General features: G+C 54.4%; 45 protein-coding genes, 2 tRNA genes and 1 pseudogene. 21 read left to right on the plus strand and 27 right to left on the minus strand.

Annotated features, from left to right (window positions below):
• Positions 1 to 14: 14 nt before the first annotated feature.
• The 3 genes from BM022_RS02170 to fumC form a co-directional block, all read right to left on the minus strand.
• Positions 15 to 740 carry a TerC family protein gene (locus BM022_RS02170; protein ID WP_091136455.1) on the minus strand — a complete coding sequence of 242 codons (726 nt, stop codon included), beginning with the start codon at positions 738 to 740 and terminating at the stop codon, positions 15 to 17.
• A gap of 96 nt (positions 741 to 836) precedes the next feature.
• Positions 837 to 1,994, minus strand: a complete 1,158-nt coding sequence (locus tag BM022_RS02175) for a patatin-like phospholipase family protein (RefSeq protein ID WP_091136457.1) — start codon at positions 1,992 to 1,994, stop codon at positions 837 to 839.
• A gap of 127 nt (positions 1,995 to 2,121) precedes the next feature.
• A complete protein-coding gene (gene fumC, locus BM022_RS02180) occupies positions 2,122 to 3,519 on the minus strand; it encodes a class II fumarate hydratase (protein ID WP_091136459.1) in 1,398 nt (465 codons plus the stop codon).
• A gap of 5 nt (positions 3,520 to 3,524) precedes the next feature.
• Between fumC and BM022_RS02185 the strand changes: the two genes are divergently transcribed.
• Positions 3,525 to 3,716: a hypothetical protein gene (locus BM022_RS02185; RefSeq protein ID WP_091136461.1), complete on the plus strand. Its 192-nt coding sequence runs from the start codon at positions 3,525 to 3,527 to the stop codon at positions 3,714 to 3,716.
• 56 nt (positions 3,717 to 3,772) lie between these two features.
• Here the strand turns inward: BM022_RS02185 and BM022_RS02190 are convergent, their stop codons facing one another.
• Positions 3,773 to 4,051 (minus strand): hypothetical protein, encoded by a 279-nt coding sequence (locus tag BM022_RS02190; protein ID WP_091136463.1) that lies wholly within the window; start codon positions 4,049 to 4,051, stop codon positions 3,773 to 3,775.
• 225 nt (positions 4,052 to 4,276) lie between these two features.
• Here BM022_RS02190 and BM022_RS02195 point away from each other — a divergent pair, with 225 nt between their 5' ends.
• Positions 4,277 to 4,621: a hypothetical protein gene (locus BM022_RS02195; protein ID WP_091136465.1), complete on the plus strand. Its 345-nt coding sequence runs from the start codon at positions 4,277 to 4,279 to the stop codon at positions 4,619 to 4,621.
• Between the two features lie 287 nt (positions 4,622 to 4,908).
• On the opposite strand, the gene BM022_RS02200 is transcribed toward BM022_RS02195, so the two are convergent.
• The 3 genes from BM022_RS02200 to BM022_RS02210 form a co-directional block, all read right to left on the minus strand.
• A complete protein-coding gene (locus tag BM022_RS02200) occupies positions 4,909 to 6,108 on the minus strand; it encodes a ribonucleotide-diphosphate reductase subunit beta (protein WP_091136468.1) in 1,200 nt (399 codons plus the stop codon).
• A 46-nt stretch (positions 6,109 to 6,154) separates the two neighbouring features.
• Complete coding sequence (locus BM022_RS02205) at positions 6,155 to 9,016, minus strand: ribonucleoside-diphosphate reductase subunit alpha (protein ID WP_091136470.1); 2,862 nt, start codon at positions 9,014 to 9,016, stop codon at positions 6,155 to 6,157.
• Positions 9,017 to 9,318: 302 nt separating this feature from the next.
• The gene (locus BM022_RS02210; RefSeq protein ID WP_091136472.1) at positions 9,319 to 10,458 is read right to left on the minus strand and encodes a rhomboid family intramembrane serine protease; all 1,140 of its coding nucleotides are present in this window, start codon (positions 10,456 to 10,458) and stop codon (positions 9,319 to 9,321) included.
• A 147-nt stretch (positions 10,459 to 10,605) separates the two neighbouring features.
• Between BM022_RS02210 and BM022_RS02215 the strand changes: the two genes are divergently transcribed.
• From BM022_RS02215 to msrA, 6 genes are all read left to right on the plus strand, one after another.
• Positions 10,606 to 11,898, plus strand: a complete 1,293-nt coding sequence (locus BM022_RS02215; protein ID WP_256208839.1) for a TIGR03790 family protein — start codon at positions 10,606 to 10,608, stop codon at positions 11,896 to 11,898.
• A gap of 181 nt (positions 11,899 to 12,079) precedes the next feature.
• A complete protein-coding gene (argS, locus tag BM022_RS02220) occupies positions 12,080 to 13,825 on the plus strand; it encodes an arginine--tRNA ligase (RefSeq protein ID WP_091136474.1) in 1,746 nt (581 codons plus the stop codon).
• A 21-nt stretch (positions 13,826 to 13,846) separates the two neighbouring features.
• Entirely contained in the window at positions 13,847 to 14,443 is a 597-nt protein-coding gene (locus tag BM022_RS02225) for an SPOR domain-containing protein (RefSeq protein ID WP_091136476.1), read from the plus strand.
• Between the two features lie 329 nt (positions 14,444 to 14,772).
• Positions 14,773 to 15,414: a thiol:disulfide interchange protein DsbA/DsbL gene (locus tag BM022_RS02230; RefSeq protein WP_091136479.1), complete on the plus strand. Its 642-nt coding sequence runs from the start codon at positions 14,773 to 14,775 to the stop codon at positions 15,412 to 15,414.
• Between the two features lie 80 nt (positions 15,415 to 15,494).
• A complete protein-coding gene (locus BM022_RS02235; protein ID WP_091136480.1) occupies positions 15,495 to 16,247 on the plus strand; it encodes an SDR family oxidoreductase in 753 nt (250 codons plus the stop codon).
• 131 nt (positions 16,248 to 16,378) lie between these two features.
• On the plus strand, positions 16,379 to 16,855 hold the full coding sequence (msrA, locus tag BM022_RS02240) for a peptide-methionine (S)-S-oxide reductase MsrA (RefSeq protein WP_177191601.1): 477 nt from the start codon (positions 16,379 to 16,381) through the stop codon (positions 16,853 to 16,855).
• Positions 16,856 to 16,956: 101 nt separating this feature from the next.
• On the opposite strand, the gene BM022_RS02245 is transcribed toward msrA, so the two are convergent.
• From BM022_RS02245 to BM022_RS02255, 3 genes are all read right to left on the minus strand, one after another.
• Positions 16,957 to 18,210 (minus strand): multifunctional CCA addition/repair protein, encoded by a 1,254-nt coding sequence (locus BM022_RS02245; RefSeq protein ID WP_091136483.1) that lies wholly within the window; start codon positions 18,208 to 18,210, stop codon positions 16,957 to 16,959.
• Between the two features lie 172 nt (positions 18,211 to 18,382).
• A complete protein-coding gene (locus tag BM022_RS02250) occupies positions 18,383 to 19,324 on the minus strand; it encodes a complex I NDUFA9 subunit family protein (RefSeq protein WP_091136484.1) in 942 nt (313 codons plus the stop codon).
• Positions 19,321 to 21,270, minus strand: a complete 1,950-nt coding sequence (locus BM022_RS02255) for a lytic transglycosylase domain-containing protein (protein ID WP_091136486.1) — start codon at positions 21,268 to 21,270, stop codon at positions 19,321 to 19,323. The genes BM022_RS02250 and BM022_RS02255 overlap by 4 nt, the downstream gene beginning before the upstream one ends.
• Positions 21,271 to 21,360: 90 nt before the next feature.
• Here BM022_RS02255 and BM022_RS02260 point away from each other — a divergent pair, with 90 nt between their 5' ends.
• Complete coding sequence (locus BM022_RS02260) at positions 21,361 to 22,725, plus strand: NAD-dependent succinate-semialdehyde dehydrogenase (protein WP_091136488.1); 1,365 nt, start codon at positions 21,361 to 21,363, stop codon at positions 22,723 to 22,725.
• Between the two features lie 103 nt (positions 22,726 to 22,828).
• Here BM022_RS02260 and gdhA read toward each other — a convergent pair whose 3' ends face one another.
• Positions 22,829 to 24,172 (minus strand): NADP-specific glutamate dehydrogenase, encoded by a 1,344-nt coding sequence (gene gdhA / locus BM022_RS02265; RefSeq protein WP_091136490.1) that lies wholly within the window; start codon positions 24,170 to 24,172, stop codon positions 22,829 to 22,831.
• Positions 24,173 to 24,670: 498 nt separating this feature from the next.
• Between gdhA and BM022_RS02270 the strand changes: the two genes are divergently transcribed.
• Positions 24,671 to 25,885 carry a murein transglycosylase A gene (locus tag BM022_RS02270; protein ID WP_091136492.1) on the plus strand — a complete coding sequence of 405 codons (1,215 nt, stop codon included), beginning with the start codon at positions 24,671 to 24,673 and terminating at the stop codon, positions 25,883 to 25,885.
• 31 nt (positions 25,886 to 25,916) lie between these two features.
• On the opposite strand, the gene BM022_RS02275 is transcribed toward BM022_RS02270, so the two are convergent.
• Both BM022_RS02275 and BM022_RS02280 read right to left on the minus strand, forming a co-directional pair.
• Positions 25,917 to 26,630, minus strand: coding sequence for a DsbC family protein (locus BM022_RS02275; protein WP_091136495.1), 714 nt, complete (start codon positions 26,628 to 26,630; stop codon positions 25,917 to 25,919).
• A 50-nt stretch (positions 26,631 to 26,680) separates the two neighbouring features.
• Positions 26,681 to 27,850, minus strand: coding sequence for a UbiH/UbiF family hydroxylase (locus BM022_RS02280; RefSeq protein ID WP_091136498.1), 1,170 nt, complete (start codon positions 27,848 to 27,850; stop codon positions 26,681 to 26,683).
• Between the two features lie 199 nt (positions 27,851 to 28,049).
• On the opposite strand from BM022_RS02280, the gene BM022_RS02285 reads away from it, so the two are divergent.
• A tRNA-Met gene (locus BM022_RS02285) sits at positions 28,050 to 28,125 on the plus strand.
• Between the two features lie 323 nt (positions 28,126 to 28,448).
• On the opposite strand, the gene BM022_RS02290 is transcribed toward BM022_RS02285, so the two are convergent.
• Positions 28,449 to 28,637, minus strand: a complete 189-nt coding sequence (locus tag BM022_RS02290; RefSeq protein ID WP_091136501.1) for an SOS response-associated peptidase family protein — start codon at positions 28,635 to 28,637, stop codon at positions 28,449 to 28,451.
• 194 nt (positions 28,638 to 28,831) lie between these two features.
• Between BM022_RS02290 and BM022_RS15845 the strand changes: the two genes are divergently transcribed.
• Positions 28,832 to 29,701, plus strand: coding sequence for a PEP-CTERM sorting domain-containing protein (locus tag BM022_RS15845; protein ID WP_256208841.1), 870 nt, complete (start codon positions 28,832 to 28,834; stop codon positions 29,699 to 29,701).
• Positions 29,702 to 30,383: 682 nt separating this feature from the next.
• Here BM022_RS15845 and BM022_RS02300 read toward each other — a convergent pair.
• The 9 genes from BM022_RS02300 to BM022_RS02340 all read right to left on the minus strand — a co-directional run bounded on the left by BM022_RS02300 (position 30,384) and on the right by BM022_RS02340 (position 38,070).
• Positions 30,384 to 31,568, minus strand: coding sequence for an NAD(P)/FAD-dependent oxidoreductase (locus tag BM022_RS02300; RefSeq protein WP_177191602.1), 1,185 nt, complete (start codon positions 31,566 to 31,568; stop codon positions 30,384 to 30,386).
• A gap of 75 nt (positions 31,569 to 31,643) precedes the next feature.
• Positions 31,644 to 32,435 carry a Kazal-type serine protease inhibitor domain protein gene (locus BM022_RS02305; RefSeq protein WP_256208842.1) on the minus strand — a complete coding sequence of 264 codons (792 nt, stop codon included), beginning with the start codon at positions 32,433 to 32,435 and terminating at the stop codon, positions 31,644 to 31,646.
• Between the two features lie 382 nt (positions 32,436 to 32,817).
• The gene (locus tag BM022_RS15015; RefSeq protein WP_143079504.1) at positions 32,818 to 33,048 is read right to left on the minus strand and encodes a hypothetical protein; all 231 of its coding nucleotides are present in this window, start codon (positions 33,046 to 33,048) and stop codon (positions 32,818 to 32,820) included.
• 771 nt (positions 33,049 to 33,819) lie between these two features.
• A complete protein-coding gene (locus tag BM022_RS02320; protein ID WP_091136509.1) occupies positions 33,820 to 34,692 on the minus strand; it encodes a hypothetical protein in 873 nt (290 codons plus the stop codon).
• A gap of 822 nt (positions 34,693 to 35,514) precedes the next feature.
• Entirely contained in the window at positions 35,515 to 35,835 is a 321-nt protein-coding gene (locus BM022_RS02325) for a replication/maintenance protein RepL (RefSeq protein WP_091136511.1), read from the minus strand.
• 583 nt (positions 35,836 to 36,418) lie between these two features.
• The gene (locus BM022_RS15850) at positions 36,419 to 36,541 is read right to left on the minus strand and encodes a hypothetical protein (protein WP_256208843.1); all 123 of its coding nucleotides are present in this window, start codon (positions 36,539 to 36,541) and stop codon (positions 36,419 to 36,421) included.
• A gap of 60 nt (positions 36,542 to 36,601) precedes the next feature.
• Positions 36,602 to 37,084: a tyrosine-type recombinase/integrase gene (locus tag BM022_RS16325; protein WP_371264280.1), complete on the minus strand. Its 483-nt coding sequence runs from the start codon at positions 37,082 to 37,084 to the stop codon at positions 36,602 to 36,604.
• A complete protein-coding gene (locus BM022_RS02335) occupies positions 37,020 to 37,820 on the minus strand; it encodes a tyrosine-type recombinase/integrase (protein ID WP_371264282.1) in 801 nt (266 codons plus the stop codon). The genes BM022_RS16325 and BM022_RS02335 overlap by 65 nt, the downstream gene beginning before the upstream one ends.
• Before the next feature lie 163 nt (positions 37,821 to 37,983).
• Positions 37,984 to 38,070, minus strand: a tRNA-Leu gene (locus tag BM022_RS02340).
• 120 nt (positions 38,071 to 38,190) lie between these two features.
• Between BM022_RS02340 and queA the strand changes: the two genes are divergently transcribed.
• The 6 genes from queA to BM022_RS02370 all read left to right on the plus strand — a co-directional run bounded on the left by queA (position 38,191) and on the right by BM022_RS02370 (position 44,640).
• Positions 38,191 to 39,246, plus strand: coding sequence for a tRNA preQ1(34) S-adenosylmethionine ribosyltransferase-isomerase QueA (gene queA, locus BM022_RS02345; RefSeq protein ID WP_091136515.1), 1,056 nt, complete (start codon positions 38,191 to 38,193; stop codon positions 39,244 to 39,246).
• Between the two features lie 158 nt (positions 39,247 to 39,404).
• A complete protein-coding gene (gene tgt / locus BM022_RS02350; RefSeq protein WP_091136517.1) occupies positions 39,405 to 40,511 on the plus strand; it encodes a tRNA guanosine(34) transglycosylase Tgt in 1,107 nt (368 codons plus the stop codon).
• Between the two features lie 31 nt (positions 40,512 to 40,542).
• Positions 40,543 to 40,881 carry a preprotein translocase subunit YajC gene (gene yajC / locus BM022_RS02355; protein WP_091136520.1) on the plus strand — a complete coding sequence of 113 codons (339 nt, stop codon included), beginning with the start codon at positions 40,543 to 40,545 and terminating at the stop codon, positions 40,879 to 40,881.
• Positions 40,882 to 40,958: 77 nt separating this feature from the next.
• Positions 40,959 to 42,842 (plus strand): protein translocase subunit SecD, encoded by a 1,884-nt coding sequence (gene secD, locus BM022_RS02360; protein WP_091136523.1) that lies wholly within the window; start codon positions 40,959 to 40,961, stop codon positions 42,840 to 42,842.
• A gap of 111 nt (positions 42,843 to 42,953) precedes the next feature.
• Positions 42,954 to 43,886 carry a protein translocase subunit SecF gene (secF, locus tag BM022_RS02365; protein WP_091136525.1) on the plus strand — a complete coding sequence of 311 codons (933 nt, stop codon included), beginning with the start codon at positions 42,954 to 42,956 and terminating at the stop codon, positions 43,884 to 43,886.
• 52 nt (positions 43,887 to 43,938) lie between these two features.
• A complete protein-coding gene (locus BM022_RS02370; RefSeq protein WP_256208844.1) occupies positions 43,939 to 44,640 on the plus strand; it encodes a DedA family protein in 702 nt (233 codons plus the stop codon).
• Here the strand turns inward: BM022_RS02370 and hemH are convergent.
• Together hemH and hrcA are read right to left on the minus strand one after the other, a co-directional pair.
• The gene (hemH, locus tag BM022_RS02375; RefSeq protein ID WP_371264284.1) at positions 44,637 to 45,725 is read right to left on the minus strand and encodes a ferrochelatase; all 1,089 of its coding nucleotides are present in this window, start codon (positions 45,723 to 45,725) and stop codon (positions 44,637 to 44,639) included. The genes BM022_RS02370 and hemH overlap by 4 nt on opposite strands.
• A 207-nt stretch (positions 45,726 to 45,932) precedes the next feature.
• The gene (gene hrcA / locus BM022_RS02380; RefSeq protein WP_091136527.1) at positions 45,933 to 46,952 is read right to left on the minus strand and encodes a heat-inducible transcriptional repressor HrcA; all 1,020 of its coding nucleotides are present in this window, start codon (positions 46,950 to 46,952) and stop codon (positions 45,933 to 45,935) included.
• Positions 46,953 to 47,192: 240 nt separating this feature from the next.
• Between hrcA and BM022_RS02385 the strand changes: the two genes are divergently transcribed.
• Together BM022_RS02385 and recN are read left to right on the plus strand one after the other, a co-directional pair.
• The gene (locus BM022_RS02385) at positions 47,193 to 48,077 is read left to right on the plus strand and encodes an NAD kinase (protein ID WP_091136529.1); all 885 of its coding nucleotides are present in this window, start codon (positions 47,193 to 47,195) and stop codon (positions 48,075 to 48,077) included.
• A gap of 10 nt (positions 48,078 to 48,087) precedes the next feature.
• The gene (gene recN, locus BM022_RS02390; RefSeq protein WP_091136531.1) at positions 48,088 to 49,800 is read left to right on the plus strand and encodes a DNA repair protein RecN; all 1,713 of its coding nucleotides are present in this window, start codon (positions 48,088 to 48,090) and stop codon (positions 49,798 to 49,800) included.
• A 95-nt stretch (positions 49,801 to 49,895) separates the two neighbouring features.
• Here recN and BM022_RS02395 read toward each other — a convergent pair whose 3' ends face one another.
• Positions 49,896 to 50,795, minus strand: a complete 900-nt coding sequence (locus BM022_RS02395; RefSeq protein ID WP_256208846.1) for a hypothetical protein — start codon at positions 50,793 to 50,795, stop codon at positions 49,896 to 49,898.
• 201 nt (positions 50,796 to 50,996) lie between these two features.
• Positions 50,997 to 51,566: a GTP cyclohydrolase I FolE gene (gene folE / locus BM022_RS02400; RefSeq protein WP_091136535.1), complete on the minus strand. Its 570-nt coding sequence runs from the start codon at positions 51,564 to 51,566 to the stop codon at positions 50,997 to 50,999.
• A 227-nt stretch (positions 51,567 to 51,793) separates the two neighbouring features.
• Between folE and BM022_RS02405 the strand changes: the two are divergent.
• Positions 51,794 to 51,949: pseudogene (locus BM022_RS02405) on the plus strand (endonuclease/exonuclease/phosphatase family protein); the annotation flags it as partial.
• Positions 51,950 to 52,079 lie beyond the last annotated feature (130 nt).

The following is a 52,079-nucleotide window of genomic DNA, read 5'->3' on the forward strand; positions in this document are numbered from 1 at the left end:
GAGGGACTTGCGCACTACAACGGTTTATCGACATCATCCGCCAGGTCAACCATGCCCGGTATTTTTGCACGCGCCTTTGCCGCCAGCCACTTGCCGGCGACGATCACTAGAAAAGCACCGCAAATGGGGGCGAGCCAATGCAGAAAAATCGCGTTTGCATTCACCCAGTCCTTGCTGGCCGCGTCTGTAACAGTCATTCCGCCCGCGATCCAGCCTAGCAAGCCGGCGCCTACGATGACAATTATCGGAAAGCGATCCATGAGCTTCATAACTATTTTGCTACCCCATACGATGATAGGCACGCTGATGATCAATCCGATAACGACCAAGCTTATACTGTCGTTCGCGGCGCCGGCGATGGCTACGACGTTGTCGAGGCTCATCACGGCGTCCGCAATGATAATGGTCCTGATGGCGCCCAGCAATGTTGTGTTCGCGGCAATCGCATGCCCGTTATGGTCGGGCTCAGGCTGAAGCAGGTTGGTTCCAATCCACACAAGCAGCAACGCCGCAAAAATTTTGAGGAAGGGAATTGCCAGCAGATTCAGCGCAAAAAATACCAGGATGGTCCTCAGAGCAATCGCGCCGAATACACCCCAGAAAATACCGAGATTCCGTTGCTTCTCCGGCAAGTGCCGGCAAGCAAGCGCAATAACCACCGCGTTATCACCGCCCAGAACAATGTCGATCGCGATGATTTGAAGTACCGCGACCCAAAACTCGGGGCTGGCGAAGTCCATACTTGATCTCTGAAAAATGATGTGGACGCGAAATCGGGACTCGAACTTCTGTTCCCGAGATGCGTGGATTCGAACCCGGATTATACCAGCGTCCGCTTAATCCTCTGCCGCCCCGCTGATAAAGCGCAGAATTTGCGGACGTTGCGGCATAGTGTCCTGGTAACCGAGTTCGATTAATGCGCGACAGAACGACTCCTCAAACAGAACATAGCTCAACAGTGCAGAGCCGTCGCGCCTCATGGCGCCAATGGCACGAGAGAAAATTCGAATGGTGCGCGGCAGCGTGTGCGCGTGTTCTTCGGCGATCCGGTTAATTTCCACACTTGGCGATATCACCATCGATTTTATATGCCGCAGCTCGTGATTCTTCAGCTTCTCCTCGGGAATCATCCGCAACGTATTGTTGATGCGCTGCAAGCGCTCGAGGTCGACGTCGAGACTGTCGAGAAAGATGCTCCCCATGATGTGACCGCCGATTTGCGCCAATGTGGGATAACTGTCCACCTTGACGCGCTCAGGCTGTGTATCGACAGCCTTGCGCACGCCGATCACCAGCACCCGATCCGCCCCGAGATGCAGCGCCGGACTGATCGGCGCAAGTTGCCGCATCGATCCGTCGCCAAAATATTCCCGGTTGAGCCTTACGGCTGGAAAGAGAAGTGGAATAGCCGACGATGCCAGAAGATGATCAACCTTTATGCGCGCGGAGATACCAATGCGGCGATGCCGTTTCCACGGAGCGATGCTGTCCACCCCTTGGTAGAAGGTCACCGATTGTCCCGAAGTGTAGCCCCAGGCTGTGATCCCCAATGCGTGCAGAGCGCCTGCATCAATACTTTTCCGAATCCCCCCAAGCGGGAAACTTTGTTTGAGCAATTGAGCCAGAGGTGAATTGTCCAGGATGGAAACAGCCGCACGTTTTCCCAGACCAGCAAACAGCAGGGATGCAAACCAACGAGCGGCGTTTCCGTATGCGCCAACGGGATCAGCGCGATAGGCCTGGTTTACATGCGCGTTTTCCCACACCGAGGCAAGACGTCGCACGCCGTCATGAAAATTTCGAGCCGAAAGCGCCAGACTGACGGCATTAATTGCACCGGCGGAGGTTCCACAAATGACAGGAAAGGGATTCGGTGCCTTATCCGGCAGCATTTCCGCTATGGCGCGTATTACCCCTACCTGATACGCCGCACGCGCGCCACCGCCGGTTAGGACAAGACCGACCTTAGGCCGCGGCGGCAGCACGAAACTCATTCACAGCGGCCAATCGCTCCTCCAGCCGCTAGCCGTACTGATGAAAAAACCTTGAGGCGCACTGCGGCATGCGAGGAGCCGCGATATGCACGCATCCGCGGGGAAACTTTGCCGAACAATTCAGTATTCATGTTCCTGTGGATGTTCCTACCATATTCGCCGGCCTTACCCACTGTTCGAACTGCTCCGCGGTGACATATCCCAGTTCCGTCGCTGCCTGCTTCAGCGTGGTGCTGTCATGGTGCGCCCTCTTGGCTATTTCTGCCGCTCTGTCATAACCGATGTAAGGCGCGAGCGCGGTAACCAGCATCAGCGAATTGCGCATCAACTCTTCGATATGCTCGACATTGGCTGTGATCCCGCTCGCGCAATGCTCATTGAAGCTCCTCATTCCGTCCGATAGCAGGCGCACGCTCTGCAGGAAATTGTGAATGATGAGTGGTTTCATCACATTGAGCTCGAAATTTCCCATCGCTCCCCCCATGTTAATCGCGACGTCGTTGCCCATTACCTGGCAGCACAGCATGATCATCGCTTCTGACTGGGTGGGGTTGACCTTGCCCGGCATGATGGAACTACCCGGCTCGTTTTCCGGAATCTTGAGTTCACCGATGCCGCAACGAGGCCCGGAAGCGAGCCAGCGAATATCATTGGCGATTTTTAGCAGGGACGCCGCCAGAGTTTTTAACGCGCCGTGGGAAAACACGAGCGCGTCATTGGCCGCAAGAGCCTCAAATTTATTGCGTGCGCTAACAAACGGCAGAGTGGTCAGGCGCGCCACTTCGTCGGCAACGCGCATGGCAAATTGGGGGTGGGCGTTCAATCCCGTGCCTACAGCCGTTCCGCCGAGGGCCAGCTCATACAGATGCGGAAGCGTCGCCTGCACATGCTCCACCCCATGTTCCAGCTGGGAGACGTAACCCGAGAATTCCTGTCCCAATGTCAGTGGTGTCGCATCCTGTAGATGAGTTCGTCCGATTTTGACAATAGGGGCAAACTCCTCTGCCTTGGCGGCTAGCGACTCTTTTAGCATCACAAGCGCGGGTACCAATTGCTGCTGGATGGAGCAAGCCGCGGCGACGTGCATCGCGGATGGGAACACATCGTTTGAGGACTGTCCCTTGTTGACGTCGTCGTTGGGGTGAATTCTGCATTCGGCGCCTCGTCCACCGCCGAGCAGCTCGGATGCCCGGTTAGCCAGCACCTCGTTCATGTTCATGTTGGTCTGGGTGCCCGAGCCGGTCTGCCACACCACCAGAGGAAATTCGGCATCGTGGCGTCCGGAGATGACCTCGTCCGCGGCTTGTATGATGGCGTTGGCGCGTTCGGCGTCTAGCAGGCGCAAATCGCAATTCACTTTCGCCGCCGCGCGTTTCACCAGCGCAAGCGCGTGAATCAATGCGGTCGGCATACGCTCGCCCGAGATTCGGAAATTTTGGAGGGAGCGCTGGGTCTGGGCGCCCCAAAGCGCATCAACGGGTACTTGCATGGTACCCATGGTATCCCGTTCTTCGCGGTAGCTCATGCGGAGTGAAAAAAACAGATGAGGCGGTTCCCTCGCTGCAACGCTCCGGCAAAATCAATTCGCCGATAAGTTCCGCGCCAGGGGAGGGGGATGGCCATTTGGATTATCAGGCGCGCACAGTGCCCATCGTTCCATCGCTGGAAGCAATGGTTAAGTTACGGCTTTCTCCTCGCGGAATTCAGGTCGGCAGCGACTGAGGGCGCCGGTATTAGGAAAAGGAGATCGGGTGACAAATTCACCCGATTAGTCATCCTCAATTCTCGAGACGGAAAGACTCTTCACCGGGTTGCCCGGTCTCAGGATCAATCCAGTCCGAGATTCCTATTTCATTCTCCGCCTGTTCCAGGGTTTCACCTGGTTCATAATCCGATTCAGCGTTGTATTCCATATCCTGAACGGCTTCGAGCAGGGTGGGAAAGGGACCGAAAACCTTCTCGCTCTCCGTCTCATCAAGCCAGTAAAACCCATCGGGACGTTCGATAATACGCGTGGTATCGTAATCGCGCGACGTTTGTGGAATTGTATGAACCATGTCTACCTCCACTACGATTTACAGGGATTGAGTTCAGGTTAATGTTAACCTCGTCCGTAAAATTTTACCAGCATAAATTAGCGGCTTCTAGCTAACCAAGGTAGGAGGTAGCGGTAATCGGCAGGCGGAAGGGATCAGTCTGATCAATTCCAGTAAGGAGGTGGGCATACCCCGCTGCGCGGCAGCGAGAGCCGGAGTGGGGCCACCGTTTATGAGCCCGCCCTCGTGCAGGACGAACGCGTGCGATGCCTGGGTATTTTCTCGCTGGCCAATGTCGGGTGCGCACCTAAGGTGCTGAATCAAGAATCTGATTCGGACGAGGAAAACGGCCAAGCCGAAGTTGGCCTGTCAGTCGGAGGGGATTCCGGTTTTTTTGTAGTCTTTTTCCCGGCGCGTTCTGCATCGGTGGTTGCGCGGGTGCGGCCCTTTTTATTATCCGATGGTTTCGACGCTGATTTAGCGGGTTTTATTGCCTTTGTCCCTTTTGAGGGGGAAGTAGAAGCTGACGCGTTCTCTTCAGATTTTTTTTCTGTTTTTCTCTCGCCGGGTCCCTTTGTTACTGTTTTTTGAGCCGCAACTTCTTTCTTGTCCGGTGTTTTTATCAGGGAAATGAATTGATCAGCTGGCTTGGCTGCTATGGGTTTTTTGCTGGTGACCATTTTCAACCTTTGGATTAAAGCGCGTAGGTTTTAAGTTTATTGATTTTTAACTTCTATCTTATTTCACCTGCTCCCAGGTAAAAGCATTTAAAGAGAACTTAAAGCCAGCGGTTGAAATGGCGCGCCTACGCGAGTGGCGAGCGCGCCTTTCCAGGTCCTGATACCAGGCATAAACGGGGTCGTTTAGTCCCGAGTCGGTTAGTCCCAACTCAGCGCGCCGCCAGTCTGATATTCGATGACCCGGGTTTCAAAAAAGTTCTTTTCCTTTTTCAGGTCAATCATCTCCGACATCCACGGGAAGGGATTGCTGGCGCCCGGGTAGAGAATATCCAGGCCGATCTGCTGACAACGGCGGTTGGCTATGTAGCGCAGGTATTCCTTGAACATGGGCGCATTCAGGCCCAATACGCCACGCGGGAGCGTATCCTCGGCATAACGGTATTCCAGCTCCATCGCTTTTCGCATCAGTGCACTGATTTCCTCACGGAACGCCTTGGTCCACAAATGGGGGTTTTCCATTTTTATCTGGTTAATGAGATCGATGCCAAAATTGCAGTGCATAGACTCGTCCCGCAGGATATATTGGTATTGTTCCGCCGCGCCAGTCATCTTGTTCTGCCTGCCCAGCGCTAGTATCTGCGTGAAACCCACATAAAAGAACAGGCCTTCCATGATGCAGGCGAATACGATCAAACTTCTAAGCAATTGTTGATCGGTTTCGGGCGTTCCAGTTTTAAATGTCGGGTTGGTGAGCGTATCGATGAACGGAATCAGAAACTCGTCCTTAGCACGGATAGATTCCACCTCATGATAGGCATTGAAAATTTCACCCTCGTCCAGTCCGAGCGACTCCACGATGTACTGATAAGCATGCGTATGAATCGCCTCCTCGAATGCTTGGCGCAACAAGTATTGGCGGCACTCCGGATTGGTGATGTGCCGGTAGGTTCCGAGCACGATATTGTTGGCGGCAAGCGAGTCGGCGGTAACAAAAAATCCCAGGTTACGCTTAACCAGTCGCCGCTCGTCCTCGGTCAAACCATTTGGGTCCTTCCAGAGGGCGATGTCGCGGCTCATGTTGATTTCCTGCGGCATCCAGTGGTTGGCGCAAGCGGCCAGGTACTTGTCCCACGCCCACTTGTACTTGAACGGCACCAGTTGGTTGACATCAGCCTGGCAATTGATGATTCGTTTATCCTCTACCGATACGCGGCGGAGGCTATTCCCCGCGGGAGCCGAATGGCTTTCCTCGTGCGCGCCACTTTCCGATCCGGTATTCCTCATGCCCGGGCCGCCCTCCGCATCCAGGCCTAGCCGGGATGCACTTTGCAACTCGTTTATTCGCACATCTATTCGGGGCATTCCCGGCGGTACTGCTTCATCCTCGAATGTCAGCATTCGTTTTCTCCTTTTCCTTAATTGATCACGTTCCTGTTGTTTCTGTTCATTGGCACGACTCACACCCGGGATCATCGATAGCGCAAAGCTTGACATCGGTGGCCGGCACCATCGCGCTCATGCCCGCCATGTTCCCCTCGGCCACTGCATTCAAGGAACCGGCACCGATAGTCGATTTTTCCGCTGACGTTGCTGCCAAGGAGCGCAGGTAATAGGTGGTTTTCAGGCCGCGCAGCCAAGCCAATTTATAAGTTTCATCAATTTTCTTTCCGGAAACGCCTGCCATATAAATATTCAGCGACTGCGCCTGATCAATCCATTTTTGCCGCCGCGCCGCGGCTTCAATCAACCATTGAGGGTCAATCTCAAAGGCGGTGGCATACAGTTGGCGTATATCGGCGGGGACCCGGTCTATCCTGCTTAACGAGCCATCAAAATACTTGAGATCGGAAAGCATCACCTCATCCCAGAGCCCAAGCTTTTTCAGATCGTATACGAGGTATTTGTGTACCGTGGTGAAATCGCCCGACAAATTGGCCTTGACGTACAGATTGGTGAAGGAAGGCTCGATGCTCGCGGAAACGCCCACGATGTTAGAGATGGTTGCGGTTGGCGCAATCGCCAGACAATTGGAATTACGCATTCCGTACTGTCTGATGCGCTCGCGCAACGGCTCCCAGTCCAGCGTGGAGGTTCGGTCTACCTCGACATACCCACCCCGTTCTTCAAGCAGCAGATCGAGACTATCCTGCGGCAGAATGCCGCGATCCCATAGACTGCCGCGATAAGAGGCGTAACGGCCGCGCTCTTCGGCCAGTTCGGTCGAAGCCCAATAGGCGTGATAGGCGACCGCTTCCATTGCGTGATCGGCGAATTCCACCGCCTCGTTCGAAGCGTAGGGGATACGCATCATGTGCAGGCAATCCTGAAAACCCATGATCCCCAGTCCTACCGGACGATGCTTGAGATTCGAGTTGCGCGCCTTCGGCACGGCGTAGAAGTTGATATCAATCACATTATCCAGCATGCGCATGGCAGTGCGCACAGTCCGCTTGAGCTTGCCTGCGTCCAATTCGCCTGCATCATTGATGTGCGCGGCCAAGTTGACGGAGCCGAGGTTGCACACGGCGATTTCATGCTCATTGGTATTGAGCGTGATCTCGGTGCAGAGATTTGAACTATGCACCACGCCAACATGGTTCTGCGGGGAACGAACATTGCAGGCGTCCTTGAAAGTGATCCACGGATGGCCCGTTTCGAACAGCATGCTCAGCATCTTGCGCCACAGCTGTTGCGCCGGAATCTTTTTGTGCAGGATCAGTTCGCCGCTCGCTGCTTTCTCCTCATAGGCAAGATAGGCTTTTTCAAACTCCTTGCCGTATTTATCGTGGAGATCGGGCACATCGGAGGGAGAAAATAGTGTCCATTCACCTCCTTCCATCACCCGTTTCATGAACAGATCGGGAACCCAGGTGGCGGTGTCCATATCATGAGTGCGGCGGCGGTCATCGCCGGTGTTCTTGCGCAGGTCCAGGAATTCCTCGATGTCCAGATGCCATGATTCCAGATAGGCGCACACCGCGCCCTTGCGCTTTCCGCCCTGATTCACCGCTACTGCGGTGTCGGATACAACTTTCAGGAATGGCACGATACCTTGAGATTTGCCGTTAGTGCCCTTGATGCGCGCGCCCATTGCCCGGACTGGCGTCCAGTCGTTGCCCAACCCTCCAGCGTATTTTGCCAGCAGCGCATTTTCCTTGATGGATTCGTAAATGCCGTCCAGATTATCCGGCACCGTGGTGAGATAGCATGACGACAGTTGGGAGCGTCGTGTGCCGGAATTGAACAGCGTCGGGGTGGAACTCATGAAATCAAAACTCGACAGCACATGGTAGAACTCGATGGCGCGTCCTTCCCGGTCGATTTCGTTCAACGCCAGCCCCATTGCTACACGCATGAAAAACGTCTGCGGCAGTTCAATGCGGTGTTCGCGCACGTGCAGGAAATACCGGTCATACAGGTTTTGCAGACCCAGATAGCCGAACTTGAGGTCGCGACTGGAGTCCAGCGCCTTGGCCAGTCGCGGCAGATCGAATTGTGCCAGACGCTCATCCAGCAACTCGGCCTCGATCCCACGTTTGATGAATTGGGGAAAATACTCCGCATAGCGGTCCGTCATTTCCTGCTGCAGGGCCTCTTCGCCCAGCACCTCAAGACGGAGGTTGTGCAGCAGCAACCTTGCCGTGACGTAGCTGTATGCAGGTTCTTTTTCGATTAATGCGCGCGCCGACAAGACGAGGGATCTGCGAACCTCATCCATCGGGACCCCGTCGTACAAATCTTTCAAAGTGGCCTTGAGTATCACGGGACCGTTCACTACGTCGCCTAGGCCCTCGCAGCAGGACTCGATCAATGTCAGCAGCCTGCTTGTGTCAAGCTGCGTTTTACGGCCGTCTTCCAGCACGTTCAGAACATGGGCCGCTTCCGCGGCAGCGATTTCTTTGTGCTGCGCACGCTTGCGCGCGCGATCCTCGCGGTAGAGCACATAAGCGCGGGCGACATCGTGTTCTCCCGAGCGCATCAATGCCAGCTCGACCTGATCCTGGATATCTTCAATATGGAAAGTTCCGCCCGAAGGCTGGCGGCGAATCAATGCATTTACCACGTCGTCGGTCAGCCGGGCCACCACCTCGCGCACCCGGGCGGAAGCCGCACCCTGGCCGCCATTAACGGCGATGAATGCCTTGGTCATGGCAATGGAAATCTTGCTTGGCTCGAACGCGGCCACGGAGCCATTGCGGCGAATGATCTTGTATTGAGAATAGCGCGCATCCTGGCCGGATAGGGGGGACGAAACCTCGTATCCGGTTATCGCCGGGCGGGCTGTATGGTCTGTAGCAAGCTGCATCTTGGAACCTCCTCATCTATATGGGAAAGGGCGATTTCCCCGCGGTTGAAGCTGAATGATTTTTATCGCCTAACAACTACAAACCACTACATCTAGTATTTAAATTGATCAATGTTTACTAATAGTAGTACCGGGAGCGGATTTGTGCAACCCTTTTGTTACCCGTTGCAAAAGGATTTTTACGCGATCGAGGCGGCGCCTCGGCCGCGTAATTCCCGACTTCATTTGAGCCAATTCAGCCTGTAATCTACCCCTCCGGGGAGTTGTGGCCCGTGAATGGAACTTCCGTACGCGCGGCGCTCTTAATGCTTGCCCATGTCTCGCATATCCATGTCGCCGCCGCTGCGGTGTTCATTGGTGTCCGGCGGATTCGAGCCCGGTGCTTCTCGTGCCATTTCCAAAGCTTCGCGAATCTGCTCCGGGTTGCGGGCGCGCAAGCCTTCGGCCAGGGTTCGAGATGCATCCAACCGGTGTTCAGCATAATGGCGCAGCTTTTCCGCCATCGCTGCCGAAGGAAGGGCTGGATTTGCCGGAAGCTGCGAAAGCTGCTCAAAACTTTCTTCATAAGGATCGCTCACAGCGGCGTCGATCCGTCCCGCCAGTTCCTCGAAGGAAATATTCCCGCCCTTGCCCTCATCGAGTATCTTCTGCCAAGCCCGGCTGATTGCAAGGTCATCGCGGAGGAATTCTCTGATTTCCTTGCGGGTGAGCAATTCTTCGCTCCATCGGTAAGCAGGGGCGGGGATGTGACTGATCAGAACAGCAATTCCAATTGCAAAAGCACCCCCTGCGGTCATACGGTTGCGATAAGATACACGACCTCTTGACTCGGCGGCAGGCGTAAACACTACCCCACCAAGCGCGCCAGCCAGGAAGCCGCCAATATGCGCGGCGTTGTCGATGCCGGTGATCACAAAGCCAAGGACAAGACTGACGGTTGCGAAACCTGCCGCCCCCCAGAAAAACCATCGAAAATCACGAGGATGCAGGTTACGGCGCTCCCGCCAGAGGAATACCAGCAGGGCACCATAAATGCCGAAAATCGCCCCGGACGCGCCGCCGGATATGGCTAATCCTTTATTTGCTACCAGCGACAAAAGATTGCCTGTCAGCCCGCTGGCAAAATAGATGGCAGTGAAGCGAACAGGCCCATACATCCGCTCGACCAGCTGGCCTCCATCCCAAAGCGCCCAAAGATTAAGCCCGAGATGAATAATGCCAAAATGAAGAAACATGGCCGTACCCAGGCGCCACCATTCTCCATCCTGCGTAGCCGGGCCAAAGTTCGCCCCCCAAGCCAATTGCACACTGTTCGATGAGTGCCATAAACCCGCGCCGCCGGCAAGCATGGCCACGAAGACAATCAGGTTGATGGCTACGAGCAGCTTGGTTACGGGTATGCCACGCGCCTGCCGGGAAAGAAGATCTTGGAGAGAGAGCATGGGATGGTGGACCGTGGACACGTTGTCCGGGAAGCATTATGCTGCATTACGACAAAGCCTGGCTAAGCTAAATGGAACGGGAACACCTCTCTATTCCAGTCCGGGCATCGGTTGACGGATGCCATCAGGCTGGCGCAATATCAGCGGATGGCCGTTCTATATGATCAGATGGCACGGTGCGGATTTGGTTGCAGAAACTCGATTTCCGCGGGTTGTATAGCACCGTTGGCCATCGCACTGCTGCTTGTCCTGATGTTCGCGCCCTTGTCTCTCCATGCGCAAGGGCGCATTCAATTACCCCGCACCGGGTTGACGCCGGATGATCTCGGGGTCATCGTCAACGATAGCGATCCGCTATCACGGCAAATCGCGGACTATTATCAGAAGGCGCGCGGTATTCCGTCGGAAAACATGATCCACCTGCGGTTTCCCGTCGGGCGGGACACGCTTTCCAGAGACGAGTTCCAGCAATTAAAGGCCGAGATCGACCACGCGGCGCCTGCCCACATTCAGGCCTACGCTGTGGCGTGGACCACTCCCTACCGGGTGGATTGCATGTCTCTGACCTCGGCGCTGGCTTTTGGTTTTGATGAACGTTACTGCTCATCCAGTTGCGGCCCGACGCAACCCAGCCCTTATTTCAATTCTCCCAGCCAGCACCCCGCCAGCGATCATAAACTGCGGCCCTCCATGATGCTCGCCGGTGTTGACTTCCAACAGGTCAAATCACTCATTGACCGCGGCGTTGCTGCCGACCACAGTTTTCCACCGGGGCGTGCTTACCTGGTCGTTACCGCCGACAAGGCGCGTAGCGTCCGCGCGGTCAATTTCGAACTTGCCGCAAAAGAATTGGACCGTGTTTTTCCGGTCGAAATTATCGAGAGTGAAGCCATTGCAAACCGTCGTGATATTCTCTTCTACTTCACCGGCAGGATCCATGTGCCGCAACTCGATACGCTGGGGTTCCTACCGGGAGCGCTGGCGGATCATCTGACTTCCACTGGCGGGCAACTGACGGGTCTGGGCCAGATGAGTAGTCTACGCTGGCTGGAAGCGGGGGCTACGGCAAGCTACGGCACGGTGGTGGAACCTTGCAATCATCTGCAAAAATTTCCGTTTCCCGGCATTGCCATGTTTCACTACGCACTCGGCGCAACCGCAATCGAAGCTTACTGGAAAAGCGTTGCTTGGCCGGGCGAGGGCGTGTTCGTGGGCGAGCCGCTATCCCAGCCATTTGCGCCTGATCTCAAGGAGGTTCGTCCCGGCCAGTTCGAGCTCCAGATTTTTTCGCCGCGTGAAACCCGGCTCCGCATCGAGCGATCCCAGTCCGCTGCCGGACCATTCCAGCCGGTTGCGCAGCAAACAAAGATACGCCGTGGCGCCAACCGCGTGCGTTTCAAGTTTTCCGATCCAGAAGGCTATCTCCGGCTGCGCTGGTAACGGAGCGTTCAGAATCGGCGATCGTGTGATTACGCCGCAACTCCACACCTCGCGGGTCGTTTGCTTTTACCCGTTTTGTTCATGATTGAGATGGCGCCTGTGATCAAACCCAGCTTAATACATTCCGATGCCGTTATAATAACGGGTGCATAAAATATGAGCGCCGCCACAACACGCAGCCATGAATTCATCCATCCAGCCCAACTTCAAATCCCACTTTGCCGAAATTCTGCGCCCTGTCTTGAGCGATATGACGCCGTCCGGCCTCGATGTCGACATAGAATTCTCACGCCCAAAGCAGGCGAGCCACGGCGATTATTCCTGCAATCTGGCGATGCAGCTCGCCAAGCCGCTGCGCCGCAGCCCGCGGGATATCGCCGCCTCTCTTGCGGACGCGCTGTTGGCGTCGCCTTACCTGGAAAAAGTCGAAATCGCGGGCGCGGGTTTTATCAATCTGTTTCTTACCACTTCGGTTAAACAGCAGTTCCCGCAATACGTGCTGAAAGGCGGTGCGACGTTTGGTCATGTCGATGTCGGTGCTGGGAAAAAAATACAGGTGGAATTCGTGTCGGCCAACCCTACCGGCCCACTGCACGTAGGGCATGGACGCGGCGCGGCGTTTGGCGCCAGCCTTGCCAATGTGCTCGCGGCCGGGGGGTACACCGTCACTCGCGAGTACTATGTCAACGATGCAGGGCGGCAGATGGATATTCTGGCGCTCTCCACCTGGCTGCGTTACCTGGAGCTGAATGGGATTGCCATACGCTTTCCCGGCAATGCTTACCAGGGCGAATACGTGCGCGATATGGCGCGGTTGATTCACAAGGCGCACGCCGGTCGATATGTGCATGAGCCGGATTTGGTGTTTGAAGGTGCGCCGCTGCAAGAGAATGATGCCGAAGCAGTGCTCGACGGCTTGATTGCCAACGCAAAAAAGCTGCTGGGACAGGACTACGCGTACATACACAGTTTCGTTCTGACCGAGCAGTTAGGCGACTGTCGGAACGATCTGATGGAATTCGGTGTAGTCTTCGACACTTGGTTTTCGGAGCAATCCTTGTTCGATAGCGGCGCGGTTGCTTCTGCTGTTCAACTGCTCGAACAAGGAAGTTACCTGTACCAGCAGGACGGCGCGAAGTGGTTCCGTTCTACCGATTTTGGCGATGAAAAAGATCGGGTGGTACAGCGTGAAAACGGACAGTTCACATATTTCGCTTCCGATATTGCGTACCATATCAACAAGTTTCAGCGCGGCTTCGAATGCGTTATCGACGTTTGGGGGGCAGATCATCACGGCTACATTCCCCGCGTAAAAGGCGCGTTGCGGGCACTGGCGCTCGATCCGGCAAAGCTCGAAATAGCCCTGGTGCAATTCGCGGTGCTCTACCGCGACGGAAAAAAAGCGCCGATGTCCACGCGGGCCGGAGAGTTTGTGACCTTGCGTGAGTTGCGCCAGGAAGTGGGCAACGATGCGGCGCGATTTTTTTATGTATTGCGTAAAAGTGACCAGCATCTGGACTTCGATCTCGACTTGGCCAAGTCGCAAAGCAACGATAACCCGGTGTATTACGTGCAATACGCCCACGCCAGAGTTTGCAGCGTGCTGGAGCAGTGGGGTGAAGACTCCTCCGTACTGGTCGCGGCGGATATGTCCCCGCTAACAAATGCAGTGGAGCTATCGCTGCTGCAAAAGCTGATCGATTATCCGGAATTGGTGGAAGCGGCAGCCCGAGAACTTTCCCCTCATCTGATCGCTTTCTATCTCAGGGAACTGGCAGGCGAGTTTCACAGTTACTATAATGCAACACGGTTCCTCGTCCCGGATATCCCGCTCCGGCTCGCCCGGTTGGGGCTGGTTGCCGCGATACGGCAAGTGTTGAGCAACGGGTTAAAGCTGCTGGGTGTAAGCGCACCCGCGAAAATGTAGGATGCCCATGATTGACTTTTTATGAGCCGCGATTATAAAACGCGCCCAAACTCTTCGGTTTTCGGCAAAGATAAGAATGCGCTTCTCCTGGGGTTGTTTATCGGCTATGCCTTGGGCCTGCTCAGCGCGATCGGCACATGGATGTACATCAACAAGGGACCCAGTCCATTTATTTCCCAGGAAAGGTCGCGCAGCACCGAACCCCTGGGCGCCATGAACCAGACCGAAAAGAAGGCCGGGGGCAGTGACGATAATGGCGTCAAGGCCCCGGATGGGAAGCCGCGTTTTGAATTCTACAAAATTCTGCCCGGCAGCGAAGAACCGGTAACAGATCAACAACTCAAGCAAGCGGCTCAACGGCCCTCGGTCCAGGATAAGTATTTTCTTCAGGCAGGATCGTTCCAGAAGGCTGAGGATGCGGACAATCTGAAAGCGAAGCTTGCGATGATAGGGATCGAAGCAACCGTTCAAGCCGCCGACCTGCCGGGGAAAGGGTTGTGGCACCGCGTGCGTGTGGGACCCTTTTCCAGCGTCGCGGCAATGAACGAGGTGCGTGCCTCACTGCACCAAAATGGTGTTCAGAGCAGTATTATCAAGGTTAACGACGCGGTGCGGTAAAAGGATCATGCAATGTTGCCGGCGAACCCCGGCGTTGAGAAATCTCTGAATCCATGCGCCGCGAACCGCGTCGCTGGTAGAATGCCCACGATCATCAGCCAGCGAAGAGCTTCAGGACAATACCCGCGACCCCATTACGGTGTGCCTCGGCTTATTCCACCCCGCTTGCGGGTTCCTGGATCACCTCCGGGTAGGCTTCGCGGCGGGCTTCCATGGAAGGGAGACGCAGCATCTGGATTGGGGTTTTCGTCTTTTTTACGCAGCCTACCCTCGTGGTGGGGGCTTCGATTTTCGTGTTCTTGTTCCTGCCTATTTCAAGGAGAAAAACGATGAATTTATTGCGGGCTCTGGCGACAATCCTCTTACTGACGGGCATGAGCGCAGCCGGTATTTCCAGCGCTCGCGCCGAGATAGCCGAAGGGAGGGATTACACGGTCCTGTCTCATCCTCAGCCGGCGGACGAAAAGAGCATTGAAGTTATCGAATTCTTCTGGTACGGCTGCCCGCACTGCTACGAACTTCATCCGCGCATAAAGGCCTGGCTTAAACGGATGCCAAACGACGTAAGCTTTCGTTATGTTCCCGCTGTCTTTCGTGCTAACTGGATTCCCGGCGCTAAAACTTTTTACGCGTTGGAAGCGCTTGGCGTGAGAGATAAACTGCATGACAACGTCTACGACGCTATCCATCGCGACAAGATTGATCTGACCAAGGACGAAGTACTGTTCGACTGGATTGCCAAACAAGGGGTGGACCGGCAGAAGTTCATCGATGCCTACAATTCCTTCGCCGTTCAGAACCAGGTAACGCGAACCACCGGCATGTCCAAGGACTATGGGTTGTCGGGGGTTCCGGCCGTGGTGGTCGATGGCAAGTACGTTACTAGTGGCAGGATGGGCAGCACGCCCGATGACACCATTCGGACAATGGAAGAATTAATCGAAAAAGTGCGAAAAACAAGGAAGAAATAGAAGGTGCCAATGCTGGATCGGGTGAGCAGTTTTTCCAGCCGGACCGTAACTTTTCGTAAGAACCGGCTCGATAATTCGAAGTGCTACTGAAGGTCATCATTAGCGGCGCATCCAGCGGGTTGGGGCGCGCCCTAGCGCAACATTACGCGGAAATGGGCGCGACGCTCGGGCTGATCGCGAGGCGGCGTGACCTGCTTGAGGTACTGGCCGAGGAATTACCATGTACTTCGGTTTATGGGGCTGATGTGCGGGATGCGGGGGCAATGCAGGCGGCGGCGCAGGATTTCACGCATCGCTACGGTTGTCCCGACATCGTCATCGCCAATGCCGGTATCAGCCGGGGGACGTTGACGGCCTATGCCGAGGATAACGAAGTGTTCGAGGACATCCTCGCCACGAATGTCCTGGGTATGGTCAACCTCTTTCAGCCCTTTATGGCCTCGATGCAGTCAACTGGACGCGGCAGCCTGGTGGGCATTGCGAGCGTCGCGGGGTATCGCGGCCTGCCGGGCGGCGGAGCTTACTCGGCTTCCAAAGCGGCCGCTATCAAATATCTTGAGAGCCTGCGTGTAGAGATGCACGGAAGCGGATTGTCGGTCATTACCATTTGCCCTGGCTATATCGTCACCCCAATGACGGCAAATAACCCCTACCGCATGCCTTTTATCCTGACGGCGGAAGTTGTGGCGGCAAGAATTGCGCGCGTCATTGAGAACAAGACCTTGTTTGCCATCATCCCCTGGCAGATGGCAATGGTGGCGCGAGTCCTGAACCTGCTACCCAACTTTCTTTATGACCGCATGTTCGCCAATGCGCCGCGCAAGCCGCGATGACAGCGAAGCCGGTCGATGCTCGATTCGTTTTGAGTTTGGCATACACGGCCATGCAACGTGCCGCTGTTGAAAGTAGGTCGAAGGTACGGTAAAACGTACGAAACATGCGCTTGTTACAGGGAGTGTTACCAATGATTGAAAAAGCCATTTTCGGAGCCGGTTGTTTCTGGGGCGTGGAGGCTGCCTTTCGTGCCGTCGAGGGCGTCCGCGAGGCGATATGCGGCTATTCTGGGGGACACACGAAAAACCCGACTTATCATGATGTCTGCACCGGCCAAACGGGGCACGCGGAAGTGGTGCAAGTCGAATACGATCCGTTGCGGGTCAGCTACGATGCATTACTCGACGTATTCTGGAATTGCCATAATCCAACCACGCTCAACCGTCAGGGGCCGGATATTGGCTCGCAGTATCGCTCGGCAATATTTTTTTATACGCCCGAGCAGGAAGCCGCGGCGCGAGCTTCCAGACAGAAGCAGGAGCAACTCGGACGTTGGCGCGGTCCGATTGTCACCGAAATCTTGGCTGCCAGCGAGTTTTACCCCGCCGAGGAGTACCACCAACGCTATTTCGAAAAGCGCGGTATTTCCGGACACTGTCGCAATTAAATGGGCACAGGCCCGCCGCATCGGACTTGAAGACGAACGATCGTTTGCGTCTTATTGCATCGGCCAGAAGTCGTCAGAAGCAACAGCCAGAAGCTATAAAATCACAGCCTTTCAGGCAGCGCCGAGGCCAGCCGGTTGCGGATTTCGGCGATCCGCGTTTCGCTTAGCTTCGCGTTGATCGCCGCCGGCAGCCGGGTGGGGTCGGAGATTGTTCTATTGAGATCAGCCGCAATTGCGCCCGCGTCAACCCGTTTGGCCGCCTCGAATGCCTGCAGCAGCCGCTCCGGTTGAGGATATGGCCGGTCGGGGTAGCCGGGGCGGCCATGAAAATCGCATGAGCAGGCTTGCAGGAACTCGTTGAAGCGTTCGGGCTTGCGATAGGCGTCCACCCGTTGCAGCATGTCGGCAATCGTGGCCGGGCGCAGTTCCCCTGCGCGATGCACGTCCCCATGGTATCGCGCCACCATCAGCGCCAAGTCGCGCGCATCGTTAGGCACGCGGATACGCTCGCATAAACCCGCCACCAGTTTTACACTACGGGCTTCGTGGCCAATATGGCGTGGCCACTCAGCCGGTGGCGTGGTGCTTTTGCCAAGGTCGTGGGTAAGCGAAGCAAATCGCACCGGCAGGGAATAATTTTTCGATGCGGCGTAATCGATGACCATCATGACATGCACCCCAGTGTCGATTTCCGGATGGTATTGCGGCGGCTGAGGGACACCGAAAAGCGCATCCACCTCGGGCATGATACGAGTTAGAGCACTGCACTCGCGCAGCGCGTAGAACATGCGCGAAGGCCGGTGTTCCATCAATCCTCGGGCGAACTCCTGCCAAACCCTCTCCGGCACCAGCGCATCGACCTCGCCGTTGTGTACCATCTCGCTCATCAGCGCGAGCGTTTCGGGAGCAATGCGGAAACCGAAGCGAGCGGCAAAACGGGCCGTCCGCAGTACCCGCACCGGGTCTTCCGTAAAAGCCGGACTGATATGGCGCAACAATCCGGCTTCGAGATCGGCGACTCCCCCAAAAGGATCGATGATATTCCCATCCTGATCCTTGGCAAGGGCGTTGATCGTCAGATCGCGTCGCGCCAAATCCTCCTGCAACGTCACATCGGGCGATGCGTAAACCTCAAAACCCTTGTACCCGCGAGAAATCTTGCGCTCGGTGCGCGCAAGCGCATACTGCTCCTGGGTTATCGGATGGAGAAAAACCGGGAAATCCTTTCCCACTGCGCGATAGCCGAGCCGCACCATTTCTTCTGGTGAAGAACCGACCACGACATAATCGTGATCAGTTACCGGCAGGCCCAAAATCTCGTCACGTACCGAGCCGCCGACAAGGTATGTTTTCATGATGAGACGCCTATCGAATCTGAATTCGTTGCAATATCGTTACTCAAGAAATTTATACTTGGCATCAAAGGGGAATGTGGCGCGCTAAATTTCTTCTGCCCCTTCAGCTGGCCAGTGCCTATTTGAAAACCTCGTATCAGGGAAATACACGGAGTGATTTTTTACCTACCCGCTATCGCCCGGCTGACCAATGTCGGAGATGATCGAGCCGTTCACGGGGGTTTTGATGAGCCAGATAGAGCGGCGCCACTTCCTCCAGCGAGGTCGGCTGGATGTCCCATACCTCCGCCAAATTGCTGGGCTTGGTGCAATCACATACGTTGTCGATTTTCATGGAATAGTAATTGTCCACACTCATGAGTTTGCCCGGCAGGATTTCCATTACCGCCGCTTCGAGATGGGAGAGTCCGTCACTGAGTCCAATAATTGCCGGGTCATGTCCGGTGACGTGCGCGGAATATTCGACCAATTCCCTTAGGCTGTAGCATCTGGGACCGCATAAATCGTAGCTCTGACCAAAAGTCTTCGGGTCATCAAGACTCAACATAAACGCTTGAACCACATTCTCGACATAGATCGGCTGGAATTTCGCCTCGGGTAACGCCAGAGGCAATACCGGCAGCCGACCCAGCCTGGCAAACAGGTTAATTGAAGAATCCCCTGGCCCGAATGTTACCGACGGCCTGAAACTCGTGGCAGCTAAACCGGATGTCATTACAATCCGTTCGCCCTCGGCTTTCGAGCGGAGGTAGGCGCTGGGTTGGTCGAGGCCGGCATGAAGGGCGCTCATGTGCAGTATCCGCCCGATGCCGTTTCGCACGCACGCAGCCACGATTTTCTGCGGCATCTCCACATGCGCCTGGTGAAAATCGCCATGGAGAACACCTATCAGGTTAATGACCGCATCCATACCCATTAGAAGCTGGTCGAGTTGGTCATCGTCATAATCGGTGACCTCCACCAAATCCACGGTGGGGATCACCAGGACTTCCTTGGCCCGCTCATAATTGCGGGTGGGAACACGCAACTGGATTTCCTGGTCGGTTAGAAGGTTGGCGAGGTGGCGGCCGATGAACCCGCTCCCGCCGAAAATGCACACATTATTGATAATCATGGTTTATTTTCATTCTCGGGGAGCTTTTCAACACCGGAACGGGACGCCACGATGCCAAGACGGTTCTTTAGAGCGGTTACCTGATGGCCTAAAGTCCGGGCGTAATACATTGAGTTGCTCATAACTTTTTTTACATAGTCACGGGTTTCATTGAACGGTATGGTTTCGGCGTAGATGGCTCCCTCGAGCGGTTTTTCATCCCGCCATTGCCATGCTCGGCTGGGGCCGGCGTTATAGGCCGCGGACGCGAGCAGTGGCTGGTCGCCGGAGAGGGTCAGAACATGCTTGAGGTAATAGGTACCCAACATCAGGTTGGTGTTGACGTCGGTGACGCGCGCAGGCTGAAATTTTCGTATTCCTACTTTTTTTGAAGCCCATTTTGCCGTGGCAGGCATCAATTGCATCAATCCCATCGCCCCCGCGCTTGAACGTGCATCGCTAACGAAACGGCTTTCCTGACGGATGAGGCCGTAAACCCAGGCTTCGTCGAGTTCCTGCTGTTTCAAGACATCGCGCATCTTGTCACGGTGAGGAGCAAGAAAACGCAGGCTGAAATCATGGTGCTGCACGGTCCTGTCCGCGGTGTAAATGGCGCGATCGTAAATTCCGTTCCGTCGTGCGACTTCAGCCGCTGCCAGCAGGCGATGGTCATCGAAATCGCGTATTGCCCAGGCCCATTCGCGTGCGGCCTCGGTTCGCAAGTTCAGGCGATACAAGGTAAGTGCGCGGCGGATGCCGGGTAGGCGCTCGATCCCGGCAATCTCCTGGCGCGTGGCTTTATGTGACTCTGCGGGGACGCTGATGGATACGCCCAAATCCTCTTCCGCGAGCTGGCCGTAGAAATTATGCTCCTTGCTTAAAGGGGCAAGGATCACGTTTGCCTCCGCGGTCCTGCCTTGCACCCTTAAGGCGCGCGATTTCCAGTAGCGCCACACCCCGAGCTGCTGTTCCTGAGCAGACATGGCTTCAATGGTGTCCAGCACCAAGTCCCAGTCGCCGGCACGCAGGGCCGCGCGGGTTTTCCAGCCGAGCTGGGCGTCCGATAGTGCAACGGGTGTGCTGCTGCCCGCCGCCTCCATGAACCAGCTTAACGCACTGGGATTCAGTCGTCGGGAGGCCTGGTCTGCGAGGTGCGCCATGAAATAGGCATGTTCCGCGTCATTGAACTGCTCCCGTATTCTCGGCCAATAGGCATAAGCCTGATCGGGGCCGCTGCGGGTCAACCGCAGCAGCGCGAAAATTGCGATCTCCCGATCGGCGCGGGTCTTCAGCTCCTTGCGGTGTGTTTCGAGGTAGCGCAAAGGATTGTCTGTCGCAGCCGCGAGCTTGCGCTCATTGAGCGCCTCGTCATCGGGAAGATACAAATTGATGCGCTTGGCTACGCTAACGTTGCCCACTTCGAGCGCGAGTCTCAGCCGCGCCCAAATATCATCTTCCGTCAACACGCCATTGTCGACCAGCGTCTCGAACACGGGCGTGCAGCTCTCCGGCAGGTCGCGCGGGTTAAACCACAGCTGGCGCCCCTCGGTCTGCGCGCTTACATCCGAGGCAGAGAGGCGCTGTTGCAATGAGTAGCAGATGAGTTCCACATCGGGGTTGGTCAAGCCCGGATACACTTCTGCAAACGATGTCCATTGCTCGGTCTTGCCCAGCGTTTTCAGCCATTCGGTTTTCAACCGGTCACTGAGGGGACTGTCCTTGTAGCGTTCCAAAAACGTCTGGATCGTTTGAGGGTTCACCAGTGCAAACTCAAGCTGCGGACGGAGCTGGTAATAAGCGGCATAGGGCTCAAGTACATGCCCTTTCAAGCGCTGAGCATATGCCGCGACGCGGGTAGCATCCCCCGTCGAAAACGCCTGGCGCATGGCCAGAAAGTCGTCATCCTGCCCAGCTGCCAGCGTTCCGGCGCACATTGCTAAACACAAACCTGCAAACAACTTTTTCATAACCTGCTATATCTATATATCTGAAGTGAAGACTCAACCGTTCCGCTTGGATTCCTTCAACTTGACACGTCCGTTAAAGAATAGCACATCATGCCGTACACCAGCTTAAACCCCGCTACTAATGAAACGCTGAAGACTTTCACCAGCTGGGACAGCCAGCGCCTCACGTCGGCGCTGGAACAGGCTAGCGACGCCCAGCGGACCTGGGCGGGAACAAAATTTCCAGAACGCGCGGAGCGCATGAACCGCGTCGCCATGCTATTGCACGAGCGGGTCAACGAATACGCCGCGCTGATGGCAATGGAAATGGGGAAGCCAGTGCGCGAAGGGCGCGCTGAGGTGGAGAAGTGCTCGTTGGCATGTGATTATTATGCTGTGCACGCGGAGCACTTCATGCAGCTCGAACCGGTGCAAACTGACGCTGGCAAAAGCTACGTTTCCTATGAGCCGCTCGGTGTCGTGCTGGGCATCATGCCTTGGAATTTTCCTTTTTTTCAGGTCATTCGCTTCGCCGCCCCGGGTCTCATGGCGGGCAACGCCTGTGTTTTAAAACATGCGTCCAACGTGCCGCAATGCGCTCAGGCGCTGGAGCAGCTGTTCCTTGACGCAGGTTTTCCTTCCCATCTTTTTACCACCCTCATGATCGAAACCGCGGAGGTGGCGAGTGCGATTGCCAGCCCCTTTGTGCATGGTGTAACACTGACCGGCTCAGAGGCAGCCGGGCGTAAAGTCGCTTCCCATGCCGGTCAACATTTGAAGAAATGCGTATTGGAACTTGGCGGATCGGATGCATTTATTATTTTAAAAGATGCCGATCTCGACCTTGCGGCCAGCTTTGCAGTAAGGTCGCGCTTCCAGAACTGCGGTCAATCCTGCATCGCTGCCAAGCGCATCATTCCGGTGGTGGAAATAGCGGATGAATTTTTGACGCTGTTCACAAAGAAAGCGGCAGATTTAAAGATGGGGGACCCGATGAGCGAAACAACTCAGCTCGGTCCAATGGCAAGACTGGATCTACGGGAAGACTTGCAACAACAAGTTGTCGATTCGATTGCACAGGGCGCGGAGCCGGTTCTAGGGTGCAAACCTGTTCCCGGCGCCGGTGCGTTTTATCCGCCATCGATACTCTACCGGGTCACAGCCAAAACCCGGGCTTATAATGAGGAATTATTCGGCCCCGTGGCTGCTGTAATCCCCGCCGCGAATGAGGAGGAGGCGATCCATATTGCCAACGATACTCGTTTTGGGCTTGGTTCGAGCATCTGGAGCAGAAACTCCGAACATGCGGAAGAAGTCGCGCGCCAGGTTCAGGCCGGCTGCAGTTTCATCAACGGTATGGTTCGGTCCGATCCGCGGCTCCCGTTTGGCGGTATAAAGTCTTCCGGCTTCGGCCGCGAGTTGTCGTATCACGGCATGCGAGAGTTCGTTAACATCAAGACGGTCTGGATACGCTGATTGTCGCGGCCTATGCCTGGTGAAGGGGCCGGAGTATTAGCGTGGATGCCGCGCCGATTCTTCCGGAACAGCGAAAGGAATGAGCCGCAACGATTAAATCCCGTCAGATCACACCCTGGCCGATCATCGCGTCTGCGACCTTCACGAAGCCAGCGACATTGGCGCCGTTGACATAACTGACGGTGCCGTCACCGCGACGGCCGTACCGAAGGCAGGACTGATGGATAGCCTGCATGATTTCGAGCAAGCGCGCGTCCACCTCTTCCCTGGGCCATGAAAGCCGCATGGCGTTCTGGCTCATTTCCAGACCGGAGGTGGCTACGCCGCCCGCGTTGCTGGCTTTGCCGGGCGCAAATAGAATGCCGCCACGTTCAAAGCATTTCACGGCCTCTGCAGTGGACGGCATGTTAGCGCCTTCTGCGACGCAGATTATCCCGTTTTTAACCAGGGTGGCAGCATCCTCTTCGTTCAGTTCATTCTGCGTCGCGCACGGCAGAGCGACATCCACCGGCACATGCCAGGGCCGAATGTCGGGCAAGAATTTGGCCTTGACCCGTTCGGCATAGACGCTTATTCGGGCATAAAGGCGATTCTTTACTTCCATCAACTCAGACAGTTTTTCAGGTGTGAAGCCTTCCTCATCCAGGACCGTACCGCTGGAATCCGAGACGGTGACCACTTTAGCGCCGAGGGCCATGGCTTTCTCCACCGCGTATTGCGCCACGTTCCCCGAACCCGAGACCGAAACCCTTAACCCGTCGAGGGAGCGGCCGGATTGTTTGAGCATTTCCTCGGCGAAATAAACCGTGCCGTACCCGGTCGCTTCCGGGCGGATCAGCGAGCCGCCGAAGCTGAGCCCCTTTCCGGTAAAAACACAGTCCGCGCGGTTGGACAACTTTTTCATCATGCCAGCCATGAATCCCACTTCGCGGCCGCCGACGCCAATATCCCCGGCGGGCACATCGACATCCGACCCGATATGACGGAACAACTCACTCATATAAGCCTGACAGAAACGCATCACTTCGCCCTGACTTCGCCCCTTGGGATCGAAATCCGAGCCGCCCTTGCCGCCGCCCATGGGTAGCGTGGTAAGCGCATTCTTGAAAGTCTGCTCGAATGCAAGAAATTTCAGGATAGAGAGATTCACTGAGGGATGAAAACGGGTGCCTCCCTTGTAAGGACCGATGGATGAGCTATGCTGGATCCGGTAGCCACGGTTGACATTCACCTCGCCGCGGTCGTCTACCCACGCGACCCTGAAAATGATTACCCGCTCCGGCTCCGTCAGGCGGTCGAGAAGACCATGCTCGGCATACTTCGGATGCTGCGCGATGAACGGCCACAGGCTTTCCATCACTTCGGCCACCGCCTGCATATATTCAGGCTGCCCGGGATTGCGTACGGCAATATAAGTGCAGAATTCTTCAAAGCTTTGATACTTCATCCCATTCCCCTTTGTAACAAAACCATTCCCCCAAGGTGAGTATTCTGCCAAATTACTCGCCGCATCGCACTGTATTTATAAGGATAGCCTGCATAAAAGTTGCGGCACGTTTCATAACCTGGATTTGCAATCGCGGCCGTATAAAAGCGGGGCATTGTGAGCTATTCGCATCGGAGGACAATCTCGCGGTTAGTCGAAACAGGATCTGTCGGATAGGGGAACGTGGTGCCGCTCCTACACCTGCCTTATAACCACTCTAAGCGGGGCCATCCGAAGTGGGCCATCCGAAGCGACGAAAAGCAATAAATGCTGGACCGGCTACTTTGGCTCGGCATCATTTTTGTTATTTTCGTCTTCATTTTTGCGCGGTCTTGATGGTCTTGTCCACCAGACTATGAGAATGAGCAAGGACAAGGCCACGAGCGCTTCGAGGATTATCACCCACATGTTTTTAAGGTTGCTGTATATTTATAAGATGCCACTTTAACCAAAAACGCGATGAAAAACCAATTAGCTTTATTGGCTCTCGCCTCGCTGTTGTTGCTCGACGGCTGTACTACGGCCCCCACGAGAACGACTAAAGTACCAGAACCGGTTTCGCCAGCGCCGTCTGAAGCAGTCCCGCCCATCGTGCTCAAGCAAACCGACTGGAATTCACTGACCGGCTGGACAGATGATGATATTCAGCCGGCGTGGGAGGCTTTCCTCCGTAGTTGTGCTGTCCTGAAAAACAAACCGCTGTGGCAGGGAACCTGCATAGAGGCTGAATCCATGCAGGCGCCGGATAGTGTCGCCCTGAGGCAATTTATCGAGAGCCGCTTTGTCCCGCATCAGGTGTTGAACTCGGATGGTGGCGGGGAAGGCCTGATCACCGGCTACTATGAGCCTTTGCTGAAGGGCAGCCGCAAGCAGTCCAAGCGTTTCCGGTATCCGTTATACACGACCCCCGACGAGTTATTGGTAATCGATTTGGGCGAAGTGTATCCGGAGCTGAAAAACTTGCGATTGCGCGGACGTTTACAGGGACGAAAGGTGGTGCCTTACTACAGCCGCGCCGAGATAGACAGCAATGGGGCACAGCTGAAAGGGAAGGAGTTGCTGTGGGTGGATGACGAGATCGACTTGTTTTTCCTGCAGATTCAAGGTTCGGGTCGCGTTGAGCTCGAAAATGGTGAAGTCGTGCGCGTAGGCTATTCCGACCAGAATGGCCATCCCTACAAATCCGTTGGAAGACTGCTGGTAGAGCGCGGAGAGATGTCTCTGGAAAAGGCTTCTATGCAGGGGATCAAGGCTTGGGCGCAAAAAAATCCACGAAAACTGGCCGATCTTCTGAATCAGAACTCGAGTTTTGTCTTTTTTCGAGAGTTGCCGGCCAACGGGTCAGGCCCCCTGGGATCGCTCGGCATACCACTCACCCCTGGTCGCAGCCTTGCTGTCGATCCTCGCGCGGTCCCCCAGGGCGCCCCCGTTTTTCTTGCCACCACCTGGCCCAATACCGACAAGCGGCTTAACCGTTTAATGGTGGCGCAGGATACGGGCGGCGCCATCAAGGGTAATGTGCGTGCTGATTTCTTCTGGGGCTTTGGCCCTGAAGCCGCGAACCAAGCAGGGAAGATGAGACAGCCGGGCAAGATGTGGGTATTGATGCCAGCCGGTTATGTATCGCCGGGCGAATTACCGCAGACGCCCGTGGCGCAAAAGAGCTGTTGTTGAATGTGAACGTGTTGAGCGTGACGTCGCGGCGCTATTTTGTGCCTGCGGCATTCAGTTTCTTTTCGATCGTATCGGCCGGGATCATTCCTGGTATCACCGATCCATCGGCGAATATCAGGGTTGGCGTACCATTTATCCCATTCTTTCTGCCCGCCTGAAGAAGCGTTTCAATGGGCGTATCACAATTCTTTCCAGTCGGAGCGGTGCCTTTCAACATGAAGTCATCCCAAGCCTTTAGCCGGTTGGGGGAACACCAGATAGACGTGGCGGTTGGCATCGAACCATTGAGTACCGGATAAAGCAGCGTGTATATCGTTACATCCGTGATGTTGACCAGTTCCTTTTCCAGGCGCTTGCAATATGGGCAGTTCGGGTCGGAAAAAACCACCAGCTTGCGCTTGCCGTTGCCCTTGACCGCTTTAATCGCCTGATCAAGCGGAAGCGTATCCATGCTGACGCGGCGCGTATCCTTTATCTGTTGCAGGCGCTCGCTGGTCAGGCTCTGCTTCGTCTGCGGGTCAACCACATGACCAAAAAAAAGGTACGTTGCTTTTTCATCGGTGTAAAACAGCTCCCCCCCCACCACAACCTCATACAATCCCAGATAGGTCGTTTTTTTCACGCTATCGATCTTTTCGCCGGAAAAAGTTGCCTGTAGCGCTTTTTTTACAGCTTCTTCGTCAGCAAAGGCCGAGCCTGCCAGCAAGCACAATACCAAGGTAGGGAAAACGAGATTCAAACGCATGACCATCGCTCCGGTTAAGTGGATCTATCAAGGTTGTTGCTGATTCGGCTTCAACTCAACGCATGCTGAATCAACCGGTCCTTTATCAACGGGAGCCGATTGGTAATTCCCAGCCCTAAATTACGCAAGCGGACCAGTGTTGGGTTGGGATGAGCGAATAACTTCTGCAGGCCGTCCGTGACGAGTTCCAGAGCGAGTATGTCTTCTTTGCGTGTGCGCTCATAACGGCGCAGCAGCAGATAATCCCCGCAATCCGGTTCCGGTCCCCGCATTAAAAGAGTGCTCGCAAGTTCGCGCGCATCGCGCAAGCCAAGATTGACGCCTTGTCCCGCCAGCGGATGAATGCCATGGGCGGCATCGCCAATAAGCGCAAGTCGCGGTCGGACCAGTTGTTTCACGTGCACGAAATTCAATGGGAAGCCAGCAGGCCGGGTGACAAGTTGCATCTCGCCCAGGGCGCCGTTCGCGGCATTTCTAACCTGGCTGCATAACTCTGCTTCAGGCGCATCGAGCAATGCACGGGCTTGATCTTCTTCCAACGACCATACCAGGGACACCATCTTCCCCGGCAGTGGCAGCAGGGCCAGCACGCCATCGCGCCGGAACCATTGATGAGCAACGTTGTTATGACGTCGCTCTGTGCTGAAATTCGCCACCACGCCTATCTGCTGATACGGATGGCGAGAAACTTCAATTTGCGCTTGTTCTCGCACCCAGGAATTCAAACCGTCCGCGCCCACAATCAGCGAGCCTTGCAGCATCGTCCCGTCCACCAACTGCAACTCGGCGTGTGATTCATTCCACGTGACCGATGCGGATTGAGCCGGGCAGAATATCCGGATATGCTTTTTGTGACGATTGAGCGCATCCCACACTGCCGCCTGAAGCTGGCGATTTTCCAAGATGAAGGCAAGTTCGGGACATCCAATATCGTAGGCGCTGAAATCGAGACGCGCCGCATTGTCATCGCCAAATACCGCCATTTTATAAACAGGCGTAATCCTGGCCTCGTCCACCGCTTGCCATACGTGGAGGTCTTGCAGAAAGCTGGCACTGCCGGGGCTAACGGCGTAAATTCTGCTGTCCCAGCTCTTGTCATCCGGTAGGGGGGCGGGTGGGCGGGATTCCACCAGCGCAATCTTTAAACCGCTGTTTTTGAGAGCAAGCGCAAGGCTTGCTCCAACCAGACCGCCGCCAATAATTACGATATCGAATTTCATCAAATCATTATACCCGGCTTTGAATTCCGGAGATGACGTGAGACAGGTTTCCCGGACGGTGGCTTTCGCAACGGGGGGGGCAAAAAGCTCAGCTAATTAGTTTTTATATGCTTATCATGGGGATACGGAGCTAACCCTTTCGTTAATCTTGACACCGTGCCCTGCTAAAGGCAGAATTTCGCCTCTTCAGCGAATGTGTGGCGAATTAGCTCAGTGGTTAGAGCAGCGGAATCATAATCCGTTGGTCCCCAGTTCGAATCTGGGATTCGCTACCAAAAAACAAAGGCTTACGTTCAAAAGCGTAAGCCTTTTGTCTTTCATGGGACACTGTTGGGACACTTGGGATTAACTATACCCCCTCGCTACCTCTTCTTTTCTTACAGCGTAGGACTCCGTCAGCACGACCCTATGCACCGTGGTTGGGGAATACGTCCCCCGAAATATGAACATTGGTGGGGGCACCTACCATCCCCCGGCGGAGATTATTACTCGCCCTCGGGAACATGTGCCGGAAATAATGTCCTGTTAGCGACTTCTCTACCCGCGCACATATCCACGGTTTCTTCTTCTCAGCAGCTTCTTTCGGGGTTCGATAGCCTTAGGTCATTCCGATAAACAGCAGTTCATTGTTGTGAAGCATGATCATCCGTGAGTACTGGCCGGGCGCGGGATTGTAGGAAGGAATGGTATCCCCGAACCACTTCACGTGATCGCTTGTATCAGCACCGAGCGCCTTGGCGTAATAGCGCCGCGTTCCTGATTGCTCAAATCTGCCCCGCATTGCCATTTTTTCGCGATGCCCGGGGGATGTGGGAAGGATCGGCCCATAGACCTCGGTTGATTAATGCTTCCATATCCGCCTTTTTAAAAAATGTACTATAAATAACTAAGCACAAACGCTAAGTCAAGAATGTGCTTGCTTTCGGAGTAATTGCCTGAACAAAACAAAAAACGATGCAGTTCCTTTTTAACGGAGGTAGTATGAATTTCACTAACAAATCTAATAATATCTGTCGGACGCTCCTAGTGATAACTGGAACATTGATCGGCTCTCTTTCCGCGCAGGCTAGCACGACCTACAATTTTATCAGCGCCCCCGTTTACCTAGGGGAGTTACAAAATTCGGGGCAAAACGAGGTCCAAACCAACCCCGGCTTGCTGCAATCCCCTAATAGCCCTTTGCCTAGCCCCCCGATCTATATCGGTTCACCGATAACTGCTTACCTGAGCTTCACCTCGCCTCTCGCGCCAAATTCCACCACTCCAATTCATTTGGAAAGCGGTGGGTTTAATCTCCTCGGGCCAACTAAGGGAGGTCTGGAGGGCTATTGGGCTGGCGGTTCTATGGTCCCTATATCGAACGATATAAACAACTACGTGGCAGGGTCTTCTGTAGACACGGTTAAGTACGCCCACTACAGCGCAGTGGACGGGCAAGTGACAACCGATGCGAACGGTAAAATTTCCGCCTGGACCCTGGACTACACTTTATATGGCGGCGACAGCAGCACCTTTCTTACAATAGATAAAAGTACGAACCTGCCCACGCCTCCGAATGTGTTCCCTTTCTCACAACAAGACGCAACGGTTAGCATAAGTAGCAACCCCGCTTCACCTGTAACCCTTTCCAATGTGGTTGCGTTAAATGGGGAGCCCCATACCGGCAACTTTTCCTTCAATGGATCGGATACGGCATTTGTAGACCAAGGCAGTGTCCAATTTCGATACTACACACAAGAAGCTGGAACCTTTGTTTCGGCGGTACCAGAGCCGGAAACTTGGACCATGATGCTGATAGGACTAAGTCTTCTTGGTTGGAGGGCGCGCCGCGTAAAGAAATCGCTAGCGTAGTCTGAACCCGCCCTAGTGTTAATTGAAGTAGCAAGGGTAGGGGTACTTAACGGGGGAGGGCTTCGTCCGCAACTGGGGCCGCCCCCCACCCCGTCACGGGACTGGCACTAGGTTAAACTTACCGTCCGCCGCTTCTATATCTTGTTCTGTATCTGTATTTAGGACCGTTACCGTTACTTACTCTCTAGGCAGAGCGCCTAGGCGGGGATACCTTACACGAACCCCGGCCTGCCAGGCTCTACCCTAGTTCAGGCGTACCCGGGGGGTGCCAGAGAGCTTTATCAACATAGCGTCTCCTATCCCTGGACCGGAAACGTACGCGCTATTCATGGCAGGCTTGGGCCTGATGGGTTTCATGGAGGCGTCGTCGCAAGACTTCTTAAATAACTTCGTCCTAAGGCACAGAGGGCAGTCGCCCCTTTGCCCTTTGCTGTTTACTCATGAGCGTGCATCGCAATCCTATTTAACCCCTTCATAGCATCTCGAAACCACTATTTGCAAAGGGGTCCGTCGTACGCCGTTGCTGCCCGGCACTGCGTGATTGCGCCATTATGTAAGCCCAGTCATGATTTCAGCATCACCGTAGCGAGAATGTTACTAGACACACCCGCTCCGCTATTGTTACCACCCGGCATCAAAAATCGTTGACTAGCCACCCAGTGATCTATTTGTAATTTTCGGCTTAGGTTCTCGCTTCATTACCACTACCAAATAAAATCTTCCGCCAGCCTGAGAGCGTTAATAAGAATGCCGGGTCAGTGGTTTCGTTGAACAGCCCTTCCAATTTATTGCGGAAATAGAGATTGCCCGCTGCGTGTGTCACCAGTTTATTGGTCAAGTAGGGCCAGTTAAACAAGAACTCAGCCTTACGGTAAACGTCATACTTGGGCTGAAGCCGGCTAATACCAGTTGTATACGTGCGCGCCACGGCACTACGCCCCAAATGAGATTGGCTGATGATCGAATCCGCAGCGAGGATGCCTGTTTCCATCGCTTTGCCGATTCCCTCGCCAGTAAGCGGGAAAGTCGTGCCGACACATTCCCCGATACCCATCAAGCCGCCGGTGGCGAAGCGTGCGCCGGACAAGCCAGTTCGGAGCGGTGAGCCTTTAAGGGGGCTCATGATTTCTCCATCTCGCATCAGGTCCCGTGCCAACGGCATCTTGGCGATAAAACGCTCATAGGTTCGTCGGGCATTGCTGTGCTTGTGTGCTGAGCCGAAAAAGCCGATGCCGATATTGAATATTGCATCTGGTCCGGGAAAAACCCAGCCATAGCCGCCCTTCACAGTATGGTCGAAGGCAAATACTAGTTCCTTGAAATTCTTCGATACGCGTTCGTTACGGACGTACTGGCGAACGGCAAAGCTTTTGCTCTCGGCTCGAAGCAGTAAACCCGCCCGCCGAATTGGTTTGACAGCGGCTCCAGTTGCCAGCAAAACCCATTCGGCTCGGGCAGCGACGGAACTGGCGCCGTAGGAAAATTCGACGCGGTAATTTGTTGCATCCTCGTTTACGACGTTGACGAGTTCATGCCCAGGCAGAAACTCAGCGCCACCTTCAACCGCGCTCTTTACCAGCAACTCATCCAGTTCCAGGCGCGGCACGCAGGCGCTGACCGCCCTCACCAAAACGTTGCTACCATCGAAGCCGATCAGACGCATTCCCTGGGAGGGGAAAGCAATACGGGTAACGCTCTCTACCAGCCCGAGTTTTTCCAGCGCATGGTACGCGTCAGGGATAAGCGCATCGCCGCAGATTTTGTCCCGTGGAAAGACTGCCTTGTCGAACAAGCCAACGGATAAGTTGGCTTTCGCCAGGATGCGGGCTGCCGCACACCCTGCGGGACCCGCACCAATGACGATCACATCGTAAGCCTCCCTCACACTGATTTACTGTTCAAATTGGGTACTGCACAGGTGCGTCCCCTGAAAACACTGCGATTATCTTGCCGGGGGTTTGCTGACACAAATACCGCTGCAGTCAGCTCCGCCACGAGCGGGATCGCAATCGTCCGAGGGATCATCCACGCATGTTTTGCCAGCAGGGCACGGGAACCCCGCAATTCCGCCGCACATTTGTTTGGGTTCCTTCTCTCCGTACGCGGGACTGCCCTTGGGAGGGTAGTCGACACGTTTCCCGCCGCCGGGTTTCGTGGGCTCCGCTGCCCCAACACTGACTGTCTCTCGAATTTGGCGCGGCTGCACCGTTTCCACATCTATCGATTCCACATCCCCATCTGTGTGACGTGCTGTGTAAACGCCCACTACGTCCAACGGTACCGGGCTTTTCACGACGAGAAATCCTTCCAGGAAGGCAAAATCAACGCAGACCCCATCAATGGGACAAAAATAGCCCGCGACATCGAAGCAGCTTACCCCCACCGCGCCATCCGGCTGCAGCTCGGCTTCCTTGAATGGGGTAACGGCGAACGGACCTGGGTCCGAGCCAAACTGGGTAGACAGCGCCACCTTGGCTGCAACGGTAACCTTCTTGTCCGTGGGATTGTGTATATTGATGACCGTGCGGTATGTGCCGCGCGCCAAGGTGCCGTCCTGATGCGGCAGCAGGAGCGAGCAGGCAACTTTGGCGGCATACTGGTATTCCGTTTTGATTGTTTTGGAAGGCTTCAACGGCTCCGCCTGCGATGCTGGAATAAATTCGGCAGGACCAAGCGCTGTCCACAAACCCATCAATACCGCTATAACCCGGAATGCATTCAACTGCTGTTTCATGACGGCCACCTCCCAAAGGCGTTGAGAACGGATTAATCCCCAATTATTGTTATGCAGCAAGAGGCTCGGCTTCCATGAGCTCTAGGTTTATTCATAGCAGCGTTTCTTTTTTAGTCAAACGGATTTGAATTTATCCCCGCGCGGGCTAGCGATAAGGGAGAGCTATTGCCAGACGTGGCTGCGTTCGTCGAAAACAAACAACGCGTGCACAGCACCGGAACGAAAGAATCAGGAAGAGCTCGGATGGGATTGCGACAATGACGAGGGGTCTCTACCGGAGCGTCATTTTTTGGAAAGCGCAGCTGCGCCTGACGAAAAGAAGCGACCTGCATTCACGGCGCCATAGAGTGCGCACATGCGCTAACTCGTACTTGTGCTGGCCTCAATTTTCGCTGTTGGGGCGCCCGACCAGCTTTTTGAGCAGATCATCACTGGATTTTTTAACGGATTCGAGAACGATATGCAGCTCGAGAAGATTCACGCCCAAAGGGTGTTTGCAATGAGGGCAACAAAGCTTTGGTTCGAATTTAAGCCGCGAGATCGTTTCCTCGAAATCAACCGAACATTGAGGACACGCGATGGTAATCTTCTCTGAATCAAGATCGAGCGACACGGCGATGCCTCTTGTAATCCGGTTGTGACCAGCATTGCGAATCTTATCACGTTAGCAGAACGCCGATCCAAGGCGACTCAGGTTTTCATGGAAATGTCGAGTTATGCTGCGCTGGCCGCCCTACGGCTAATGCCTTGAAAATAGCCGCGCTTGTATGGGGGAAAAGTGAGGATTGACTAAAAAAACCTGGGAGACTGATGCGAAAACGGAAGCGCCCCGCTCGCTACGCTGTATTAACGTCAACTTACCGACGTTAACAGCGGCAAAAAGGACGCAAGTTGACGTACTGCGAACCCGTTTACCTGTTTGAGCGGGGATTTATACTCTCGGGATTATCTGAGGGGAGGGTCAATCGAATTAGCGTAATAACTATATGTGAATATTAGATTTAATAAGTGGGCAATAGTTAACATACCGTCAAAAATACCGTTATTCGTGCTGCGTTACCCCTGCTATGGTGCTGCATAATGCTCTGGGTGTTTGCGTTGAACGGGAGTGGGCTTGACTTTGATTCACTCCCGGCAAACGAGCCCTTTATAGGTGAAGGAGATTTGGTACGAACTTGCCCAAGTTTGTGGAATACCAATCCGGTTTCTTCCCATGGATCAAGCCCTTTAACGGAAATTAAAACGCGACCGTCAGGCGCCTCGCAAAATACCTGACCTTCAAGCCATACACCGTCCCTTATCTTAGCGCGCACAGCATCTTCGTTATAACCGGTTAGCCCTTAGAACCTTCGAATTGTGACGTATTTGGTCATTTTGCAGCTTCTTAAACATCCAGTTCCCCCTTTTCAAATGTGGAAAAATCGGTTTTGATAAAGCTTTCATCAAGAACGCGGATGGGGGAGGGGTTATCTTTAATTTTTTTCATTAACTCAATTATTCCGAAGTGCGCTTTGTTCATCTTTTCTTCAAAAGCTATATATTCCTTTGTGGCCTCATCACATTCAAGATAGATGGAAAAGGACTTTATCGCCTCTAATACCTTCCCTACTGATCCACCAAGAATACAAAGTTTCACCTGCATATCTTCGTGCAAATTGTTTGGTAAGGGCAAGACGGAATAAAAATTACTTTTTCTACCAGTAGATTTTGAGTCATGGATCACTGACTGCCAAGTTGGATGTTTGATCTGGCATAACCACTTGTAATGATAATAAGAAATAGTCCACGAATCTTCATACTCGCCAGGGGAAATCCTCTTGCCCAACTTGTTCTGTAACTCGATCCATTGACGGGCATTTAATTGAGCTAACTTTTTGGCTCCCCACGGTATTTCGGCATATTTTACTTTCATTGCTTCTCTGGCTAGCTTTTCTGAGCTCGCCAATACTGCCGCAATTAACGCATTCTCAAATACCGAGGCGCCGACACTTGCCGCCTGTGAGGAATACCCCATTTCTACGAGCAGCCAGATGCAGCGAAGATCGTTTATTGACCGCTTTAGAAAAGGGGCAGCGGCAATAAAAGGAAGCTGCCCATGATTCTTTGCATTAAGAATCGGGGCTAGCATGCCCGCTTCGACGCATACTTTTACAATCTGCTCCCAAGGCGAAAGCTGCTCCCGCATCGTGTCCTTAGCTAATTTTTCTACATCCCCTAGAACAGACCAAACAGTTTCAATTTCCTTCAAGGTACGCATTTTATTTTCAAATAATATAGTATTAGCTCAGCATTATTACATCTTCGCATATTTAGAAATGTGGATGCGGGCATCTGCACATCTCAACAAAACAATAACCCCAGCCTTTCGAGCTGGGGGTTCTGGACTAGCACTACCTCAAAGCGGTTCAGTGGTTGCATTTTTGTGTTGAAACGTTTGCCTGGCGGGGCATCTGCTTTGTCGGTAGCTGTGTCGGTGCTTCTTGCGAAGCTGTAGGCAGAGTTCGGTGGCCCGTTCAGTTCGGCTGGCGACCGTGGACGACCCCTGCATAATATTCGCTTATACTTGTGCTTTTATATGGGAGGGTGGATGTGGATGTTTCGGACATGGATGTTTGGGAGTGCGCACTATTCATCGAAAAAAAACTTGAGAAGATCGAGTCAGATGGAATAGTGTCGCTAGGGCTGGCACAGCGCCTCATAAAAGATTCTGCTCATTGGTATGGACACTCAAACGGCCCTATTAAGGCCCCCAAGCATTTTGAGCGAATTGTATCGGGGCCGTACGGTTGGGAAGTGCCTTTTGGAGCAAATTCGTTCCTTGTAGAGCAAGCAATACGTCGATCCAATAAAAAAACTCATACTGTGCTTGACAGTGTTTCTCTCACTAACGAAAAATGGCCATCCTCCATTTTACGAGAGGAGTTACGTAATTCAGTTCGCGGAGCCGTATCTAATCACTGCGGAGAAGAATATCCAACTCTATGGCCGGTCACAAAGGGCCATATGCGATTTGGTACTCAATCAATACATGTTGACGACTTCATTTTTAGCTATTGGCAACTTGCACATTTGAATCTAGTCACTGATTGAGCCTCTTAGCCTTATCCGTTCCCCGATCGTTGCCAAGTTCCTCTTTCGTGTATTTGAAGCTCAGCTTTTCCCATTTTCTTATAGCCAGCCGCCTAGCTTCAGCGTTGCCTTTGAAGCACATCCCAGGATTGATGAAAAAAGCGTCGGTTCCTGAGTCTGTTTTATAACGATCAATTAATCTGTCACCGCGAAGCCTGGTCAAATACCTGCTCACATTTGGAAGATCAATTTTCGTCTCTCTTGAAATCGTCGTTGGAGACACATGGGCTATGTTACCGAAGTGCATATTCTTTATGAGATATCCCAGCACGTTACCTGCCTTCGTTTTACCCGCTTGAATTAAGTAATCAATACCGTGGCAGAACTATTGCTGGCGCAGGCTCGTGCTCTGCAAAGAGCTTTTCCAAGCTATCATTGACAAGGAATCGTACCGCAGCGGAGTCATCGCTACTCTCATAGACGAGGCAACTGTTGCCTTTCCAGATCTTAATTCTTCTGCAAAACTGCCTGTAGCATCGGAAATTCTTGCAGAAATAGCCGCAATGGAATTTCTTTCTCCTTTCGCGATAGAGTGACCATTTGTAGACAGTTACAGGCATCCCAAACTCGGGGCTTCGACACAATTGCCGAAAATTACACGATTCCTCGCGTAATGGTTGAAAAATATCTATCTCAACAGTACATGTCTAGCCTTGATGTTCGGGTCTTAAGTCAACACCCTCGCTAGCAGTGTCACCTTTAATCTGTACCCAAATAGAACCCACTCGGATACTATCCAAACAACCGGATTAGAAATAACGGGCCGGTACTAAACGGAATATGCCTCAAAAACCATCAAGAGAATCAGCCTAATTTTCAGTAGCTATATTGTTCTGTGGCTTGCCATCCCTGTATTAGGCCTCCATGGAAAACACATCCATGTTTGACTCTCCCCTGCTTTGAATCTCGTCCAGCATTGACGCTGCAAGGGCTTGGCCGTCTTTCTCGGTTAGTAGTTGGGATTGATGTTGTTGCATGGTGCCTCTCTAATGGTTAGGTTTTATCAGGTTCTGTGTTCTGCGGTATGAATCGGGGAACTAGGCACGCTTTAGATTGATTACCGTGCCCTTAGCGCCGGTCTGTAACGCTTCCAGATAGTCCGCCCACGCTTGCATCATTTCCCTGCGCTTCGGTAAACGCTCGGCATAATTGTAAGCAGCGCTTACCTTGTTGCGCTCGGCATGGGCAAGCTGCCTTTCAATAGCCTCATGGGGCCATCCCTGCTCGTGTAGGATCGTCGATGCCATACTCCTGAAGCCGTGCCCTGTCATTTCATTGTTGTTGTAACCAAGGCGCCGTAGAGCGGCGTTGACGGTATTTTCACTCATCGGCCTCGCGGCAGTTCTGACGCCGGGGAAAACATATCGTCCGCTACCCGTTAGCGGGTGGATCGCTTGCAGTATCTCTATTGCTTGCTTTGAAAGGGGCACGATATGCTTGTCCTGCATTTTCATCTTATGGCCGGGTATGCGCCACTCGGCGGCGTCGAGATTGAGTTCGCTCCATTCCGCATGACGCAACTCCCCGGGGGCGGACGAACACAAGCGGTGCAAGCTGTAATGCGCACTGAGTTAAAAACGAACCGAAATAGCCGTTGATCGCCCGGAGCAGCGTAGCAATCTGCTCTGGTTCGGTAACGCTGGCATGGTGCCTCGCCCTCACTGGCGGCAGTGCCCCTCGTAGATCGCCAGATGGGTCGCGCTCTGCTCTTCCTGTGGCTACCGCGTAACGAAATACCTGCCCAGCCAGTTCACGAATGCGATGCGCCAATTCCAATGCGCCCCTGCTTTCCACTCGGCGGATTGTTGCCAGCAAGGTGGGCGCGGCAATGTCCTTGATGGGAAGCGCCCCAAGCCAAGGAAACATATCCTTTTCCAGTGATCTCAATATCCGTTGTGCCGTGGCCGGAGCCCACCCCGGCAGCTTCTTTCCGTGCCATTCCCGTGCCACTGCTTCAAAGCTGTTCGCCGCCGCCGCCTGGTGCCTGGTTTGCTTGTGTATTGCCTTGACCATGGACGGATCGGTATCATGCGCGAGCAGCTTGCGCGCCTCGTCCCTGCGCTCCCGTGCCTTGGCTAAAGTAATGGCCGGGTAGACACCGATTGCAAGCGTCTTGCGCTTACCTACGAAGCGATAATCAAAGCGCCAGTATTTCCCAGCGTTATTGACGAGTAGATATAGGCCGCCGCCATCGGTCAGCTTGTAGGGCTTGTTGCCAGGCTTGGCGTTGCGGACGGCGGGATCGGTAAGAGGCATGACGGTACCTCAAGCTGACGGTATGTCGTATACCGCCAAAGATACCGTCAAGATGAACGGTATGGCAAGACCTTCTTTGATACGCTGTGAGACAAACCTTGCTGCTAGAGCCACTTGTTTATTGGGTTTTAGCTATCTCCTGATACCTGCTGAAACCCTGTTTTGGTGCCGGGAGGGGGAATCGAACCCCCATGACCTCGCGGTCGCGGGATTTTGAGTCCCGTGCGTCTACCAATTCCGCCATCCCGGCAAAGCTTTTCGCGCTTCCTTGCAGGAGGGCGATTATCACTGAAAACTCAAATCGCGGCAACCAGCAGGGCAAGGGAGACTGAGCGAGATTGAGCAAGGCTTAACGGTATAATACGCCGCGATGAAAATCCAGGATTTCGATTTCGACCTGCCACCCGAGCTGATCGCGCAGTTCCCGATTGAGCAGCGTGTCAGCAGCCGCATGCTGCGCCTCGACGGTACGGCGGGCGTGATGCAGGACTCTCAATTTGCCGATCTGCCCGGGTTTGTCCGTGCGGGGGATGTGATGGTGTTCAACGACACGCGCGTCATCAAGGCGCGTCTATATGGCGTCAAAGACACTGGCGGCAGGGTGGAGGTGCTGGTGGAGCGGGTGCTGGATACTCATTGCGCGCTGGCCGTAATGCGCGCCAGTCATCCCTCCAAACCTGGAACGAAGCTGCTACTTGCCGAGTCAATCGAGGTGACGGTTTTGGCATGTGAGGGCGATTTTTATACCTTGCGCTTCGAACACGAGTGCAGTGTCCCCGAATTGCTGGAACGCTACGGTCATTTGCCGCTGCCACCGTATATTTCCCGTTCTGCGGATAAAGGAGACGAAACCCGTTATCAAACCATTTACGCACGGCAGCCGGGCGCGGTCGCGGCGCCCACTGCCGGCCTGCATTTCGATGAAAATATGCTGAATGCTTTGCGGAACATGGGGGTGGTGATTGCGTACGTCACGCTGCACGTAGGGTCGGGGACGTTCCAGCCTGTCCGAGTGGAAGACATTGCCGATCACAAGATGCACCGGGAGATTTTTCATGTGCCGGCGGAAACGGCGGAAGCAATCGGACGCGCCAAAGCGGAGGGAAGGGCGGTAATTGCAGTGGGCACCACCTCCTTGCGCGCTCTGGAAGCGGCAGCGGCCGCCGCGGAGGGGTCGGAAGAGGGCGAGAGCATATTATTGCCCGTCCAGGGCGATACGGATATTTTTATTACCCCGGGCTACCGTTTTCGGGTGGTCGAACATTTGCTGACAAATTTTCACCTGCCGCGCTCGACCTTATTGATGCTCGTGGCCGCGTTTGGCGGGTTGGAAAATATCCGCAGTGCATACAAGCACGCGATCAGCCATCGTTACCGATTCTTTAGTTATGGGGATGCAATGCTGATTGCGAGGGGATCACAGTGAGTCCTTCGTCTCGATTCGACGCATGACTCTGAACGCTATGGCTGTTTGGTGTCTCGCCGGGGCAAGTCAGATGGTTCCCAAACAAGGACCGGATTGACGCACTCGGACACGTCTAGGCATATAACCAAAAAAGTTTTAACTTCGGCACATGACTCAATATGAAATTCGAGCTGCATCGCACTGACGGGCTCGCCCGTCGAGGCACCTTGACGCTGGCGCATGGCACAGTGGAGACACCGGCTTTCATGCCAGTCGGGACCTATGGGGCGGTAAAGACAATGTCGCCTGTGGAGTTGCGTGAGATCAACGCGCACATTGTACTGGGCAACACTTTTCACCTTTGGCTCCGCCCCGGCCTGGAGGTAATCGAGGCGCATGGAGGTCTGCACCGCTTTATGGGCTGGGAGCGGCCGATCCTGACAGATTCCGGTGGTTTCCAGGTATTCAGCCTGGGTGTGCTGCGAAAGATCACGGAGGAGGGGGTCAAGTTCCAATCGCCGGTGAACGGTGATACATGTTTCCTCACGCCGGAGGAGTCGATGCGGATTCAGCGCATACTCAATTCCGACATCGTGATGATATTCGACGAGTGCACGCCCTACCCGGCGGATGAACCGGCGACCAGCAAATCCATGGAGTTGAGTGTGCGCTGGGCGGAACGCTCGCGGCGCGCGCATGACGATGGGCAAAATCCCAATGCATTATTTGGCATCGTGCAGGGCGGCATGTACGAGAAGCTACGCGATCGATCGCTTGCACAATTGCTCGGGATAGGCTTCGATGGCTATGCAATTGGCGGCCTGTCGGTGGGGGAACCCAAGGAAGACATGCAGCGAATTCTCAAACATACCGCGCCGCAACTGCCTTCCGAGAAGCCGCGCTACCTGATGGGTGTGGGTACGCCTGCGGATATTGTAAATGCCGTGGCGCAAGGCGTGGACATGTTCGATTGCGTGCTGCCTACACGCAATGCGCGCAATGGCTGGCTCTTCACGCGCAATGGGATAATCAAGTTGCGCAACGCCCGCTATCGCTTGGACATGTCGCCCCCGGATGAGCGATGCGGCTGCTACACCTGCCGTAACTTCACCCTCGCATATCTTCATCATTTGCAGCGGATCGGCGAAATACTTGGCGCACGTCTCAACACGCTCCACAACCTTTATTATTACCAGCAATTGTTGGGTCAAATTCGCGCAGCAATCGAAAACGGGAAGTTCGAGGAATACGCGCAAGCATTTCAAGCAGACCCTGCGTCATGCTAAAATCCCTTCTTTTTCATTCCCGGAGAATGCCATGTTGATTAGTGAAGCCTATGCACAGGCGGCGGCGCCTGCGCAATCGGCGGGCGCTGATTTGATGAGCCTGCTGCCGCTGATCGCGATATTCACCGTCTTTTACCTGCTGCTGATACGTCCCCAGACCAAGCGCGCCAAGGAACAGAAATTGATGATCGAGGCGCTGCAAAAAGGCGATGAAGTAGTCACAACCGGTGGGCAGTTAGGACGCGTCGTCCGGGTCAGCGGTAGTTACGTCATACTTCAGATTGCCGAAAATGTGCAGGTCCCAACGCTGAAATCGGCCGTTCAGACCCTTCTGCCCAAAGGGACGTTGAGCAGTCTCGAAAAGGAATAACTGACTCCCAGAGGCCCGACGCGAAGGGCGCGAAGTCATTCTTTCCCCCTTCTTTCCACCGTATCCATTCCAATAACATGAACCGCTACCCTCTCTGGAAGTACCTGATCATTGCGGTTTCAATAATCCTCGGGTTGCTCTACACGTTGCCGAATTTTTATGGCGAATCGCCAGCGGTGCAGATTTCCCCGCTGCGCGCCACAGCCAAGGCCGATACCGCGCTTCTGCAGCGGGTAGAGGAGGCCCTGAAGAAGGCCAATCTCCCCGTAAACGGCATGCTTCTCGAGCCGAGCGGGGTCAAAGTGCGTTTTACCGATACTGATACTCAGATCAAAGCCAGGGATATGCTTCAGTCGGTGCTGGGCAACGGTTACATGGTTGCGCTGAATCTGGTCCCCAATTCCCCCCAATGGCTGACCAGCATCGGCGCATTGCCGATGTATCTGGGCCTTGACCTCCGCGGCGGTGTTCATTTCATGCTGCAGGTGGATATGAAGGGCGCATTATCCAAGGCGCTCGACCGCTATAGCGCGGATATCCGCGGCAGCTTGCGGGAGAAGAAAATCCCTTATACCGGGCTGGAAAAGCAGGGCTCGCTGATTATCGTCAAATTTCGCAGCGCCGAATCTCGTGCCCAGGCGGAAGCTGAAATCAAGAAGACTTATACCGACTTGAGCTTGCGCGATCAGAACGTGGAAGCTGAGTTTCACCTGACTGCCACGCTTACGCCAGAAGCACAGAAGCGCATACAGGATTCTGCCGTTCAGCAAAACGTCACTACGCTTCGTAACCGCGTCAATGAGCTGGGAGTGGCTGAACCCATCATTCAGCAAGCCGGCGTCGACCGCGTGGTTGTGCAACTGCCCGGCGTGCAGGACACCGCCAAGGCCAAGGACATCCTCGGTCGCACCGCCACGCTGGAGGTGCGCATGGTGGATGAGGAGCGCGAAGTGGACGCTGCATTGCGCGGTCAAACCCCCTTCGGATCCGAGCTTTACACCGAGCGCGGCGGCGGCCCGATACTGGTGAAAAAACAGGTGGTGCTGACAGGCGATCGGATCAATGACGCCCAGGCAGGTTTCGACAACAATAATCAGCCAGCGGTGCATCTCAATCTGGACAATAATGGCGCCCGAATCTTCCGCCAGCTAACCCACGACAATGTCGGCAAGCGGATGGCGATACTGCTGATCGAGAAAAATCAGGCTGAGGTGATTACCGCGCCGGTTATTCGGGAGGAGATCGGCGGTGGCCGGGTTCAGATCAGCGGGCGCATGACGACCGAAGAAGCCCGGGATGTAGCACTTCTGTTGCGCGCCGGAGCGCTGGCTGCACCCATGGACATCGTTGAGGAGCGCACCGTGGGTCCCAGCCTGGGCGCCGAAAACATTGCCCGGGGCTTCAATTCGACGCTGTATGGTTTTCTCATGATCGCCGTATTCATGAGTATTTATTATCTGGTATTTGGCGTTATTTCAGTGGCGGCGCTGGGGGTCAATCTGTTGTTGCTGGTGGGTCTTCTCTCGATTCTGCAGGCGACGCTGACGCTTCCCGGCATGGCGGCCATTGCCCTCACGATAGGAATGGCAATCGATGCGAATGTGCTGATCAATGAGCGCATCCGCGATGAGCTGAGACAAGGTCTTCCGCCCCAAGCAGCCATCAACTCCGGTTACGAGCGCGCGTGGGGGACCATCCTCGATTCCAACATTACAACATTGATCGCCGGTATCGCTTTATTTGCATTCGGTTCAGGTCCTATTAAGGGATTTGCTGTAGTGCTCTGTTTAGGAATTCTTACGTCGATGTTCAGCGCGGTGATGGTGTCGCGCAGCTTGGTCAATCTGGTATACGGCAACCGCCGCAAGCTCGAGCAGGTAGCCATTGGCCAGGTATGGAAGCCGACGACCACCTCAACAAGTACGAGGACGCCGGCAACTACTGCGAGCACCAAGCGCTAGGGAATGCGTGAGTCTTGTCACCGGCGCAGCCGACTACTTGTTCACGGATTTCAGTTGCGGGATCAAACCGAACAGCGGGGACGTACATCTCTTTGGTAAGTAAAGGTAGGTATGGAATTTTTTAGAATCAAGCACGACATCCCCTTCATGAGCTGGGGGAAATATACCACCACCATATCGTTGGTGACTTTTCTCGTGTCGATATTCTTTCTCGTATCCAAGGGGCTGAATCTAGGCGTGGATTTCACTGGCGGAACCGTAATGGAAGTTGGATATACCCAGCCTGCGGACATCAATAGAATACGGTCCACTCTGGCAAAACTCGGCATGGCCGATGCAAGCGTGCAGAATTTCGGAACATCGCGCGATGTCCTGATACGGCTTCCGGTTAAGCCCGAGATGTCCAGCGCCCGGTTGTCGGAAACGGTAATAGCAGCGCTCCGCCAGGATGACGCCTCCGCGGAAGTACGCCGGGTGGAGTTCGTCGGCCCCCAAGTGGGCAAGGAGCTGGTTGAAAACGGCGCGCTGGCCTTATTGATCGTTTCTCTCGGCATAGTTGCCTATCTCGCCGTGCGCTTCGAATGGAAGTTCGGAGTATCGGGAATCATCGCGAACCTGCACGATGTCGTCATCATTCTCGGATTCTTTGCGTTTTTCCAGTGGGAATTCTCGCTGACGGTGCTTGCGGCAATACTCGCGATTCTCGGTTACTCAGTGAATGAGTCGGTGGTGATATTCGACCGCATACGGGAAAATTTTCGCAAGATGCGCAAGGCCTCGGTGAACCAGGTCATCGACAATGCCATTACCCGCACCATGTCGCGAACCATCATCACCCATGGCAGCACGCAGATGGTTGTAGTCTCCATGCTGCTGTTCGGCGGCGAGGCGCTACATTATTTCGCCCTGGCGCTTACCATCGGTATTCTGTTTGGCATCTACTCCTCGGTATTGGTCGCCAGCCCCATCCTCATCCTTTTGGGTGTCTCCCGTCAGGATATTGTCAAGCCTGAAAAGAAGGAAGAGGTGGAAGCGCTGCCTTGATTGGGCAATTAAGTCACTTGGCGTTGTCTCGTCGAGCTTTTACGGAACTGTTTTGGAACTTATCGCCACATTCATCGACATCATCCTGCATCTGGATAAGCATCTCATCTGGCTGGTTCAGAACTACGGCAGCTGGATTTATCTCATTCTGTTCCTGATTATTTTCTGCGAGACCGGGTTGGTGGTGACCCCATTTTTGCCGGGGGATTCACTGCTGTTCGTGGCGGGCGCCATTGCCGCGACCGGCGCAATGGAGGTTCAATGGCTCGCAGCACTCCTAATGCTGGCGGCCTTCTCCGGGGACAACACGAATTATTGGATCGGGCGCTACTTCGGTCCAAGAATATTTACGCATGCCGACTCGCGCCTGCTGAATCGGGCTCATCTCGAAAAAACACGTCAATTTTACGAAAAGCACGGGGGAAAAACGGTAATTTTTGCCCGTTTCCTACCGATCGTACGCACCTTTGCGCCTTTCGTTGCCGGCATCGGGCGCATGATATATCCGCATTTCGTGGCTTATAGCGCGTTCGGCAGTGTTTTCTGGATCAGTTTCTTCGTATTCGGCGGGTTTTTCTTTGGCAACGTGCCAATCGTCAAAAACAATCTGACCTTTTTCATTTTTGGCATCATCATTATTTCCATTCTTCCAGGGATCATCCAATTTCTGCGCAATTGGCTGGCAAGTCGGGGTCCCAAAATAGAAGACGATAGCCGCGTAACAAACCCGTCAAATAGATCCGAGACGCCCTAGTTGCCCGCCCCGATCGCCAGCGCGCGCTGGCGCGACTGAGCAAGTTTTTCCTCAGAAGGGCGTGGTCGCAGCCACCCTTGCAAATTCTCAAGGGCAATGTCGGCCAGCGCCTCTATCCAGTCGTCACGCTGGTTGAGGCACGGAATATAGTGAAATTCCCGGCCCCCAGCCTGCATGAATATCGTTTTGCCTTCAATTGCGATTTCTTCTAGCGTTTCCAGACAATCGGACACAAAACCGGGGCATATTACGTCTACACGTCCAACATTCTCTTTGCCAAGTTGCTCCAGCGTGGCCGCGGTATAGGGACGCAACCACTCTGCGCGGCCAAACCGTGACTGAAAGCAGATCTGATATTGGCTTGCGTCCAGTTCCAGCGCTTCCGCCAGCAGTCGCCCGGTTTTTTGGCACTCGCAGTGATAGGGATCGCCCTTGTCAAGCGAGGAGCGAGGGATTCCATGAAAGCTCATCACCAGTTTGTCCGGTCTGCCGGCGTTCATCCAGTGATCGCGTACGTTTTGGGCCAGTGACGCAATATAGCCGGGATGATCATGATAATGCTTGATGGTACGTAGTGCGGGCACATTCCGCATTCTGCCTACTTGCGCGAACACCTCATCGAAGGCCGAGGCCGTGCTGCTGGCGGCATACTGCGGATAAAGCGGAAATACGAGAATACGCTCGCAGCCTTGCTCTTTCATCTCCTGCAACGTTGCGCCGATTGAGGGATTGCCGATACTCATGGCGTACTTGATCAACGGTACGGCCCCGATACGTTCCGCCAACTTGGCCCGTAACAACGACATCTGCCGGGCAGTATAAACCTTTAGCGGCGAGCCCTCCGGCATCCAGATCTGCGCATACTTTTCTGCCGATTTTTTCGGCCGCGTATTGAGTATGATGCCGTTCAAAATTGGCCACCATATCCACTGCGGAATTTCGATCACACGCGGATTGCTCAGAAACTGTTTGAGGTACGGCCGTAGCGCTTGAGGCGTAGGCGCATCGGGGGTACCGAGATTAATCAACAGAATGCCTGTCTGGTCAGGCTTCCCGTGTTGGTACGCGGGCTCGGGAGTGATCAAGTTGGTATGATTCCGATGAAAAGATGAATCTGCGTGCTCGGCCTCAGGCGGTCTCAGCAGCAAGCGGTATGTCGGTATCTCGTGCCCCTGATGCCCTTATGCGGTTCTGCTGTTGCGCCTTTGCTTCGGACTGGTAGAGGCGAAGTTAAGGCCGGCTGTAGTACGGAACTTCTAGTCCGCAAGCCCTCGACCGGAAAATCACCGCGTTCAATGTTGCGATAGCGCGCTGGAGAGGAGTCTGGCGGTCGTGTCTACCACCGGAATAATGCGCTCATAGGCCATGCGCGTGGGCCCGACCACCGCCACGGTCCCAACGATCTTGCCATCCACTTCATAGGGCGCCGTAACCACGCTGAACTCGTCCGGCGTCACCACCCCGGATTCGCCGCCGATAAAGATTTGCACACGTTCCGCCTTGCGGCTGAGCTCGAGCAATTGCAGCAACGCGGTTTTGCGTTCGAAAAGATCGAATAGCTTCTTGAGGCTGTTCATATTGCCAGACAGATCCTCCACGTCCAGCAGCTTGCGCTCACCCGCAACCACAACATTTTCACTGTTTTCCCTTATCGCAGCGTCCCCGGCCTCGATAGCCGCAGTCATCAGCGTAGTCATATCATGACGCAACTGTTTCAACTCGCTCTGAAGGCGGCTGCGGATTTCCTCGATGGCGCATCCGGCATAATGCCTATTGATAAAGTTTGCAGCCTCTGTCAGTTCGGATTGGCGGTAAGTCCGATCGGTAAAAAGCACGCGGTTCTGAACGTCCCCTTCAGGAGTAACGATAATTAGCAGAATGCGCTTGTCCGACAAGGTCATGAATTCGATGTAGCGGAATATAGCGCTGCTGCGCTTGGGAGCCACCACCACCCCGGCAAATCGAGTCAACTCCGACAGCAGTTGCGACGCCGAGCTGATCAGCCGAGAGGGGTTATCGGGATGCAACTGGTCTTCGAGCTGATGCATCTCGATAACATCCAGCGGCTTCACGACCAGCAAAGTGTCGACAAAGAAACGGTAACCTTGATGCGTCGGTATGCGGCCAGCCGAAGTATGGGGACTTGCGACAAACCCCATTTCCTCAAGGTCTGCCATTACGTTACGTATGGTGGCCGGACTCAGATCAAGGCCGGAAAATTTGGAAAGCGAACGCGACCCGACTGGCTGACCTTCCCGTATATAACGTTCAACCAGGGTTTTTAACAGTATTTTTGCGCGTTGATTGAGCATATGCACATTCTACACCAGGATTCAACCTTGAGGCTCCCGCACACAAAAAGGCATAGTCTTTGTCAATTAGAAAGAGAAAAAATTCCTTCCGGTCGGACGCCATTGGTGCCCTGTCGGGATACCAGTATGAGACGGCAGGCGCGAATCCTTTGTCACCTTCCTGCCGATATGGTTTAATCTGGGGCAGAAGCGAAAAGCCGTGTTAAATATTGCCGCCAGGCGTTTCAGATCTACCCAGCCATGAACCCCCCATTTAAGACTGTAGCGCTGATCGGCAAGCACAAGAACCCGGATATCGTAGCGCCGTTGTTGCGTTTGAGTGAATATCTGGAAAACCGCAGCCTCGAAGTGCTGCTCGATTCGCTCACTGCCGCCACCATGGCCCAGGAAAAGTACCCCGGGATGTCAATGGAGGAGATCGGCGCCCGCGCGGACCTGGCCATCGTTCTTGGGGGCGACGGCACGATGCTGAATATCGCCCGCAAGCTCGCGCCGTTCGACGTGCCCCTGGTCGGCATCAACCAGGGCAGACTCGGGTTTCTGACTGATCTTTCCATCCATACCATGGTGGAAACGCTCGGCTCCATGCTTGATGGCCTCTATATGCCTGAGCGCCGCATGCTTCTGTACGTCGAGGTCGCTCGCGACAATATCGTCCTGTTCAGCGCGCTGGCGTTGAATGATGTGGCGGTGAATCGCGGGGTTGGCGGCAATATGATAGAGTTCGAGGTGCGTATCAATGGTGAATACGTATACTCGTTGCGCTCTGATGGGCTGATCGTGGCGACACCAACAGGCTCTACCGCCTACGCATTATCCGCCGGGGGCCCCATTCTCCATCCAAGCCTCGATTTAATCGCTCTGGTGCCAGTCAGCCCGCACACGCTCAGCAACCGGCCTATCGTAGTGGGGCCTGACGCCGTGGTGGAGATTCTGATGCATCGTACTGCAGTCGCACGGGTTCACTCCGATAGCCATTCGCACTTCGATTTGCAGGAAAATGATAAGGTCATCGTTCGCCGCGCTCCCCACACCGTAACGCTGCTGCATCCATCCCAACACAGTTATTACCGCATGCTATGCGAAAAGCTTGGCTGGAGCGGTCTCCCCAGAAACGCAACGTGATTTTTTCTTCATGCTAAAGTTTCTCAGCATACGTGATTTCGTTATTGTCGACCGCATGGATCTGGAATTTGTACCAGGTTTTACCGTGCTTACTGGCGAGACGGGCGCCGGGAAATCGATTTTGATCGATGCTCTTTCGCTCGTCCTGGGCGAACGCAGCGATGCCGGGGACGTGCGCGCGGGTTGTGAGCGCGCCGAAATCAGCGCCGAGTTCCACATAAGCGAATTGCCGGAACTGGCCGAATGGCTACGCGAAAATGGATTTGAAAGTGACGGCGACCGTGACGGCGATGGTGAAGGGGACGACGAGGGGTGCTTGCTGCGCCGGTTGATTGATGTCACTGGTCGATCCCGCAGTTTCATCAATGGTCGCCCCGCCACTTTGCAGCAATTGCGCATCGCGGGAGAGCAGTTGGTCGAAATCCAGGGTCAGCATGCGCATCAGTTGCTGATGCGCGCTGAGGCTCAACGTGATCTGCTGGACGCCTTCGCCGGTAGCCGTGAGTTGACGCAGCGCGTGACAGAGGCATTCCGGCACTGGCAAGGATTGCGGCAGCGACGTCTTGCCTGGGAACAGAACGCTGCGACGTTCGCGCAGCAGCGAGAACAATTGGAATGGCAAGCGAACGAGCTGGCCGCGTTGAATTTTTCGTTCGACGAGTGGCAAGCGCTGCAATCGGAGCACGGTCGTCTCGCCAACGCCGCGAGTCTGCTCGAAGCGGCGAATGCCGGACTGGAAGCTTTGTCTGAAGGGGAATTGGCCTGTCTCGCCCAGCTCAACGCGGTGATCTCCCGTCTTGGTCAGCTGGTGAGTTGCGACAGTAACCTCAGGATTGTGCTTGACTTGCTTGAGCCCGCGCAGATCCAGCTACAGGAGGGTGTTTATGAGCTTGGCCGTTATCAGCAGCGCGTAGACCTCGATCCGCAGCGTCTGCAAGAGATCGAGGACCGCCTAGCAGCGGTGCACGCAGCAGCGAGAAAGTACAGGGTGACGCCCAATGAGTTGCCGGAGCTGCTGAAGACCGTTACTGAGCAGCTCGCCGAGCTCGGTCTTCATGGTGACGGCGCGTCGCTCGCCAACGAGGAAGAAAACGCCAGGGGGAAATATTTCGAACTTGCGAATAGTTTAAGCAAGGCGAGAGGCAGCGCAGCCGGCACACTCTCCCAGCAGGTCACTGCGGCGATGCAAACGATGGCAATGGCGGGCGGGGAGTTTTCGGTGGCATTGACGCCGCTCGAACAGGGAAATGCGCACGGCCTTGAACAAGTCGAGTTCCAGGTTTCCGCTCATCAGGGCATGCCGCTGCGGCCGCTGGCAAAAGTCGCCTCGGGCGGAGAGCTGTCACGTATTGGGCTGGCGATTCATGTCATCGCCAGCAAACTGAGTGCCACGCCCACACTCTTATTCGATGAAGTGGACGCAGGCATCGGTGGGCGCGTGGCAGAAATTGTCGGCAGATTGCTGAAGAAGCTGGGCGGGCAGCGGCAGGTCATGTGCATTACCCATCTGCCGCAAGTCGCTGCTGCGGGAGATCATCAATGGCAAGTGGCAAAATCAGCTGATCCGGTCAAAGGCGGAAGGGTGTCGAGCCGTATCAAAGTGCTTGATAAGCAGGAACGGGTTGAGGAAATCGCACGCATGCTCGGCGGGGAAAAAATCACCGAGACTACCCGTAAGCATGCTGCCGAGATGCTGGTGGCCGCCGGGAAAGCAACTGCCTGAGGGGGCTGCCCGGTTTTGTCGTTTTCTTCGATCTTGACGGCTGACCTCACCGAAGTCGAGAAATTTTAGGCGCGGGGTTGGTGTAACGCGGCGGTTCAGGCTTTGCAGTATGAAGGAATCCAGGTGCGCTCGATCATGTGTGCAGGCAGGTCATTAAAATCAAATGCAACGCCATCCTCGATCATTTTGCTAACATCAAACAGCTGTTTGATTTCGGGGATGTCGTTAAAAAACAAGGTATAAAAAGGTTTGACCAGGGCCTTGGAGATTCCTATCCCGATCGGACCGATAAAATTCCTGCGTTGCCCTACGTGTGCCACTTCGTCGATAGTAATTTCCTCCAGCAATTCCTTTAACCGCTGACGTACTTCCGGTTCCTCAGCCAATATCTCATCGAACAGTTTGTTCAGGTGGCAATAAAAAGTCACGCCCATCAGTTCCGTGACAAAAGCGGGGCCATCCTTTATAACCCCCGGGACTTTAGGAAACTGCTCGTAAATCTTTTCCTTGATGGGACCCAAGGGCACCCACTCCACTCGATCCAGCCCGCATGTGCATAACATTTCATTGAACAGGCGTACATGACAAAATTCTTCGGCCAGGTGTACACGGCTGATTTTGTCCTCTACCCGGTATGAATGAGCCATATCGGGGACCACATCCCAGGCACCTTTGATCCCCACCCATTCATGCCGGGCAAACTTGTAGATGCCGGTTAACATTAGCGTCATGCGATCCAGGGAGGTTGGATCATCCTGCATCACAACATAATTTCGATAAAAGGATTCGGGATCGGCAAGCGGTTGGCGCAATCTGACCGGGTTGTTTTGAAAGTGCTGAAGTCTGGCACGTTTTTTTTCCAGGTCCTTGTCATCCTCAAAAAGCTGCCCCCCGTGCTGCTGGGTGAAGTCCCAGTAGTCCTCAAAGTTTTCTTTTCGTTCCTGCTCGGTTGCTGGAGAGAAAATAGAGAGATATTTCGCTGCTGAAGGCATCATCGGGCTCCAGTTATTTGACGTAGTAGACCCCCCTGGCTCCCCCTGAAGATAGGTGGGAATCAGAATGAGGGGGCACAAAAAAAGAGATATACCTGCACCAAGGGTCAGGAAGCAGTGCTGCTCAAAAATCTCGGCAGCGCGATGCAGGCGGGAAACCTGAGCTTAGCTGGGTTGATGATGCCGATCAATAAGCCGAAAAGCTTATTCCGCCAGTGCAAGGAACTCCGCGCGCTGAGCAGCATTCGTCTTTAAGTCGCCAAGCATCGCCGAAGTTACCGTCTCCTCGCCTGCCACCGCGATCCCGCGCGATTCCATACACATGTGACGGCAACGGATAATCACGCCAACGGCCTTGGGTTGCAAATGCTCGATCAAAGATTGCGCAATCTGTTGCGTCAGCCGTTCCTGGACCTGCAAGCGCGCGGCAAAACAGTTGACGAGTCGCGTCAACTTCGACAATCCGACAATGTGGCCGCTCGGAAGATACCCAACGGTTGCGTGGCCAAAGAAGGGAGCGAGATGGTGCTCGCAATGCGAATAAACGGGTATTTGCCTGACCACTATCAATTCATCGTAGCTTTCGCCACCATCGGCAAATGTCTTGAGGATAGCGGCCGGATCCTGCTTGTAACCGCGGGTCCAGTGGGCCCAAGCGCGTGACACCCGGCCGGGGGTTTCATGCAGGCCTTGACGCGACGGGTCTTCTCCGATTGAACGCAGCAGTCGCTGCCAATCGGCGATGCCGAATTCTGAATCTTTTGGATTATTCATGGCTTCTGTACCTGTGTTCGAGGAGGCAATAACAAATGCGTCGAGTATCGAACGAGTTCTGAGGAACCCCTGAATAAGCCCATCATGGGCCGCAACGCTACAAACCAGACCAGGCAGTCATGGGTTACTTCATGATAGCACACAACGTAATTGACCAACTATTCAGTATGTGTTTTAGCGGATATACTCCAGTCCGGATAAACGCTGATTCGATACGCCACCACCGCATGAAAATTGCTACCTGGAACGTAAATTCCCTTAAAGTTCGCCTTCCCCAAGTCCTCGATTGGCTGGCTTCAAACCAGCCAGATGTACTATGCCTGCAAGAAACCAAGCTGCAAGACGAAAACTTCCCTATTAATGATATTGCAGCGGCCGGGTACCTGTCAACGCCGGTTTAAAACTGACCCACTTTTTAGTTATTTGGCCGGAATAAAACTGACCCACCCGGACATTTAATTTTACTAAGCCTTGACCTTTACATGCCCGGCTTTGCGTTTATCCTTGAGCCGG

Origin of the sequence: Nitrosospira sp. Nsp14, from assembly GCF_900113575.1 — a bacterium.
In the GTDB taxonomy this organism is placed as follows: domain Bacteria; phylum Pseudomonadota; class Gammaproteobacteria; order Burkholderiales; family Nitrosomonadaceae; genus Nitrosospira.

Bases quoted from the DNA above. Each gene is read 5' to 3' on its own strand.
- tgt (WP_091136517.1), top strand. From the start codon at position 39,405: ATGAAATTCGAGCTGCATCGCACTGACGGGCTCGCCCGTCGAGGCACC.
- BM022_RS02335 (WP_371264282.1), bottom strand. From the start codon at position 37,820: ATGCCTCTTACCGATCCCGCCGTCCGCAACGCCAAGCCTGGCAACAAG.
- BM022_RS02175 (WP_091136457.1), bottom strand. From the start codon at position 1,994: ATGAGTTTCGTGCTGCCGCCGCGGCCTAAGGTCGGTCTTGTCCTAACC.
- BM022_RS02385 (WP_091136529.1), top strand. From the start codon at position 47,193: ATGAACCCCCCATTTAAGACTGTAGCGCTGATCGGCAAGCACAAGAAC.
- BM022_RS02205 (WP_091136470.1), bottom strand. From the start codon at position 9,016: ATGCAGCTTGCTACAGACCATACAGCCCGCCCGGCGATAACCGGATAC.
- BM022_RS02260 (WP_091136488.1), top strand. From the start codon at position 21,361: ATGCCGTACACCAGCTTAAACCCCGCTACTAATGAAACGCTGAAGACT.
- BM022_RS02250 (WP_091136484.1), bottom strand. From the start codon at position 19,324: ATGATTATCAATAATGTGTGCATTTTCGGCGGGAGCGGGTTCATCGGC.
- recN (WP_091136531.1), top strand. From the start codon at position 48,088: ATGCTAAAGTTTCTCAGCATACGTGATTTCGTTATTGTCGACCGCATG.
- folE (WP_091136535.1), bottom strand. From the start codon at position 51,566: ATGAATAATCCAAAAGATTCAGAATTCGGCATCGCCGATTGGCAGCGA.
- BM022_RS02200 (WP_091136468.1), bottom strand. From the start codon at position 6,108: ATGCTGACATTCGAGGATGAAGCAGTACCGCCGGGAATGCCCCGAATA.
- argS (WP_091136474.1), top strand. From the start codon at position 12,080: ATGAATTCATCCATCCAGCCCAACTTCAAATCCCACTTTGCCGAAATT.
- gdhA (WP_091136490.1), bottom strand. From the start codon at position 24,172: ATGAAGTATCAAAGCTTTGAAGAATTCTGCACTTATATTGCCGTACGC.
- BM022_RS02255 (WP_091136486.1), bottom strand. From the start codon at position 21,270: ATGAAAAAGTTGTTTGCAGGTTTGTGTTTAGCAATGTGCGCCGGAACG.
- secD (WP_091136523.1), top strand. From the start codon at position 40,959: ATGAACCGCTACCCTCTCTGGAAGTACCTGATCATTGCGGTTTCAATA.
- BM022_RS15845 (WP_256208841.1), top strand. From the start codon at position 28,832: ATGAATTTCACTAACAAATCTAATAATATCTGTCGGACGCTCCTAGTG.
- queA (WP_091136515.1), top strand. From the start codon at position 38,191: ATGAAAATCCAGGATTTCGATTTCGACCTGCCACCCGAGCTGATCGCG.
- BM022_RS02215 (WP_256208839.1), top strand. From the start codon at position 10,606: ATGGCCGTTCTATATGATCAGATGGCACGGTGCGGATTTGGTTGCAGA.
- BM022_RS02225 (WP_091136476.1), top strand. From the start codon at position 13,847: ATGAGCCGCGATTATAAAACGCGCCCAAACTCTTCGGTTTTCGGCAAA.
- BM022_RS02170 (WP_091136455.1), bottom strand. From the start codon at position 740: ATGGACTTCGCCAGCCCCGAGTTTTGGGTCGCGGTACTTCAAATCATC.
- BM022_RS02190 (WP_091136463.1), bottom strand. From the start codon at position 4,051: ATGGTTCATACAATTCCACAAACGTCGCGCGATTACGATACCACGCGT.
- BM022_RS02280 (WP_091136498.1), bottom strand. From the start codon at position 27,850: ATGAAATTCGATATCGTAATTATTGGCGGCGGTCTGGTTGGAGCAAGC.
- BM022_RS02395 (WP_256208846.1), bottom strand. From the start codon at position 50,795: ATGATGCCTTCAGCAGCGAAATATCTCTCTATTTTCTCTCCAGCAACC.
- BM022_RS02245 (WP_091136483.1), bottom strand. From the start codon at position 18,210: ATGAAAACATACCTTGTCGGCGGCTCGGTACGTGACGAGATTTTGGGC.
- BM022_RS02270 (WP_091136492.1), top strand. From the start codon at position 24,671: ATGAAAAACCAATTAGCTTTATTGGCTCTCGCCTCGCTGTTGTTGCTC.
- BM022_RS15850 (WP_256208843.1), bottom strand. From the start codon at position 36,541: ATGCAACAACATCAATCCCAACTACTAACCGAGAAAGACGGCCAAGCC.
- BM022_RS02275 (WP_091136495.1), bottom strand. From the start codon at position 26,630: ATGCGTTTGAATCTCGTTTTCCCTACCTTGGTATTGTGCTTGCTGGCA.
- BM022_RS02320 (WP_091136509.1), bottom strand. From the start codon at position 34,692: ATGCGTACCTTGAAGGAAATTGAAACTGTTTGGTCTGTTCTAGGGGAT.
- BM022_RS02305 (WP_256208842.1), bottom strand. From the start codon at position 32,435: ATGAAACAGCAGTTGAATGCATTCCGGGTTATAGCGGTATTGATGGGT.
- BM022_RS02230 (WP_091136479.1), top strand. From the start codon at position 14,773: ATGAATTTATTGCGGGCTCTGGCGACAATCCTCTTACTGACGGGCATG.
- msrA (WP_177191601.1), top strand. From the start codon at position 16,379: ATGATTGAAAAAGCCATTTTCGGAGCCGGTTGTTTCTGGGGCGTGGAG.
- BM022_RS02210 (WP_091136472.1), bottom strand. From the start codon at position 10,458: ATGCTCTCTCTCCAAGATCTTCTTTCCCGGCAGGCGCGTGGCATACCC.
- yajC (WP_091136520.1), top strand. From the start codon at position 40,543: ATGTTGATTAGTGAAGCCTATGCACAGGCGGCGGCGCCTGCGCAATCG.
- secF (WP_091136525.1), top strand. From the start codon at position 42,954: ATGGAATTTTTTAGAATCAAGCACGACATCCCCTTCATGAGCTGGGGG.
- BM022_RS02290 (WP_091136501.1), bottom strand. From the start codon at position 28,637: ATGGCAATGCGGGGCAGATTTGAGCAATCAGGAACGCGGCGCTATTAC.
- fumC (WP_091136459.1), bottom strand. From the start codon at position 3,519: ATGAGCTACCGCGAAGAACGGGATACCATGGGTACCATGCAAGTACCC.
- hrcA (WP_091136527.1), bottom strand. From the start codon at position 46,952: ATGCTCAATCAACGCGCAAAAATACTGTTAAAAACCCTGGTTGAACGT.